The organism is Actinocrinis sp., assembly GCF_035650855.1.
Taxonomy (GTDB): Bacteria; Actinomycetota; Actinomycetes; order Streptomycetales; family Catenulisporaceae; genus Actinocrinis.
In genome coordinates, this window is record NZ_DASRGV010000004.1 from 1 (window position 1) to 53,984 (window position 53,984).

55 protein-coding genes and 3 pseudogenes are annotated in these 53,984 nt (G+C 69.1%); 26 read left to right on the forward strand and 32 right to left on the reverse strand.

Annotated elements, in window-relative coordinates:
- On the forward strand, positions 1-611 hold a 611-nt coding region (locus VFB40_RS00325; RefSeq protein WP_324847197.1), incomplete at its 5' end, for an alpha/beta hydrolase.
- 29 nt (positions 612-640) lie between these two features.
- On the opposite strand, the gene VFB40_RS00330 is transcribed toward VFB40_RS00325, so the two are convergent.
- Positions 641-1,618 carry an aldo/keto reductase gene (locus VFB40_RS00330; RefSeq protein ID WP_324847198.1) on the reverse strand — a complete coding sequence of 326 codons (978 nt, stop codon included), beginning with the start codon at positions 1,616-1,618 and terminating at the stop codon, positions 641-643.
- A 78-nt stretch (positions 1,619-1,696) separates the two neighbouring features.
- Between VFB40_RS00330 and VFB40_RS00335 the strand changes: the two genes are divergently transcribed.
- Both VFB40_RS00335 and VFB40_RS00340 read left to right on the forward strand, forming a co-directional pair.
- A complete protein-coding gene (locus tag VFB40_RS00335) occupies positions 1,697-2,764 on the forward strand; it encodes a LysR family transcriptional regulator (protein ID WP_324847199.1) in 1,068 nt (355 codons plus the stop codon).
- 96 nt (positions 2,765-2,860) lie between these two features.
- Positions 2,861-4,276: an MFS transporter gene (locus VFB40_RS00340; protein WP_324847200.1), complete on the forward strand. Its 1,416-nt coding sequence runs from the start codon at positions 2,861-2,863 to the stop codon at positions 4,274-4,276.
- A gap of 64 nt (positions 4,277-4,340) precedes the next feature.
- Here VFB40_RS00340 and VFB40_RS00345 read toward each other — a convergent pair whose 3' ends face one another.
- Positions 4,341-5,237, reverse strand: coding sequence for a LysR family transcriptional regulator (locus VFB40_RS00345; RefSeq protein ID WP_324847201.1), 897 nt, complete (start codon positions 5,235-5,237; stop codon positions 4,341-4,343).
- Positions 5,238-5,374: 137 nt separating this feature from the next.
- The gene (locus VFB40_RS00350) at positions 5,375-6,094 is read right to left on the reverse strand and encodes a type 1 glutamine amidotransferase domain-containing protein (protein WP_324847202.1); all 720 of its coding nucleotides are present in this window, start codon (positions 6,092-6,094) and stop codon (positions 5,375-5,377) included.
- A 267-nt stretch (positions 6,095-6,361) separates the two neighbouring features.
- Here VFB40_RS00350 and VFB40_RS00355 point away from each other — a divergent pair, with 267 nt between their 5' ends.
- The 8 genes from VFB40_RS00355 (at position 6,362) to VFB40_RS00390 (ending at position 12,845) form a co-directional block, all read left to right on the forward strand.
- Positions 6,362-7,126 carry a cupin domain-containing protein gene (locus tag VFB40_RS00355; protein WP_324847203.1) on the forward strand — a complete coding sequence of 255 codons (765 nt, stop codon included), beginning with the start codon at positions 6,362-6,364 and terminating at the stop codon, positions 7,124-7,126.
- Positions 7,127-7,194: 68 nt separating this feature from the next.
- Positions 7,195-7,770: a type 1 glutamine amidotransferase domain-containing protein gene (locus tag VFB40_RS00360; RefSeq protein ID WP_324847204.1), complete on the forward strand. Its 576-nt coding sequence runs from the start codon at positions 7,195-7,197 to the stop codon at positions 7,768-7,770.
- Between the two features lie 131 nt (positions 7,771-7,901).
- Positions 7,902-8,624 (forward strand): HAD family hydrolase, encoded by a 723-nt coding sequence (locus VFB40_RS00365; RefSeq protein ID WP_324847205.1) that lies wholly within the window; start codon positions 7,902-7,904, stop codon positions 8,622-8,624.
- 149 nt (positions 8,625-8,773) lie between these two features.
- Positions 8,774-9,463, forward strand: coding sequence for a type 1 glutamine amidotransferase domain-containing protein (locus tag VFB40_RS00370; protein WP_324847206.1), 690 nt, complete (start codon positions 8,774-8,776; stop codon positions 9,461-9,463).
- The gene (locus VFB40_RS00375) at positions 9,460-10,242 is read left to right on the forward strand and encodes an antibiotic biosynthesis monooxygenase (RefSeq protein WP_324847207.1); all 783 of its coding nucleotides are present in this window, start codon (positions 9,460-9,462) and stop codon (positions 10,240-10,242) included. Before VFB40_RS00370 ends, VFB40_RS00375 begins: the two co-directional genes overlap by 4 nt.
- Before the next feature lie 150 nt (positions 10,243-10,392).
- Complete coding sequence (locus VFB40_RS00380; RefSeq protein WP_324847208.1) at positions 10,393-11,130, forward strand: DJ-1/PfpI family protein; 738 nt, start codon at positions 10,393-10,395, stop codon at positions 11,128-11,130.
- A 51-nt stretch (positions 11,131-11,181) separates the two neighbouring features.
- Positions 11,182-12,387, forward strand: coding sequence for a ferritin-like domain-containing protein (locus VFB40_RS00385; RefSeq protein ID WP_324847209.1), 1,206 nt, complete (start codon positions 11,182-11,184; stop codon positions 12,385-12,387).
- Between the two features lie 251 nt (positions 12,388-12,638).
- Positions 12,639-12,845: a hypothetical protein gene (locus VFB40_RS00390; protein ID WP_324847210.1), complete on the forward strand. Its 207-nt coding sequence runs from the start codon at positions 12,639-12,641 to the stop codon at positions 12,843-12,845.
- Between the two features lie 49 nt (positions 12,846-12,894).
- On the opposite strand, the gene VFB40_RS00395 is transcribed toward VFB40_RS00390, so the two are convergent.
- Complete coding sequence (locus VFB40_RS00395; RefSeq protein WP_324847211.1) at positions 12,895-14,247, reverse strand: AfsR/SARP family transcriptional regulator; 1,353 nt, start codon at positions 14,245-14,247, stop codon at positions 12,895-12,897.
- 215 nt (positions 14,248-14,462) lie between these two features.
- Between VFB40_RS00395 and VFB40_RS00400 the strand changes: the two genes are divergently transcribed.
- Together VFB40_RS00400 and VFB40_RS00405 are read left to right on the forward strand one after the other, a co-directional pair.
- Positions 14,463-16,079: an AbeC-like domain-containing protein gene (locus VFB40_RS00400; RefSeq protein WP_324847212.1), complete on the forward strand. Its 1,617-nt coding sequence runs from the start codon at positions 14,463-14,465 to the stop codon at positions 16,077-16,079.
- Complete coding sequence (locus tag VFB40_RS00405; protein WP_324847213.1) at positions 16,079-16,801, forward strand: TIR domain-containing protein; 723 nt, start codon at positions 16,079-16,081, stop codon at positions 16,799-16,801. Before VFB40_RS00400 ends, VFB40_RS00405 begins: the two co-directional genes overlap by 1 nt.
- A gap of 31 nt (positions 16,802-16,832) precedes the next feature.
- On the opposite strand, the gene VFB40_RS00410 is transcribed toward VFB40_RS00405, so the two are convergent.
- Positions 16,833-17,726, reverse strand: coding sequence for a macro domain-containing protein (locus VFB40_RS00410; protein WP_324847214.1), 894 nt, complete (start codon positions 17,724-17,726; stop codon positions 16,833-16,835).
- Positions 17,727-18,012: 286 nt separating this feature from the next.
- Here VFB40_RS00410 and VFB40_RS00415 point away from each other — a divergent pair, with 286 nt between their 5' ends.
- Complete coding sequence (locus tag VFB40_RS00415; protein ID WP_324847215.1) at positions 18,013-18,234, forward strand: hypothetical protein; 222 nt, start codon at positions 18,013-18,015, stop codon at positions 18,232-18,234.
- Positions 18,231-19,325, forward strand: coding sequence for a hypothetical protein (locus VFB40_RS00420; protein WP_324847216.1), 1,095 nt, complete (start codon positions 18,231-18,233; stop codon positions 19,323-19,325). The genes VFB40_RS00415 and VFB40_RS00420 overlap by 4 nt, the downstream gene beginning before the upstream one ends.
- A 2-nt stretch (positions 19,326-19,327) precedes the next feature.
- Here the strand turns inward: VFB40_RS00420 and VFB40_RS00425 are convergent, their stop codons facing one another.
- The 3 genes and pseudogenes from VFB40_RS00425 to VFB40_RS00435 all read right to left on the reverse strand — a co-directional run.
- Entirely contained in the window at positions 19,328-20,146 is an 819-nt protein-coding gene (locus VFB40_RS00425; RefSeq protein ID WP_324847217.1) for a hypothetical protein, read from the reverse strand.
- Positions 20,147-21,362: 1,216 nt separating this feature from the next.
- Entirely contained in the window at positions 21,363-21,626 is a 264-nt protein-coding gene (locus VFB40_RS00430; RefSeq protein ID WP_324847218.1) for a hypothetical protein, read from the reverse strand.
- 344 nt (positions 21,627-21,970) lie between these two features.
- Positions 21,971-22,435, reverse strand: a pseudogene (locus VFB40_RS00435) (DEAD/DEAH box helicase); the annotation flags it as partial.
- A 372-nt stretch (positions 22,436-22,807) separates the two neighbouring features.
- Here VFB40_RS00435 and VFB40_RS00440 point away from each other — a divergent pair.
- Positions 22,808-23,218, forward strand: a complete 411-nt coding sequence (locus VFB40_RS00440; protein ID WP_324847220.1) for an STAS domain-containing protein — start codon at positions 22,808-22,810, stop codon at positions 23,216-23,218.
- 63 nt (positions 23,219-23,281) lie between these two features.
- Here VFB40_RS00440 and VFB40_RS00445 read toward each other — a convergent pair whose 3' ends face one another.
- On the reverse strand, positions 23,282-24,310 hold the full coding sequence (locus VFB40_RS00445; RefSeq protein ID WP_324847221.1) for a fatty acid desaturase family protein: 1,029 nt from the start codon (positions 24,308-24,310) through the stop codon (positions 23,282-23,284).
- Between the two features lie 510 nt (positions 24,311-24,820).
- Between VFB40_RS00445 and VFB40_RS00450 the strand changes: the two genes are divergently transcribed.
- The 5 genes from VFB40_RS00450 (at position 24,821) to VFB40_RS00470 (ending at position 29,195) form a co-directional block, all read left to right on the forward strand.
- Positions 24,821-25,960 (forward strand): glycosyltransferase, encoded by a 1,140-nt coding sequence (locus VFB40_RS00450; protein ID WP_324847222.1) that lies wholly within the window; start codon positions 24,821-24,823, stop codon positions 25,958-25,960.
- Between the two features lie 179 nt (positions 25,961-26,139).
- Entirely contained in the window at positions 26,140-26,619 is a 480-nt protein-coding gene (locus VFB40_RS00455; protein ID WP_324847223.1) for a DUF5994 family protein, read from the forward strand.
- Between the two features lie 467 nt (positions 26,620-27,086).
- Positions 27,087-28,235 (forward strand): glycosyltransferase, encoded by a 1,149-nt coding sequence (locus VFB40_RS00460; RefSeq protein ID WP_324847224.1) that lies wholly within the window; start codon positions 27,087-27,089, stop codon positions 28,233-28,235.
- An 84-nt stretch (positions 28,236-28,319) separates the two neighbouring features.
- Positions 28,320-28,523, forward strand: a complete 204-nt coding sequence (locus VFB40_RS00465) for a cold-shock protein (RefSeq protein ID WP_211469225.1) — start codon at positions 28,320-28,322, stop codon at positions 28,521-28,523.
- Between the two features lie 456 nt (positions 28,524-28,979).
- Positions 28,980-29,195, forward strand: coding sequence for a hypothetical protein (locus tag VFB40_RS00470; protein ID WP_324847225.1), 216 nt, complete (start codon positions 28,980-28,982; stop codon positions 29,193-29,195).
- A gap of 15 nt (positions 29,196-29,210) precedes the next feature.
- Here VFB40_RS00470 and VFB40_RS00475 read toward each other — a convergent pair whose 3' ends face one another.
- The 11 genes from VFB40_RS00475 to VFB40_RS00525 all read right to left on the reverse strand — a co-directional run bounded on the left by VFB40_RS00475 (position 29,211) and on the right by VFB40_RS00525 (position 39,448).
- A complete protein-coding gene (locus VFB40_RS00475) occupies positions 29,211-29,570 on the reverse strand; it encodes an RNA polymerase-binding protein RbpA (protein WP_324847251.1) in 360 nt (119 codons plus the stop codon).
- Between the two features lie 619 nt (positions 29,571-30,189).
- On the reverse strand, positions 30,190-31,635 hold the full coding sequence (locus tag VFB40_RS00480) for a nitronate monooxygenase (RefSeq protein ID WP_324847226.1): 1,446 nt from the start codon (positions 31,633-31,635) through the stop codon (positions 30,190-30,192).
- 994 nt (positions 31,636-32,629) lie between these two features.
- Complete coding sequence (locus VFB40_RS00485; RefSeq protein WP_324847227.1) at positions 32,630-32,956, reverse strand: ANTAR domain-containing protein; 327 nt, start codon at positions 32,954-32,956, stop codon at positions 32,630-32,632.
- Positions 32,957-33,064: 108 nt separating this feature from the next.
- Positions 33,065-33,400, reverse strand: a complete 336-nt coding sequence (locus VFB40_RS00490; protein WP_324847228.1) for a GAF domain-containing protein — start codon at positions 33,398-33,400, stop codon at positions 33,065-33,067.
- A gap of 66 nt (positions 33,401-33,466) precedes the next feature.
- Positions 33,467-33,610 (reverse strand): hypothetical protein, encoded by a 144-nt coding sequence (locus tag VFB40_RS00495; RefSeq protein WP_324847229.1) that lies wholly within the window; start codon positions 33,608-33,610, stop codon positions 33,467-33,469.
- A gap of 148 nt (positions 33,611-33,758) precedes the next feature.
- On the reverse strand, positions 33,759-34,160 hold the full coding sequence (locus VFB40_RS00500) for a hypothetical protein (protein WP_324847230.1): 402 nt from the start codon (positions 34,158-34,160) through the stop codon (positions 33,759-33,761).
- A gap of 523 nt (positions 34,161-34,683) precedes the next feature.
- Entirely contained in the window at positions 34,684-36,240 is a 1,557-nt protein-coding gene (locus tag VFB40_RS00505) for a glycoside hydrolase family 130 protein (protein WP_324847231.1), read from the reverse strand.
- Complete coding sequence (locus tag VFB40_RS00510) at positions 36,237-37,229, reverse strand: glycosyltransferase (RefSeq protein WP_324847232.1); 993 nt, start codon at positions 37,227-37,229, stop codon at positions 36,237-36,239. The genes VFB40_RS00505 and VFB40_RS00510 overlap by 4 nt, the downstream gene beginning before the upstream one ends.
- Positions 37,230-37,294: 65 nt before the next feature.
- On the reverse strand, positions 37,295-38,404 hold the full coding sequence (locus VFB40_RS00515; RefSeq protein WP_324847233.1) for a glycosyltransferase: 1,110 nt from the start codon (positions 38,402-38,404) through the stop codon (positions 37,295-37,297).
- Between the two features lie 280 nt (positions 38,405-38,684).
- Positions 38,685-38,909 (reverse strand): cold-shock protein, encoded by a 225-nt coding sequence (locus tag VFB40_RS00520; protein ID WP_324847234.1) that lies wholly within the window; start codon positions 38,907-38,909, stop codon positions 38,685-38,687.
- A 134-nt stretch (positions 38,910-39,043) separates the two neighbouring features.
- Positions 39,044-39,448, reverse strand: a complete 405-nt coding sequence (locus VFB40_RS00525) for a hypothetical protein (protein ID WP_324847235.1) — start codon at positions 39,446-39,448, stop codon at positions 39,044-39,046.
- Positions 39,449-40,128: 680 nt separating this feature from the next.
- Here VFB40_RS00525 and VFB40_RS00530 point away from each other — a divergent pair.
- Positions 40,129-40,362, forward strand: a complete 234-nt coding sequence (locus VFB40_RS00530; RefSeq protein ID WP_324847236.1) for a hypothetical protein — start codon at positions 40,129-40,131, stop codon at positions 40,360-40,362.
- Between the two features lie 679 nt (positions 40,363-41,041).
- The gene (locus VFB40_RS00535; protein ID WP_324847237.1) at positions 41,042-41,314 is read left to right on the forward strand and encodes a hypothetical protein; all 273 of its coding nucleotides are present in this window, start codon (positions 41,042-41,044) and stop codon (positions 41,312-41,314) included.
- 155 nt (positions 41,315-41,469) lie between these two features.
- Here the strand turns inward: VFB40_RS00535 and VFB40_RS00540 are convergent, their stop codons facing one another.
- Positions 41,470-41,739 carry a hypothetical protein gene (locus VFB40_RS00540; RefSeq protein ID WP_324847238.1) on the reverse strand — a complete coding sequence of 90 codons (270 nt, stop codon included), beginning with the start codon at positions 41,737-41,739 and terminating at the stop codon, positions 41,470-41,472.
- A 652-nt stretch (positions 41,740-42,391) separates the two neighbouring features.
- Here VFB40_RS00540 and VFB40_RS28720 point away from each other — a divergent pair.
- Positions 42,392-42,589 (forward strand): annotated as a pseudogene (locus VFB40_RS28720) (STAS domain-containing protein); the annotation flags it as partial.
- 101 nt (positions 42,590-42,690) lie between these two features.
- On the opposite strand, the gene VFB40_RS00545 reads toward VFB40_RS28720, so the two are convergent.
- Positions 42,691-42,828, reverse strand: a complete 138-nt coding sequence (locus VFB40_RS00545; RefSeq protein WP_324847239.1) for a hypothetical protein — start codon at positions 42,826-42,828, stop codon at positions 42,691-42,693.
- Between the two features lie 132 nt (positions 42,829-42,960).
- Between VFB40_RS00545 and mgtA the strand changes: the two genes are divergently transcribed.
- Positions 42,961-45,702, forward strand: coding sequence for a magnesium-translocating P-type ATPase (gene mgtA, locus VFB40_RS00550; protein WP_324847240.1), 2,742 nt, complete (start codon positions 42,961-42,963; stop codon positions 45,700-45,702).
- 311 nt (positions 45,703-46,013) lie between these two features.
- On the opposite strand, the gene VFB40_RS00555 is transcribed toward mgtA, so the two are convergent.
- The 8 genes from VFB40_RS00555 to VFB40_RS00590 all read right to left on the reverse strand — a co-directional run bounded on the left by VFB40_RS00555 (position 46,014) and on the right by VFB40_RS00590 (position 52,011).
- Positions 46,014-46,556 (reverse strand): DUF5994 family protein, encoded by a 543-nt coding sequence (locus tag VFB40_RS00555; RefSeq protein ID WP_324847241.1) that lies wholly within the window; start codon positions 46,554-46,556, stop codon positions 46,014-46,016.
- Complete coding sequence (locus tag VFB40_RS00560; protein WP_324847242.1) at positions 46,549-46,770, reverse strand: cold-shock protein; 222 nt, start codon at positions 46,768-46,770, stop codon at positions 46,549-46,551. Before VFB40_RS00560 ends, VFB40_RS00555 begins: the two co-directional genes overlap by 8 nt.
- A 211-nt stretch (positions 46,771-46,981) precedes the next feature.
- Complete coding sequence (locus VFB40_RS00565) at positions 46,982-47,212, reverse strand: hypothetical protein (protein WP_324847243.1); 231 nt, start codon at positions 47,210-47,212, stop codon at positions 46,982-46,984.
- A 98-nt stretch (positions 47,213-47,310) separates the two neighbouring features.
- Positions 47,311-47,655, reverse strand: a complete 345-nt coding sequence (locus tag VFB40_RS00570; protein WP_324847244.1) for a glycoside hydrolase family 130 protein — start codon at positions 47,653-47,655, stop codon at positions 47,311-47,313.
- A gap of 42 nt (positions 47,656-47,697) precedes the next feature.
- On the reverse strand, positions 47,698-47,916 hold the full coding sequence (locus tag VFB40_RS00575; RefSeq protein ID WP_324847245.1) for a glycoside hydrolase family protein: 219 nt from the start codon (positions 47,914-47,916) through the stop codon (positions 47,698-47,700).
- Positions 47,917-48,511: 595 nt separating this feature from the next.
- A complete protein-coding gene (locus tag VFB40_RS00580) occupies positions 48,512-49,549 on the reverse strand; it encodes a glycosyltransferase (protein WP_324847246.1) in 1,038 nt (345 codons plus the stop codon).
- Positions 49,546-50,685: a glycosyltransferase gene (locus VFB40_RS00585; RefSeq protein WP_324847247.1), complete on the reverse strand. Its 1,140-nt coding sequence runs from the start codon at positions 50,683-50,685 to the stop codon at positions 49,546-49,548. Before VFB40_RS00585 ends, VFB40_RS00580 begins: the two co-directional genes overlap by 4 nt.
- 381 nt (positions 50,686-51,066) lie before the next feature.
- Positions 51,067-52,011, reverse strand: coding sequence for an acyl-CoA desaturase (locus VFB40_RS00590; RefSeq protein WP_349261287.1), 945 nt, complete (start codon positions 52,009-52,011; stop codon positions 51,067-51,069).
- Positions 52,012-52,560: 549 nt separating this feature from the next.
- On the opposite strand from VFB40_RS00590, the pseudogene VFB40_RS00595 reads away from it, so the two are divergent.
- A pseudogene (locus VFB40_RS00595) lies at positions 52,561-52,800 on the forward strand (RNA polymerase-binding protein RbpA); the annotation flags it as partial.
- A gap of 104 nt (positions 52,801-52,904) precedes the next feature.
- Here the strand turns inward: VFB40_RS00595 and VFB40_RS00600 are convergent.
- Together VFB40_RS00600 and VFB40_RS00605 are read right to left on the reverse strand one after the other, a co-directional pair.
- Positions 52,905-53,177, reverse strand: a complete 273-nt coding sequence (locus VFB40_RS00600; protein WP_324847249.1) for a hypothetical protein — start codon at positions 53,175-53,177, stop codon at positions 52,905-52,907.
- Between the two features lie 147 nt (positions 53,178-53,324).
- Positions 53,325-53,462, reverse strand: coding sequence for a hypothetical protein (locus tag VFB40_RS00605; protein WP_324847250.1), 138 nt, complete (start codon positions 53,460-53,462; stop codon positions 53,325-53,327).
- Positions 53,463-53,984: the final 522 nt, after the last annotated feature.

A 53,984-nucleotide genomic window follows, 5' to 3' on the forward strand; every position in this document is an offset into this window, starting at 1 on the left:
ACGCGCAGCCCATCGTGGCCGGCGGCCAGTCGTGGACCTTTGGAGACCTGGGTTACCTGCTCGTGCTGGCAACCTACTTCCAGCAACTTTGGCCGGTCGTCGCGATCGACTTCGTGAGCATCCGGGCCGGCTCGCCGCCCCCGGTCCCGCTGGACGTCTTCCCGGCCGCGCTGCCCGGCACACCAGGCGTACCGGCGGACAACCACACCGCGGTGAATCTGGCGTTCCGCTGCGGCGACAACACGTGGCCGCGTCAGCAAAACACCTATCAGGACGACCTCGGCCGATACAGCAGCCTGTATCCGGTCTACGGCCCGGCCAACGCGAACATCGGGCCGTGCGCCTTCTGGCCGGTCAACCGGGACAACACCATCCCGCTGTCGGCCAACCGGGCGCACGGCGCGCTGATCACCGCCGCTGCGCTGGACGCGGCCGTGCCCCTGCCCAACTCGCTGGCCACCCACGCCGCCATCCGCGGTTCCCGGCTAGTCACCGTCAACGAGCGCGTACATACCCCGTTGCTCAGCGGCCAAGGTGACGCGTGCATGACGTCCGCGGTCACCACATATCTGGTCACCGGCCAGCTCCCGAGCTCAGACCTCTCCTGCTGACGTCGCCGCAGCGGTCGACATCGCTTCGCTCACGTACGAGCCGTGACAGGGACGGCGAACGAGGTACGGTCGCCGGACCACGCCTCGCGCGGCGCGGCAGCCTCGATGCGTTGCAGGTCCGCCTCGGTGAGGACGAACTGCGCCGCCGCGGCGTTCTCGGCCACGCGCTCGGGGCTGCGCGAGCCGGGCAGCGGGACGACGTCCGAGCCCTGAGCCAGCAGCCAGGCGAGAGCGAGCTGGCCGGGGGTGGCGCCCCACTCGGCGGCGATCGCGCGCAGCGCCTCGATCTGCGCGAGGTTGCGCTCGAGATCCGCGCCGTGGAAGCGCGGGTCGGATCGGCGGAAGTCGCTGCTGTCGATCTGGTCGCGGCCGAGCGTGGCGGTGAGCAGCCCGCGCCCGAGGGGGCTGTACGGAACCAGTCCGATACCGAGCCGGCGCGCCGTGGGCACGACGTCCTCCTCGGGCTGCCGCCACAGCAGCGACCACTCGAATTGCACCGCGGCGATCGGGTGCACCGCGGCCGCCTCCTCGAGCTGCTGCGCAGTCACCTCGGACAGGCCGAGGTGCCGGACCTTGCCCTCCTTGACCAGTTCGGCCATCGCGCCGACCGACTCGGCCACCGGAACCTGCGGATCGGCCCGATGCAAGTAGTAGAGGTCGATGACGTCCGTGCCGAGCCGGGACAGCGAAGCGTCGCAGTACTCGCGCACGTGCTCGGGGCGGCCGTCGAGGCGCACCCCGTTCTCGCCGCGCACGATGCCGAACTTCGTGGCGAGCTCGACCCGGTCGCGGTGGGTGGCGAGCGCGCGGGCAAGCAGCCGCTCGTTGTGGCCCTGGCCGTAGCTCATCGCGGTGTCCAGCAGCGTCACGCCGGCGTCGAGTGCGCGGTCGATCGCGCGCAGCGACTCCGCGTCATCCGCCGGGCCGTAACCCTGGGAGAAGCCCATGCAGCCAAGGCCGATCGCGGAGGTCGTCAAGCCGTCGGTGCCCAGTCGTCGTCGTTCCATGATTCCAGGATGACGAGTCGCGATCGATAAGTCCAAGGCGCATTTGCGATGCGATTTATAGCGAAGTACTCTGAATGAGTGGAGCTGCGTCAGCTGGTTTACTTCGAGGCCGTGGCGCGGCACGGGAGTTTCTCCAGGGCCGGCGAGCAACTGCACGTCGCGCAGCCCGCGGTCTCCGCGCAGATCCGGCGGCTCGAGGCGGAGCTGGGCACGCCCCTGCTGCGGCGCACCACCCGGCGGGTCGCGCTGACCGAGGCAGGCGAGCTGTTCCTGGTCCGGGTCAGGTCAGTGCTCGAACAGCTGCAGCTGGCGCGCACCGAGGTCGGCGAGCTGACCGCGGTGCTGCGCGGGCGGGTGCGCGTCGGTGCGACTCCGATCCTCGGCACCCTGGACCTGCCGGCCACGCTGGCCGGATTCCATCGGCGCCATCCCGGCGTCGCCCTGGCCCTGCGCACCGGGCTGATCGCCGAGCTGCGCGCCGCCCTCGACCGCGGCGAACTCGACCTCGTGCTCGGGCCGATGCACAGCGAACTCTGGGAGTCCGGCGAACCCGGTGAGACCCACCCGGTGCGCAAGCTCGCGGACGAGAGGCTGGTAGTCGCCGCACCACCGGGCAGGCCGATCGGCGCGAGCCCGGCCCCGGCGACCCGGCCGGGGTCGAAGAACGCTGATCCTGCCGGCGACCTGAGTCTCGCGGATCTACGCGACGAGCCGTTCGTGTGCCTTCCCCAGGGCACCGGTCTGCGCGCGCTGCTCACCGCGGCCGCCGCGCAGGCGGGCTACGTGCCGCGCATCGATTTCGAGGCCGACACCCCGGCAGGCGTGCGTGAGCTGGTCGCGGCCGGCCTGGGCGTCGCGCTGCTGGCCGAGTCCGCGGCCGTCGCGGCGGGCCCGCCGATCGACATCCACCGCCTGGCCGACGCGCCGGCGCATCCGCCGATCGGCTGCATCCTGCCGCGCCGCGGCCCGGTCAGTCCCGCGACCCGCGCATTCCTCGACCACCTGGTCTCGGCCACCCGCGGAGACACGGCCCGCGAAAACGCCGTCCGCACAACCGTCCACGGAAACGCCTTCCGCACGAACGCCGATCCGGGAAATGTCCTTCATCCGGAATTCCCCTCCGTGAAATCCCGAGATAAGAAATAACGATTGGGCGGGCGCCGCGGTGCCATCGGGATTGTTGTCGGGGTCATAAGCAGACTGCTATGCCATTTTCCAGCGCCTCCTGCCAGCCTCGGTGCCATGACTGCACAAATCGATCACAGCCCCGCGGCGGGCGGGGGAGCCGCTGCGGCCTCCAGCGTCAACCGCCGCTTCGCCGGGATCATCCTGGGCAACTTCCTGGTCCTGCTCGACGCATCGATCCTCAACGTCGCGCTGCCCGACCTGCGCCGCAGCCTGCACGCCCCGCTGGCCAGCCTGCCATGGGTGGTCGACGCGTACACCGTCGTGTTCGCCGGGCTACTACTCGCCGCCGGTTGGGCCGCCGACCGATGGGGCGCCCGCGGCGTGTACCGCGTCTCGCTGCTCGCTTTCTGCTTCCTCTCCGCGCTGTGTGCGGTGGCACCCAACGCCGCATCGCTGATCGTCGGGCGCTCGCTGCTGGGTGTCGCGGCGGCCGGCGTGGTGCCCGCGTCCCTGGCCCTGCTGGCCGGCCTGTTCCCGGAACCCGCCCGCCGCTCACGCGCGGTCGGGACCTGGGCCGCGGTCTCCAGCATCGGCCTGATCTGCGGCCCGATCGTGGGCGGCGCACTGGTCTCGGCCGGCGGGTGGCGGCTGGTGTTCCTGGTCAACCCGCCGATCGCGCTGATCGCCTTCGTCGCCTCCCGCGGCCTCGCCGCCGTACGGCCCGCGCAGCAGCGCACGGTGGACTGGACCGGTCTCGCGCTGTCCGTCGTCGGGCTCACGGCTCTGACATACGGGCTCGTCGAAGCGGGAACCTCCGGCTGGGGCCGCCCGGCGCCGATCACCGCGGCAGCCGTGGCCCTCGTCGCCTTCGCCGCACTCGCGTGGTGGGAGCGCAAGGCGTCCGCGCCGGTGCTGCCGCCCGCGCTGCTCAGCCTGCCGCGGGTGCGCGCCGACCTGCTGGCCGGTGCGGTGGCCAGCCTCGCGTTCTACGGCGTCCTGTTCACCCTCACCCAGTGGCTGGTCAATCAGCGCGGGCTGGCACCGCTGCTCACCGGGGTCGAGTTCCTGCCCGCGACGCTGCCGATGGCCGTCATGCCGATCGTGGTGGGCCGGATCGTCGGACGGGTCGGCGCGCGCCGCATCATCCTGATCGGCCTCGCCGCGGACACCGTGTGCGGCGCCGTGCTCGCCCTCGCCGGGGTGCACGCGCCGTACGCGCTGATCCTGCTCGCCGAGATCGCGCTGGCGATCGGCAGCACCCTGACGATCCCGGCGGCCACCGCGGACGTCTCGACCACCGCTCCGCAGCAGTACGCCGCGACCGCTCAAGGCGTGCTCAGTGCTCTGCGACAGGCGGGTTCGGCGCTCGGCGTGGCGCTGCTCGGCACGATGCCCTCGCTGCGCGCGGCCGGCGTCACGCTCGCGGTGCTGTGCGCCGTCACGGTCGGCGTGATCGCGTCCACCGGTCGGGCGAGCGCCCGTGCCGGCGCCGAGGCCGCGCGGCCGGTGCCGCAGCCGGAACGGGTGTGACGGCGCGGCAGCACCGCAAGGCCCTGCATCGAGATCAGCAACAGGATCAGGCCCCGAATCGGGATCAGGTCCAGACCTGGGCCTTCATCCGCAGGTGGGCGTGCACCATCGCGATCTGCTCGCGGCCCAGCGCACCGATGCGGTTGGCCAGGTAGAAGGTGTTGATCGGCGGGATCTCGGGCTCCAGCAGCGGAACCACCTCGCCGCGGGCGAGTTCCTCCGCGCACAGATAGGTTGGCAGCACCGAGATCCCCGCCGACGACCGCACCGCCGCCAGTACCCCGCGCAGGTCCGGCACCACCACCGCGGGGCAGATCGAGGCCCCCACGTCGAACACCGAGCGCCAGTAGCGCCGGATGATCGGCAGGAACTCCGCGTAGGCGATCAGCGGGAAGCGGTCCAACGCCTCCGGCCCGAGCAGCTCGATCTCCTCGGCCGGAATCTGCTCCGCCACCTGCGCGGAGCCCATCAGCGCGAACACCTCGTCGACCAGCGGGGTGGCCTCGATCCCGCGCAGGCGCGGCCGCACCGTGGACAGCACGAGGTCGTACAGACCCGCCTCCAGCTCGGACAGCAGGTCGTCGGCGAGTCCCAGGCCGATGCGGAACTGCACCCCGTCCGCTATCAGGTCACTGATGGCCGGAAGCACGCGCGCGGTGATCAGCTCGGCCGGGCCGCCGAGATAGACCGGGCGCTGCGAGCGGTCCAGGCCGAACTGACGGCGCACCGCGTCGTCGAGCGCGTCGACCGGGCCCTGTACCGAGCGGATCAGCTGCTCGGCGGCCGCGGTCGGCTTGACGCCTTGAGTGTGCCGCTCGAAGAGCGGGCGTCCGAGCTCCTGCTCCAATCCGCGGATCTGCTGGGTGACCGCGGGCTGGGAAAGGTCCAGCCGGCGGGCGGCGCGAGTGAACGAGCCCGTGCGATAGACGATGACGAACGTGCGTAACCAGCCCAGTTGCATCGGTGACTGCTCCCCGTGTGGACATCTGGACCCTGACTGCTGATCAGGCCCCGTACACCGGGTTCGCTCTCGTCGTCGAGCTCTCACTCCGGACGGGCGTCAGGAGACTCCATTTAGTCACATCCGGGGGTTGTTTGTCACGGCGCGGGCCGGCGAAGCCAGTTCGGCGGCAGCGGATCGCCGGTCGCCAGCTGTGTCGCGAACTGCGCGACTCCGGCGGCGGAAGCCGGATTCTGGCCGGTGACAAGCCGATCGTCGGTGATCACGTGCGGGCGGAACGGTTCCCCGGCCTCGAACTTGGCCCCGCGCTGCACCAGTGCGTCTTCCAGCAGGAAGGGCACCGCGGCGCTCAGCCCGATCGCCTCCTCCTCGCGGTTGGAGAACCCGGTCATCCGCCGCCCGGACACGAACGCCTCACCGTCGGCGCTGTTCGCGTTAACAAGCGCCGCAACCCCATGGCAGACCGCCGCGACGACGCCGCCGGCCTCGAATATCGCGACCAGCAGCGCGGACAGCCGGGCGTCCGCGGGAAAGTCCCACATCGCACCGGGCCCGCCCGCCGCGAACACCAGCGGGAAGTCCGCCGGATCGTAGTGCCGGGCGCTGCGCGCGGCCGCGAGCTTGCGCCGCACCTCGGGATCCTCGAGGAACATCCGCTGCGGCGGGTCGGAGCGGTCGATGCCCCCCGGGGCCGGCTCCTCGTCGCGGGTGGTGACGAACTCGAAGTCCCACCCGGCGGTCACCATCGCGCGCCAGGGATAGGCCGCCTCCGGCAGCCAGAACCCCGCCCGCTGCCCGCTGGGCAGCCGCTCCACGCTGGTCACCGCGATCAGGCCGCGGGGTCGGTCAGTGCCCATGGTGCAGACGACTTTCATCGGGTTCGCGCCGCGGCGGCGGGGCTTTGCGCCCGGCCGCGGCGCTGCGGAGGGTGGTGCCCGGTGATGATAACGCAAACGGGTACTTAGATTCCTTATACCCGGTATACGCTTTTCTATTTGCTGGCTCTAGCGAAACGCAGGTATTTTTCTTGCCGTCGGCTCCACGGGGGAGAACGATGGCCTACCCGACGGGCTGACTGCCATTTCTGCGCTCAATCTCGAAAAGCCGAGGAAATGGAGTTGGAAATGACTGACGTTCTTGTCGCACATAAACCGGAACTGCTCGCACGGGTCGATCCCGGCCCGCGCGACATCGCCGCGTTGACCGACGCGGTACGCGCGGGCAAGCGCATCGGCAACGAGAACCTACACGAGGACGACCATCTCAACGAGCTGATCCCGAAGCCGTGGGGCTTCGAGTACCGGGTCTTCGCGGACGACTTCCTCGACGTCTGGCACCTGTCCATCGGACCGGGGCACGGCACGTCGACCCACGTGCACCCGCGCAAGGTCACGTACCTGCTCTGCCTCGCCGGCGAAGGCGTGATGAACACGCTCTCGGGCGAACTGCCGGTCTCGCAAGGCACCGCGGTGCGCATAGGGGCCGGTGCGTTCCACGGCACCCGCTCGACCGGCACCGAGCCGCTGCACCTCGTCGAGGTCGAGGCGCCGCGCAACAAGTTCGACCTGATCAGGCTGCGCGACGGCTACAACCGCGAGCGCGAGGGCTACGAGAGCAAGCACGCGAAGCTCAACGACACCGCCCCGTCGCGGCCGGTGCCGTACCTGCCCAGCGCCCGACTGCGCACCGGCTGCCCGGACGGCCGCTTCCGCTTCGAGATCCGCGCCGGGATGGACATCTTCTACCGCCGCCGCGAGCAGGACCTCTTCCACATCCCGCTCGGCGTGTCCGGCGTGGTCGCCGGCGAGCTGCAGATCCTCGCCGCCCGCCGGGAGGACCCGCGCCGGCCGGCCGTGGACCAGTACTACCTCAGCCTGGCAGAGGGCTGAGACACCGCGGGCCGGCCCGGCCGCCCGCCGATCACGCAGATCACACACACGGAGAGGAACGAACGAGTATGACCCGCAGCGCCGTCATCATCACCGGTCCGGGCTTCCAGGACCACGATGTCGTCTACACCTACTACCGCCTGCTGGAAGAGGGCTGGAACGTCGACGTGGCCACCAAGGACGGCTCCGGCGTCATCGGCAAGTACGGCGTCCCGCTGCCGATGGACAAGACCGCCACGCCGCTGGTCTCGTTCGACTGGCTGGACGTCGCGCAGTACGACGCGGTGATCCTCACCGGCGGCCACGAGGCTCCGGACCGGGTGCGCCAGGACCGCCGGGTGCTCGACTTCGTGGCCGGCATGGACCGCGCCGGCAAGGTCGTCGCGGGGCTGTGCCACGGCCCCTGGATCATGATCAGCGCCGGGGTGCTGAAGGGCCGTCAGGCCTGCGCCTACATCGGGCTGCGCGATGACGTGATCAACGCCGGGGCCACGGTGCACGAGAAGGACGTGGTGGTGGACGAGAACATCATCACCTGCTCCTACTACGGCTACGTGGGCCGCTTCATGCAGGCGGTGTTCGCCACCGTCGAGGCGCGCGCCGCCGCGCACGCGGCCGAGATCGCCGAACCTGTCGCCGCCTGACCTAAGGCACCTGTCACGGCGTGGCGTGGTGCGGGCGGACGGATCCGCTCCCCCTCCGGTTCACCGCGGCCGTCCGCCCGCGCCCGCCGCCGGGCTCCCGTTGAAAGGCAACCGCTGAAAGGGCAACCGCCATGCTCATCCTGGACTTCGACGGGGTGATCTGCGACGCGCTGACCGAATGCGCCCTGGTCACCTGGCTCGGTGTGCATCCGCCCGCGCCGAGCGCGCCGGTCAGCGCGTACGCCCCGGCGATGCCGCGCGGGTTCCTGGAGCGGTTCCGCACGATCCGCGACTACGCCCGCACGCTGGACCACTTCGTCACGGCGCACCGGCCGATGGCGGCGTATCTGACCAGCCAGGCCGGATTCGACCGGCTCTACCGCAGCATCGCCGACGTGTTCGTGGCCGAATTCACCGCCCAGGCGTCCGCGGCGCGCGCCCGCTGCCGCGACGAGGAACCCGAGTACTGGACCGGACTGCACACGCTGTATCCCGGGGTCGACGGCTTGCTGCGCAGGCACGCCGGAAAAGTGTGCATCGTCACGGCCAAGGACGCGGACTCGGTGTGGCGGATCCTGCGCCACCACAAGGTCGACGACACAGTGGCGGAGGTCATCGGCGAGTCCTCGCGCAAGGCCGATGCGGTACGAACCCTGGCCGCGCGGTACGGCGTGAGCGCCGCCGAATGCACCTTCATCGACGACAACCTGACCAACGCGGTCCAGGTCGCCGGCACCGGCGCCCGCGCACTCTGGGCGACCTGGGGCTATCACACCCCGGAACACGAGGCGGAGGCGAAGCGCGCCGGTCTGCCGCGGCTGCGCCTGCCGGACCTAGCCGACCTGGCCGCCTGACCGTCCGTGCCCGGCGCGGCGCTGCGCGGGCCGGCAGCACGACCTCTCAAACCAAGCACACCGCTTCAACCACGCCGGCCGTCCGGCACCCGCCACGGCCGCAGTACCAAGTCTCATCCCACCCCGTCTCAACTCACCCAGGAGCCATCATGGCCAACACAGTTCTGTTCGCGCTGACCAGTCACGGCGAGCTCGGCGACACCGGACGCAGCACGGGCTTCTACGTCCCCGAGGTCGCGCACCCCGCCGTCGTCTTCCGCCGCGAGGGCTTCGACATCGCCTACGTCTCGGTGCAGGGCGGCCGGCCGCCGCAGGACGGCGTCAAGCCCGACGACACCGTCGTCGCGCAGTACCTCGCCGACCCGGCCAACCAGGCCGCGCTCGCCGCGACCCCGCGGCCCGAGGAGCTGCGCGCCGAGGACTACGACGTCATCTTCTTCGCCGGGGGCCACGGCACCATGTGGGACTTCCCCGACAACGCCGAACTGACCGGCCTCGCCGCCGCGATCTACGAGCGCGGCGGCGTGGTGGCCGCGGTCTGCCACGGCCCGGCCGCCCTGGTCAACCTCCGGCTCAGCGACGGCTCGTACCTGGTCGAGGGCCGCGAGGTCTCCTCGTTCACGGACGAGGAGGAGGCCGCGGTGGGCCTGGCCGAGACGGTGCCGTTCCTGCTGGAGACGGCGCTGGTGGAGCGCGGCGCCAAGCACACGAAGGCGCCGAACTTCACCCCGCACGCGGTCGCCGACGGGCGCCTGGTCACCGGCCAGAACCCGGCCTCGGCCGCCCGCGTCGCCGAGCTGGCGGTGCGTCAGCTCGCCGCCGCGCGGGAGTCGCGATGATCACCGCGACCGCCACCCAGCTGGTCAAGCCCGGCAAGGAGGAGGAGCTCGACGCGCTGATGGCGCGGCTGGCCGCCGACATCGCCGAGCATGAGCCCGGCTGCCTGCGGTTCGACTACGTGCGCACCGAGTCCTCGGGACGCCGCCGCCTGGTGATCGAGCAGTACCGCGACGAGGCGGCGTTGGACGCCCACAAGCAGACCCCTTATCTGCGTGAGTTCATTCCCAAGCTGCTCGACTGCCTCGAAGAGCCGCCGAAGGTGACCACCTATCGTGAGCTGCTGCCAGCGCCGCCGGCGGACCCGTCGTTCTTCCACACCGGGATCGTGGTCCCGGACCTGGAGAAGGCGGTGGCCAGGTACTCGGACGTGTTCGGCATCGAATTCACCGAGCCTGCCGTGTTCCAGATCCCGCGCCTCGAGGACCCGGATCCGCACCCGGCCGAGCTGGTCGCGGTCTTCTCGCGCACCGCGCCGCCTTACTACGAGCTGATCCAGGCCGCGGGCTCCGGCATCACCTCCGCGGAGCACGCGGGCAAGATCCTCTACTACGGGGTCTGGGAGCCGGACATGCGCGGGCGGCTTGAGCGGCTGCAGGAGCAGGGCATCGGCATCGACGCCGCGTTCCGCTCCGGCCCCGGCGCGGTGCCGTTCGCCCTCATCACCGCGGTGGACCCGGTGCTGGGCACCCGCATCGAGTACGTCGACACCGCCGACCGCGGACCCATCGACGAGTGGGTGCGCACCGGCCGCTACCCCGGCGGGGTAGGCGGGAACTGAGCCGCCCGAATCAGCCGCGGCGCGGCGGTCGCCGTCGCACCGGCCGCCGCGCCGCGGCACCGCGCCACGTATCAGCTCCCTCAATCCGCGAGATCAACTCAGCTTACGAATTCACTTTCCGATCAGCCCTAACCCGAGGAAGGCACCGACATGACGAACATCGAGTCGATCGCAGTGCTCGCCTACGAGAAGTGCAGTGAGCAGGACACGATCACCCCGCTGGAGATCTTCAAAGGCGCGTCCATGGTGGTCTCGGGCGCGATCGCCCCGTGGCAGCGCGAGGTCGCCCCGTCGAAGCTGGACGTCAAGCTGGTGAGCTTGAACCCCGGCGTGGTCACCATGCAGATGGGCACCCAGGTGATCCCGGACGCCGCGCTCGACGACGACCGGCTCTACGACGTCTTCTACGTCCCCGGCGGCGTCGGCTCCGGCGCCCTGGCCACCGACGACCGGGTGCTCAAGCTCATCCGCAGGCACCACGAGGAGGGCAAGGTCATCGCCGCGAACTGCTCCGGCGTGGGTGTGCTCGCGCGGGCCGACATCCTCGGCGGCGCCCCGGTCACCTGCGTCGCCGCGGTCGCCCGCGGGCTGCGCGCCGAGGGCATCAACGTGCCGGTCGGCCGGCGGATGTGGATCGGCAACCCCGAGGAGCGCATCTGGACCGCCACCGGCTCGTACGGCGTCAACGGCTCCGCGGTCGCGCTGGTCGCGCACTACCTTGGCCGGGAGGTCGGCACGATCGTGTCGATGATGTTCGACACCCTCAGCGGCATCGGCGACGCGATCTTCGACGAGCAGGGCCCTGAGTTCTACCAGCACGCCGACCTGGAGGAGAGCTTCCAGGACTACTTCCAGGCGATGCTGCTGCCCGAGCCCGCCGCGGCCTAGCGGGCCGGGCCGGCGGGAGCAGAACCGTCACCGTCAGAAGGGAGGGACACGATGCCGACCCTGCAAGCCCCGGTGCGCGACACGGGAACGTCGCGGGCCCGCACCGGATCCAAGGCCGTCACGCCGCGCTACCTGCGGGACGTCAACTGGATCCGCGGCGCGCTGCAGACCGCGATCGCGCTTGAGCACTCGACGATGCCCTTGTACTGCGCCGCGATGTACTCGCTCGAGGTGCAGAACTACCCGTCCTACAACACCATCCGCAGTGTCCTGATGGAGGAGATGCTGCACATGGCGGCGGCGTGCAACATGCTCGCCGCGCTCGGCGGCTCGCCGAGGATCAAGGACCTGGACCCCGGCTTCCCGTCGGCCGGCCTGCCGGGGAAGGTGGCCCCGGACCTGACCGCGGTGCTCGCCCCGCTCTCGCCGCGCCAGCTGGAGACCTTCATGCGGATCGAGGCGCCGGAGTCGATGCTGCCGCCGGAGCTGCGCGACCCGGCGTACGCCACGATCGGCGGCTTCTACCAGGTCATCCGGCAGGCGGTGCTGGACAACGCGGACGCGATCCGCAAGGCCGTCGCGCGCGGCGGCCCGGCCAACCAGGTTGGCGGGAACCTCGGCTACCGCACCTTCACGCCGAAGGGCGCGGACCGGGCGGTCGAGGACTTCCTCGCCAGCCTGGACATGATCAGCGGCCAGGGCGAGGGCGCGGCGGCCGGAACCCTGGAAGCCGGCGCGGACTCCCAGAACGAGATCTCGCACTACGCACGCTTCGCAGAGCTGCGTTACGGCGCCCGCTACCTGCCACCGGTCGCGTCGCAGCCGATCACCCCGGAGACGGAGAGCTCTTACTTCCAGGGCGAGCCGATCGCCTGGCCGGTGGTCATCAACACGCTCGCCGTGCCCGGGGACGGATACGCCGCGATCCTGGAACTCGACCCGAACGCGGCGGAGGTCAGCCAGGCGCTCAAGGGCTTCGACTCGGCGTACACGGCGATGATGACAGCCCTCGACGACGCGTGGAACGGGGTGCCGGAGCAGTCCTGGCCCAGCCTGGGCGAGGCCGTCATCCAGATGAACGAGATGCGGGTCACCTCATGCTTCAACATCATGAGGCACCAAGTCCCGGAGGATGCGGTGCGGCGTCTCGAGCAGCTCTACCCCGACGAGTACGAGCTGATGGCCGCCTATACGAACCTTGACGCCCCGGTCTACTACGGCCCGCGGTTCGTCAATTTCGCCGCTGCCACAAGCTAGCTGAGCGGACCCGCCGTTCGCCGCGTGCGCAGTGCACCCGCACTCCACGCGGCGAACGGCTGCCGTGCAGGGAAGTGCCCCAGGCTTCCGCATTGCCGGTGCCGCTGACGTGCGTGTTCTGGTACCGTGCGGTGCGAAGCGGGTAACGAGGCGCTGTCTCGGGGGTGTGACATGGCGATCAATGATCTGCCGCTGCCGGTCGTGAACTTTCTCAATGTGATCGGCGTGGCTGGCCCACTGGCCCCATCTCGATGACCGAGGCGCTGGAACTGGCCGGGGACTTCATCGGCGGCAACTTCCGCACCGTCACCTCCGGTAGCGGCGGCTACATGTTCATCAACTCCTCGACCGACGCCGCGGGCAACACGGTCAACCGCATCGTCCACGTCGAATACTTCGACGGCCATTACTACCTCGCCGAATCCGAGGTCTCGCTCGTCCTCCGGTTCGCCACCTGACTTCGAGAACGGCCCAGCCTCAGCACCTTGAAGCCCTGGTTGAGGCTTCTCATATTTGTCGCACGCCGTGCGCGGCGGCGATGGCTTGGGTGATGGCTTCCTCGATAGCTGCGACGTCTAGGCTGGCGGCGTCCTTCGGGTGGACGACGATCCGCAGTTCGTCCGTGATCCTGGTGCGCGAGTGATGGGCCAGATAAGTGTTGACGATAAGGCCAATCAAGGCCGGGCGCTCCATTTCGTCGACACGGGACAGCCCGCTACCCAGGATGCCGAGCGCGACTGGTCGGCGTTGGCCGTACCTTTCGACGGTCGGCCAAAGGCGGAGGAGGGCTTCGCGCAGTTGCTCAGGGCTCGAAGTCGCCCGATTGTCTCCGGTCACAGTGCTGTATGCGAGCGCGAAGATGTGACGGTCGGCTTGGTTCAACACGGCCACCGTGCCGTTCGGGTAGCGACGGCGGTTGCCGTGCGGCTTTGCGGAGCGGTTTTCCACGGTGCTTGGGGTGCCGCGCAGCGCCGCAGCGATCTGCTTTCCCAGCCTGCGCCCGTCACCGCCGTAGAACCGCTCCACCAGTTGGCCGTTGAGGCTGGATCGGCTCACGATGAGGTTGCCCGCAATGTTCGTCTCAAAGGTATCTCCGAATCCGACGACCAAATGCGCGTCGTCCTGCTCCAGCAGGTCGCCGATCCGGATGGTGACTTCCCCATGGTGGAAACCTGTGGCGTACCTTCGGTTCCGCCTGTCCGAGGAGCCGCTGACGGCGGTCAGCTCCGCTGCCAGGGCGCGCGCCGCAGGATCCCCGGGATGCTCGGCGGCAAAAGAATGGGCCAACGCGAGTGCGCGATCGTACCGGCCGGAGTCTCGCTGGTAGCGGATAAGACGAAGCGACGCCTGGTCGCGTAACTCTCTGAGCCGGTCGATCCAGGGACGGGCCCACGGCAGGTGCTCGACGTCGACGAGGGGTCGCTGGCCCCACAGGGTCAGCGCCTCCTGTAGCTGCGGGATAGCCCGCAGCGGGCCCAGGCCGAGCGAATCCAGTACGAGGCGTTCGAAGCGCCAGACATCGATGGCATCGGGGTCGAGGTTCAGCCGGTAGCCCGGATTCGGACCGGAGTCGATGGTCAGGAGCGTCGAGAGCCTGCCCCGCCGGTCGGGATCAAGTGCGGTCCGGATCATGGAAATGCACTTGTAGAGGTGGAGTTCGTCGTTACGCCCGGGACGGCTCACCGGATCGTGGCTGACGGCTCGAAGTACCTCGGAAATCAGCTCGCTTGACCTGACCGTCCTGCCGACATCCATGGCCAGCCGGATGAGCACTGCCATCGCCCGCGGCTCCAGATGCCGGCGGTGCAAGCCGCGGATCAGCTCCGCGCGATCCATCACGCGAAGCTCCACTGCGACCACGAAAGGATTGTGCCTGATCAGCAGATCGGCATCAATTCATCAGCGTTCAGTCATCAGAACCCGCATTGCGTCGTAAGCGGCGGCCAGCGTCCCATGGACGCAGCCACAGCGGCAGGTCACACCGCCCTGCTCGCCTCTCAGAGGCCTGCTGTGTCCGAACGAGACTCGATCCACGCCGTTGGGCCGGGGGCTGGGAGCAGCAGATGACTAGCGTCATGGAAAGAACCACCACCGGCACGGCCAGACCTGAAGCACCGCAGACGGACGTCAGCGCCTCCACGCGTTTCCTGTGCAGCGCGCCATACCTGCGCCGATCGATGATCCCTCGCGAAATCACCGACAAGCCGAGGCGTTTCGGCGAGCGTAAGAAAGCAGAACTCGTCGTTGGTAAGAGGTTCTGCCGCCTAGCCTTGAGTGATGACGCCTTGCTTGATCAGATGACCGCGGTCGATGTTGCTCAGGTGGTTCGCCACGCACACATCGGAAGGCGTCAGGCATGCATACGCGACATCGCGCTATGCGGGCTTTTGCTGTGCTGCGCCGTCCTCGCACCATTCGGCACCGTCGTCTGGCTGTTGCTCGGCACATCGCCGGTGACGCTTCCCTGGCTATGGAAACGCTCGCGCGGCCACCGCCAACGCCATCGCCGACATCTCGTCGGGCTGCTCGTGTTGTGCGCTGTCGCCGTCGTCGGCGCGATCGCTAACGGTGGCGGTGAAACCAGATCCCTGTTGACGCCGCTGGTCGCCTTGGCCTGTTGTTTGGTTGTCTATTTCACCGATGCCGTCGTGTCGTGGTTTCAGATCCGGCGGGTTCCGCGCTCGCTTGGCAGAGCACCGGCAAACCGGCTGCGCCGCAGGCTTCTGCGCTCCGGACTTGCAGCGGCGAAGTGCGCGTCGCAGGAAAACGTCGTCGTATACGAGCGCGCCCGCATCGTCGGGGTAGGCGACGATCGCGGCAAACACACCCTGACCGTTCCGATCGACGAGCCCGAGAAGGGCAAGGCGGTACAGCGGTTCTCCGCGCCGGATCTGACGCACTTCATCGCCAGGCACGTCCGCGCGCAGGGCATTGCAGACCCGAATTCCCATGCACTGCCCGATCTGCACGTCGACGAGGTGGTGGCCCGGCCGCTCGACCTGGCCTGCGACGACTCGCGCCAGATCGACTCGATGGGGCTGCGCGGCATGCTCATGAAACCGCCCTCTGGCAGCGCAGCGCGCGTGTACGTACGCGCCCAGGCCACCAGTTGGGGCGGAGAAGTGGTTGGAACCATCTTCGTCTCGGTAGCGCTGGAGGGCAGATTCCTCCGCCTGGTCGTGCTGCCCTACGTCCTCGGCCCGATCGCGCCCGAACTGCGCGTGGCCGACACGATAAGGCAGCGCGATCTGCCGACGCACTTGGTCCTCAGTTCAGCGCTCGCCGTCCGTGAATTCTGGCTTGCCATACGCGGTGCACACGCCTGCATGGCGAAACTCGCCGCGCGCCTCAAGCACGAGAAACCGCAACCAGAACCGATGTTCGCATTCGACGATGACCCGTCCGAGAAAGTCACTCTGCGCGAACGGTACTCGGTAGACACCAAGAACGATCTGCACCAGGCTGAGGACGGGGTCAGGATCATCCAGGTCATGGAACAGCGCGTGTTCGCAGTGACCGAGACCTTCCTCAAGGAGCACGGCATCGCCACGCACCAGTTCGAGCGGCAAGTCGGCCAAGTACTCAACAGCTACGTGATCATCGGTAGCAACAACAACGTAGCGGCCGCGGCGAACTCCCAAGCCGGCAACGGCAACACGATGACGGCCCAGCAATCCTCAGGAGCCAACTGATGGCAGCGACCCCGTCCCCTGGTCAGCACATCTCGGTCCACGGCGACTCCAACAACATCGCGGGTGCGGACTATGCCGTGGCCGGCAACAACAACCGGGTGGGGAGGCTGCCGCAAGACGGCGCGCCACTGAGCAGCCCGACGCCGGAGGAGTCATCCGGATCGCCGTTACCGGCCACGCCTTCCAGCCGCGACGTGTTCGTCATCCACGGTCAGGACGAGGCCGCACGCCAAGCCGTCTTCGCGCTCTTACACAGCCTCGACCTGCGGCCGCTGGAGTGGGAGGCCCTCGTAGGGCGGACCGGCAAGGCCACGCCCTTCCTCGGCGAGGTGATCACGCTCGCGGCGTCGACGACGCGCGCCGCACTCGTCATCCTCACCCCGGACGATGTCGTCAGGCTGCATCCACGGTTGTTGAACGAGGAACGCGACCCGCACGAGGCGCAGCTCAGCTGCCAGGCGCGACCCAACGTCTTCATCGAACTGGGGCTGGCCCTCATGGCCTATCCGTCGCGCACGGTGATCGTCGAGATCGGGTCGATGCGCCGCCCGTCGGACATCGGTGGCCTCAACGTCATCCGGTTCGACGGATCCACCGCCTCGATTCGGAAGGTTGCCAACCGGCTCAGGTTCGCCGGCTGCGCGGTCGACGACTCAGGAACCGACTGGCTCGATCCCGCGCGATTCGCCGGGCTTGACGCTCTCGGCCGGAACGCCGAATGAGTTCTCCGCCTGCGGTGCCCGACCGGACCGGTTAGTGCGCATGACCAATAGTGTCTAGCGAGCGGAGAAACGCCCTGATCTCTCTCAGGTTCAACGCTCCGGCGTCGGCCGGGCTGATCACGATTCGCAGCTCGCGGCTGACGACCCGCGAACGCGACGCGGCGATGTAGGAGATGAGGATGAGTCTGATCAGCGCCTCCCGATCGAGGGAGTCGACGCGCGCCAGGCCGGAGCCGATCAGCGGCATCGCCACCGACCCGCGTTCAGCATGGCTGTACACCGCGTCCCACAGGCCGTTCAGCCCCTGCCAAAGCAGGTCGGCACTTGAACTGGCCGTACCGTCTGATCCCATGCTGCTGTACGCCACGGCGAACAGCAGCCGGGACTTCGTGCCGAGGACGGCCACCGTGCCGATGGGATACCGCTTGAGTTTGCCCACTGGCTTGGTACCCCGCCGCTCCATCAGGATCGGCTGCCGACCGTGCAACGCCACCGTAAGTTCGCGGTCGAGCTTCGCGACGTCGCCTCCGTAGACGCGCTCAAGTAATTGCCCTTGCACGCTCGCGGGACTGATCACCCGAGACCCGGCCAATGCCGTATCGAAGGTATCGGAGAAGCCCACGACGAGATGCGCGTCCTGCTCGAAGAGGTCGCCTACACGCAGCCGCACCGCAGTCGCCGGATGGTGAAAGCGATGAGCGATTTCTTTGACTGGCCTATTGCGCCATGCTGACCAGGCGAGGCAGACCACGGCCGTGGCCAGGCTGATCAGTCCGGGCGCGCGAAGCGTGTGCGGATACAGCTCGCCGACGAACTGCACCAGTGCGGACACCCCGCCGAAGGCCAGCAGAGTGCTGGCAGCAAACGGCTCCGCCACGCGCCACAAGCGGACCAGACGCCGGCGCGGAAGGCCGCCCCGCTTCACATTTGCTCCTCTGCATGGGCACGGCCGTCCATCGTCGGCACGCACGCACGGAACAAGACCGTTCGCAATCCGCTAGATACCCCTCGAGGGCACCAAGACACCCGATCAACTCAGTGCACTCATTCGGTGGGGCCCGCTCCGAAAGCCTGACCGCGTCGTCCACTTCCGCTGGCGGGTGAGCGTGGGCATACTGCCGTCATGGGAGGGAGCAGGAGCAGCAAGGCGCAGCACACGCGGCTGCGAGGTTATTTGCGCGTCGCCGCTCCACAGCCTTGAGCGGGCCGAGATGACGGCCGAGGACGATAGAACAAGAGGCTGGCAGGCGCCGAACGTGCCGGTGAACCGCTTCAGGCTCGACGCGAAGAAGCGGGGGAAGTATTTCGCGTGCGCGAAGTTCGCGGACTGCGCCTCAGAACCGATTCCGCGCGGTGAGTACAACCCTGCTCAACCGCCGAACTGTGCGACGCACCACGAGCCGATGACCGTGCATGTGGAGCCCGCGCAGTGAGCAATGTCAGCCAGGTCGCGAAGGAGAGCGTCACTGAGATCGGGCGCGGCGTGTACATCGCCAGCCTGCTGCCGAGCGCGACCATCGTGCTGTCGCTGTACGCGCTTATCGCATCGCACCTCTACCCGTGGGCGAAGCCGATAGCGCAGGGCGGAGCGCGTCCATCAACCGTCAGCCCCGGAATCGCATCCATTGTGCACACCACCACCTCGGCCGGCCCCATCGGCTACGTCCTACTCGTTCTCGGGATCGCCGTCGGAGCGTTCCTGTTGCGCCCGTTTCAGGTATCGGTGGTGCAGTTCCTGGAGGGCTACTGGACTGGCGCCCTGCTGCGCGGCCTGCCCGCCGCGCTCGCCATCGAGCGGCACAGGCGCATCTGGAGCGTAAACGACGCGCGCAGGCGCGCATCCGCCGCGAAGGCGCAGAGCAGCGAGTTCGAGGAGGTGGCTGCCTTCGCGGCACGGGCCGCCGCCGCCGACCGGATCAAACGACGCGGCATCCGTGTCGTCGCCCGATATCCCGGCCAGAGCGCCTGGATCCTGCCGACGCTGCTGGGCAATCACCTTCGGCGGGCCGAGACCACCGCCGGCGAGCGCTACGGACTCAAGACCGTCATCACCTATCCGCGACTGCGCCCGCACCTGTCCGACCCGGTCGACCGCGCGATCGCGGCGCGACTCGCGGTCATCGACAACTCGTCAATGTACTTCTTCATCTTCGGCTTCGAAGCAACCGTCACCGGCCCGCTGCTCGCACGGTTGGACGGGTGGAGCCTGATTTCACCGATGTTCTGCGCACTCGCCGGACTCTGCTATCGCGGCGCACGAGTCGCGGCCCGTGCCTACGGTCTCGCGCTCGCCACCGCATACGATCTGCATCGCTTCGACATGCTCAAAGCCCTGCATCTGCGACTGCCCGGAAACCTCGAGGAGGAGCGCGACGCCAACGAGGAGCTCTCCCGCTTTCTAGAAGAGGATCCGATGTCCCTGCTCCCGCCCGCGGCTTGGGACGCCTATGAGCATGAGGGTTCTGAGCAGAGCGCGACCGAAGCGCGGTCCGCGTCCCAGTCCGGGGCGCCGAGCGGCCCCTGAGATCACGGCGGGGAGGAAGAGCGCTGCTGCTCGTGCGCGCTCGCGTCGCCCACGAAGACTGAGCTGGCGAACCCCACGACGTGGACGAGCACGGCAGCGCCCTCACCCTGCGCCGTGGCCTTCCGGGTGACCAACTCCGTCAACTTCCCGAAGTCCGCGTTGGGATCCTCGACGGGCACGGCCAAGTCGAGGTGCCCCCGCATCTGTACCCGACGAGTCAAGGTGACCCTGCCCGCCGCTATGGGCCATGAGTCCGGAACGATGATGTCCACTGAGGCGCGGCACCCGGTAATGAACACCTCGACCAGCGCAGTGCGCGGTACCGCCGCATCGCGCAGATCGACAGTCGCCTTCCCGAAACAGGCGACGACCGAGATGTGCCTGGGTGTTTGAGCCGCGTCGGCTGCCCTGAAGGCGCCGTCCCGAAAGGGGCCGGCGAACACCCGGCGCAAGGTGTCGGCGTCGCGCCGGGAGGGGTGCGACGGCGCCGGGGTGGCCACCATGATCCGCACTCCTCCCGCGACGAGCAGTGAGCCTAGCGCCGGCCACCCGTAACGGTGCCACAGGACTGCGTCCTCGGCCAGAACCAGCAGCAACCCGGCCACGGCCAGGACCACCGGCAGCAAGCGCCGCCCACTTCGCACGGCGCTGCCCGCCACGAGCAGCACGGCGGCGCAGATAAGAATCACGCCCGCATGCGCGATGAGTGTCGCACCAGCTCTGACGAGCGCGTCCGGCCCGGCAACGGCGAGCGTCGTGCCCGTACTGATGCCAACCGTCGCGGCCGCAGCCCGGAGGGGCGAGATCGGCCGAATGGGCATCGCCATATTGTGCCAGCGAGGGTTCGTCCCGTCCGTGTTACTGCAAAGCCCACGGTTCCTGTAATCCGCTCCTTCGTACAGACCACAGCTGAATAAGCCTTCGAGTGCGAGCTCGCATACGGCTCGGAATGTGACGAACGGGCCCATCCGGGAACGCCAGAGTGCTAAGAGTGCGCTGCGGCAAGCGCGGACCTGCGCAAACGCGGACCACTCTGCATGGTGCTGACCCGCAGGGACATTTCGGTCACGACTCGACGGTGAACGCCCTGGTCAGAAACGTCCTCGTGCGGCGAGTCGGCTTGAGCCCGCAGGTCGGCCTACCATCCGCGCTTGGATGCTCCGAGCGTGCTCCAACGGTTCCTGACGGTGGGTCAAGGGCGTGAAGCGGCTCGAACTGTTACGAGTCGCGTCGGGAAGTGCCGGTCCTTCACCGCGGTGGCCATGAATCCCGCCGGACGAGTGGACGTCTGATGATGCGTCAAACGATCAGCACCCTCAACTTCAGCGTGATATCCGAGGTTCGCGTCTCGAAACACCGCGGATCTTTTCGAAGCAGCTCACGACGTTTTACGCCGCCTGGATCAACGACGGAGTACTCAGAACGGCTGAGGCCCAGTCCATCCCACCGCCCAGAGCTCGCCTGATCGACTCGGCTCAAGATCTCCCACTATTCCGGGCGCGGGTGACAGCGTGTTCTGGCCTTGTTCCCGTGAGGTTCCGTAAGGTGGTGGCGTGTCGACGCCGTACCGTGCCGCGTCGCTCGCTGATCTGCCGATCGGCTTGGCGATGAACGTCACCGGTGTCATTCCGTGCCCACTCACAACGCGGCTCGGCTTTGCGCCCGCTCAGAGTCCCAGCGCACCGCTCCAGCCGCCTTTCGCTCGTACCACGTCCGTTGTACGGCACAAGCACGTGGGCCGCACTCAGCGCTTGAACGCGGCCGCCAGTCCCGCGCAGACCGCACACCTGGCAGCGGCCGCCAGTTGGGCGAAATCGTGATCGCGGTCGTCTATGTCGGCGGGCAGACGAAGTCTGCCGCACAGGGAAGTGGTGCCCGCGCTCGCCACGCGGACGGCGTGGCCCTTGCGCAGGGTCCGCCTGGTCGGCGTACGCACCGTTGTGGTGGTCTGCCAGCTGGTTCCGTATCGAACGAAGAAGTCCACGCAAGTCCATCGAAGTGGTGGGGTGGGCGGGTGCGGGAAGACGTGCGAGTTCGTCAGACGCGCTCGGCGTTCGTGCGCTCGAGCCCGCTCAGCAGCGCTCCGGTCTCCTCGGCCACGCGGTAGTACGACGTACGGGCTTGCCGCTCTCCGCGCTGCGCGTGCTCCATGCGTTGCCGGGCCGTGGTGGCGGCCGAAGAGTGCGGCGCGCTCAGTGCCTCCCGCAGGTATTGCGCGGCCCGTTCCATGCGTTCGCGCGCGGCGCGCCACGCGTGCTGGGCTGCGCGCCGCCGCGCGACGAGCTGGGCCCGGTTCTCCACTGTCCGAGCAGCCGGCGTCGGCGGGAGGACGAGCCTGGATTCGCCGGGCCACCGTCGGCTGCCGTCCCGGCTTGGATGAGAATTGTCGGTTGATAGCAGGGCGTCCACGGGGACCGCCGATCTTCTCGCACGAGCGAGAGGGTTTTCGCCACGCGATGCGGCGTAGTCACCATTCTACAGGTCGATTGTTACGAGCTGTGAGCATCGCTCTCTCAGGGCGCGCTCGTGGCGGGCTCCGAGAGCCCGCCACGAGCAGCGACACCCCGCACGTGTTCGGGCACGAGTAGCGGGCGAGAGCGGGTCAGCGGCCGCGGCCGCGGAAGTACTGGGAGGCCTTGGCCGCGCCGACCCGGGCAGGCGATCATCAGGTCGAGGCCGGAGCGCAGCGCGGAGATCTGCGGACGGGCGGACACCCCGCCGAAGACCACGCTCGCCCGCAGGCCCAGCGCGGCCGCGATGGGCCCGGCGGCGTCGTGGATCTGCGTCGCCAGCTCCCGGGTCGGCGCGAGGATCACCGCACGCGGCCGGCTCGGGCGCCGCTTGCGCGGCGCCGCCGCGAGCCGGGTGAGCACCGGCAGCAGGAAGCCGAGGGTCTTGCCGGACCCGGTGCGGCCACGGCCGAGCACATCACGCCCGGCCAGCGCATCGGGCAGGGTCGCGGCCTGGATCGGGAACGGGACGGTGATACCGCTCGCGGAAAGCAGATCGGTCAGCGCCTCGGGCAGACCGGCCTCGGCGAAAGCGGCCGTCGATGCGATAGATCGAGCAGTGGATTGAGCGGTGGGTTGAATGGGGCGGCGAGCCGCCATGAAGACTCCGAACGTGGAAACGGCCGCAGCTCGACAGGAACACGGGCGAATGGGCCCAGTGCCGACTGCATGGCTGAAAGTCCGGCAGTCACGGGGGAGGTGAAAATCGCGGCGCGAGGCCTACCAGCTCTCGCTGGAACCGTTGTAGCGCCTTGCCACAGAGGGCGACGCCGTCACTCGACTCCAGCCGGCCGCGTGCCCGCGAAGAAAAGATCAATCTGCTGACTTCTCTGCGTCATCGCGATGTGCGAGTAGAGTGACAGGCGTCGATCCGGACTTCGGTGTCGCCCTTGTCGAGCGTGAGACAGACCGGAGCCGGCAATGTTGCTCCATACGATCGGGTCAGCTGAAAGACACTCGCAACCGCCGCGGATGGGCGGACGCCTCAAGCCGGAAGTGCGCTGGCAGGAAACCGTCTGGCTGCGGGTGAGTGTCCGAACTCAACCCGACCACACTCTCGTCGTCCTCGCCGGCGAGTTGGACATAGCCGACGCCGAGCCGCTCGCCTTCCAGCTGTCCGCGTTGATCTCCGCAGGACACACGCGCATCGTGGCCGACCTGACCGAGCTGCTGTTCTGTGACGCGCCGGGATTGAGAACCCTTGAGCAGGCCGCCCGACGGGCGGCACTGCGCGGCGGTTGGGTGCGACTGGCGGGCACCAGAACACCGATAAAACGGATCATCCGCATCGCGAAGCTGACGCAGCCACTTCCCGCGTACGACACCGTCGAGAATGCTCTGGCGGATCGCGACGAGCCGCCGCGCGACGGCACCCGCGGCTGACGCGTCGTCGCGCCGAGACCACCTGCGGTCCAGCCGGGCGCCATGGGCGCGCCGGATCCTCGATCACAGTTCCACGGCCGCGCCGACGCTCCCGAGATGCCGCAAAGCCTGGCGGTAGGAGTCCAGCGCACTGCACTCTCGGTACGCGATACCGCGCTCCGCGCAGTAAGCGCGAACCAGCGGCTGAGCACGCTTGAGGTTGGCGCGCGGCATGCTGGGAAACAGATGGTGCTCGATCTGGTAGTTCAAGCCCCCGAGGATCCAGTCGGTGACCGGCCCGCCGTGCACGTTGCGCGAGCTGAGCACCTGGCGGCGCAGGAAGTCCGCGGCGTCTTCGTCGGCCGGCCCGGGCATGCCCTTGTGGTTGGGCGCGAACGCACACCCCAGGTAGAGGCCGAAGACCGCCTGGTTCACGGCGGCGAACGCCAGCGCGCGACCGGCGGAGAGCAGCAATGCGAGCGCGGTCACGTATGCGGCGATGTGCAGGACCAGCAGCCCGATCTCCAGCAGCCCGACCCGGTCGCGCCTGTGCAGCAGAGCCCTGATGCTTCCGGCGTGCAGGTTGAGCGCCTCGAGCGTGAGCAGCGGAAAGAAGAACCAGGCCTGATACCGGGCGGCCAGGCGGCCGAGCCGTCGCTGGCGGGCGGACGCCTGGCCGGCGGTGAACACCAGCGCGCCCGCGCCGACGTCCGGATCGCGCCCGACCTCGTTGGGATGCGCGTGATGCCGATTGTGCTTGTCCACCCACCAGCCGTAACTCAACCCGATCAATGCGTTGGCGTGCAGGATCCCCAGCGCGTCGCTGGCCCGGCCGCGGCGCACGATCTGCCGGTGCCCGGCGTCGTGGCCGACGAATCCGATCTGCGCGAAGACGACCGCGAGGAATGCCGCGGTGGCCAGCTGCCACCAGGTGTCGCCCAACACGACGAACACGGCGGCCGCGGCAGCAAGCAGCGCCGTGGTGATGGCGATCTTGGCCGAGTAATACCCAGGGCGCCGCTCAAGCAGCCCTGCCTCCCGCACCTTTCGCAGCAACTCGGCGAATTCGCTTCCCTTCGCCGTGGACGCGCGTGCGAACGTCTGCTCAACCAATGGTGGTCCTCTCGCTGGGCGACGCGGTGTCAGCGAGACTGATCTCCAGATTGGCGGGGGCTGGACCAAGACGAGGCATCGGGCGGGCTGACGGCCTGATCGCCCCAGTATGCGCCTTCCTGATGCGCTACGCCGCTTCACGGCGCCGACTGTGCCCGCTTAGCGCCAGCACGCCGGGAAACCGCTTCGTGGGGCCTTGCCCGCACAGGCGGCCAGCCGGCGGAACCGCGCCGGAGCCATGCAGGGTGCTACGATGTGAACACTTGCTGTAGTTTTGCGACGTTCACCGGTGTTGGGTCTCCTCCCGCCCGGGCCGGATCCGACGAACCCCCACTCGGGGCGCGGAGCTCTCAGCGTCGCCGTGCAGCGCTCGTCCTTCTCCCTCTTGGCGCACCATGCGTTTCCGGCAGGCCGCACTGCCGGGTTGAGGGTTTCTCCCGCGTGAGGCCGATCATTCGGACGCCCGAGCGGTCTGCCGTCAACCGACGCCGCCTGCGAGGTACCGCACCAATGGTCAATTACGGCTTTCTGAGTCCCTATCCGCCCACGAAGTGCGCACTGGCCACGTTCTGCGTAGCGCTGCTGCACCATCTCGAGGCCCCCAGGGCAGACGAGCGCTGCGGGGTCGTCCATGTGGTCGACGCGCTGTCAGAGCACGAGCTCGGCGACACGGCCATGCGGCTCGTCAGCGGTCGGCCGGTGAGCGCGTTGCGCGCCGCCGACGCCCTCAACCAGTTCGACGTCGTCATCGTCCAACACGATTTCGACGTCTACGGCGGCCCGGATGGCGAGGAGGTTCTCGATGTGCTCGCCGGCGTGGAAAAGCCTGTGATCACCGTGCTGCACACGGTGCCGGCCGCCCCGACGCCGCACAAGCGCCAGGTGCTCCAGCGGATCATCAACGCGTCCAGCGCTGTCGTAGTCCTGTCTCGGACCGCCGCGCTCACGCTCACCGACTCCTACCGAATCGGCGCAGCTCACGTCAGCATGATCCCGCAGGGAGCCCTGACAGCCGATTCCTCGCAGCCGGGCCCACGCCCCGACGGCCCGCCCACCGTGCTCACGTGGGGCCTGCTCGGTCCCGGAAAAGGAATCGAGTGGGCCATAGCGGCGCTCGGCCAGCTGCGTGACCTTCGTCCAGCCCCCAGGTACCTCATCGCCGGCCGGACCCATCCGAAAGTACTCGCCGAGCAGGGCGAGTCCTACCGCGCCTACCTGCACCGGCAGGCCCAGCGCTTCGGCGTGGCAGACCTGGTCGAGTTCGACCCCGCCTACCGCGCGATCACGGCGCTCACCGCGTTGGTACGCGAAGCGGACGTGGTGCTGCTGCCCTATGACTCGACCATCAAGGCCAGCTCTGGAGTGCTGGTCGAGTCGATCGCGGCCGGACGCCCGGTGATCGCCACCGGTTTCCCGCAAGCCCGCGAACTGCTCGCCGACGGCGCCGGGCTCCTGATACCGCACCGGGATCCCTGGGCGATGGCGCACGCGATACGCCGGGTTCTGACGGAGCCGGGCCTGGCCGCCAAGATGGCCGATCGCTGCGCGGGCCTCGCCCCCGGCTTCGACTGGAACACCATCGCCGGCAGCTACCGCTCGCTGGCCAGAGCGCTCATAGCGGCCCGCGCCGAAAATCGGGTCGCGACATGACCATCCCGCCCCGCCCCGGGCCGGGACCCGGTCGCGCGTGCCACCTACGCGGCGACGGCGCACCAGAACCGGAGTAGGCTCAGATCACCGAAGGCACCTCGTAGACCGCCCTCCTCGGCGGGATCGTCTCCGGCGAACGGCAACAGCGGGCGATCACCAGCCCGAGACAGGTCGGCACCGTGACCACGACCGTCGCCCCTCCCCTCGATCCCGAGCCTCCCGCACCGCCCGACGCGCGCATCAGCCTGAAACCCGCCGGCAGCCATCCGGGAATGGTGAACGGCGCATGGTGGCCGCGCTCGCGCGACCTCGCACGCGAACTACCGCCGCTGATCGCCGAGCTGGACAAGGTGTGGGGCAAGGTCGATCGCGCCACCGTGAACGTGAACATGTGGCCTGACATCCCCCGGCGGGTGCGCACCGGAACGCACGTCGTACGGGTGGGCTGGTTCGACGCCGAGCAGGACCGGCACGACATCTGTCTTCTCGCCTACCGTCGAGGCGGGCGATGGGACCTGTTGGTCGTGCCTCCCGAGCTCGATCCCGACACCGCCGCGCGCCTCATGGCCGCCGCCGCCGAATCCGGAAACGTGCAATCCGCGTCCGCCCTGCTCGCCACCGCGCCGACTTTCCAGCCCGGGCCGACCCCGGCGCCGTAGGGATTTCGCGCTGAGAGCCGCCGTCCGAGTCAGGCGCCTTCGCCCGCAAAGGGTGGTAGAGTTCGAATTGCCCGCGATATTTCGCACATCGGCAATCGACGTCGGTGTCGCCGCGAGTGATATGAGAATCCGGATTGCCAAGGTGATTCGGAGTTAGGTGTCTGACGATGCCGAACCAAAGCTCCTCCGGGCCCGCCGCCGACGCGCACCGCTGAGGCCGCTGCTCAACACTCCGCGAAACGGTCGGCGGCAAAGGCGCGAGAAATCAACCGGGGCCAAGAATCCCGCGCTCATAATCGAAGCAATCGGCTCCGCGGCGGCTTTTATAAGTATCCCTCCCGGCATCAAGGCGCGCATGCGTCATCGGCCGAGCATACGGTCGGTGCCGGGAGCGGGTTCCGCCTGGCGCCGGTCGTACGGATCCGACGCTCCAGTTGACGATCCGCTCACGGTCAGATAGGTCCAAGATGGTCACGTACGGCTTCCTGAGCACGTTCCCACCGACCCGCTGCGGCCTTGCGACCTTCAGCCTCGCGCTGGCGCAGCACCTGCACGATCCTGCGGCCGCAGAGCGCTGCGGCGTCGTACAGGTGGTCGACCGGCTTCGCCCCAAGGCGCGCCAGGACCACACGGTGCAGTTGGTCAATGGGCGTCCGTGGAGCGCCGGGCCGGCGATCGAAGCGCTCAACCGGTGCGACGTCACGATCGTGCAGCATGACTTCGACATCTATGGCGGGCCCGACGGTGACGAGGTTCTCGCCGTGCTCGAAGCAGTCGAGAAGCCCCAGATCATCGTCCTGCACACCGTGCCCGCGGCCCCGGCGCCCCATCGACGCCTCGTTCTCCAGCGCGTCGTCGACGCGGCGTCCGCCGTCGTTGTGCTCTCCCACGCGGATGCGGCGACGCTCGTCATGGAGTACCGCGTGGCGCCTGACCGCATCAGCGTGATCCCGCGCGGAGCCGCAGCCGTGACGCCGGCACGCCCTGACCGGCGTCCCGCCGGCCCGCAACCGCCGACCATACTGACCTGGGGGCTGATCGGTCCGGGCAAGGGGATCGAATGGGCCCTGGCCGCACTCGGCCTGATGCGCGATATGGACCCCATGCCCCGCTACCTGGTCTGCGGCCAGACTCATCCGCGCGTCGCTGCCCGAGATGGGGATGCGTACCGTGAGTCGCTGTACCGGTTGGCCCGCGAGGGCGGCGTGACCGGCCACGTGCAATTCGATTCGACCTACCGCACCCCCGTGGCGCTGGCGGCGCTGATACACCGGGCCGACGTGGTGCTGCTGCCCTATGACTCCCGCGATAGGACCACCTCGGCCGTGCTCGCCGAGGCCGTTGCGGCACGGCGCCCTGTGGTCGCGACCGCGTTCCCGTACGCGCGCGAGCTGCTCGGCGATGGAGCGGGACTGGTCGTCCCGTACCAGGACCCTGTCGCTCTATCGCGGGCGCTGCGCAGGGTACTGACCGAGCCCGGGCTGGCCGACACCATGCAGAACAGGAGCGGACAACTCGCGCCGCGCCTCGCCTGGCCGGGCATCGCGGCCAGCTACCGCGGTCTCGCGCAGGCTGTTCTCGGCCGCGCAGCGCCAACCTCCGGCGTAAACGTGTAGAGTTGCCCGAATATGGGCGCGAGCGCGGCGCGGTTCTAAAAGTCTCTGATCCGGAGCGCTCACCCCATGAAGGAGAAGAAACGCATGGCAACTGGCACTGTGAAGTGGTTCAACGCGGAGAAGGGCTTCGGATTCATCGAGCAGGACGGCGGCGGCCCCGACGTCTTCGCCCACTACTCCGCGATCGCCACCCAGGGCTATCGTGAACTGCGCGAAGGACAGAACGTCACCTTCGAGGTCACCCAAGGCCCCAAGGGGCCTCAGGCAGCGAACATCCTGCCGCTCTAGGTCTGTGACCGCAGAAGAATTCGCAGTGCGGCGCCCCGTGATGTGTCATGGGGCGCCGCACTGCGCTGCACATCCTGTCTAACGGCTGCCTGTAACGACCGGGCGGCGAGATTACATCCACGCGCGGGAGGGCCCGTCGGGCTCCGGACCGTGTGCTTCGCGGGTGGTGCGCTTGTGAGTACGGCGCCGGCGACCAGCCCGCGCCCGCGGAAAGACACACCGAGAAGCGCAGGCTGGCCTGTTCCAATCCGCTCAACCCGCGTTCGGAAAGCCGATGTTGCGGGGAGCCGCAGCCGCCGGTCGGAAAACCGAACACACTGCTGGCCTCAGCATAGCCGCAATAGCCGCGGCATACGACCCTTCGAGTGCCGATCCACGCTCCGGCGGACTGTGAACGGCCCGATCAAGGGCCGCAAATCGTTGTGAACGCCCTCCACACGGCATAGCCTGACAAGCATGGGCTCCGAGGACTGGATCGTCGCGACCGACACTGGAAGCTACTGGGGCAGGTCATGGGGTGCGGACGGAGTCACCTTTGTCAGGGCGAACGCCTATCGCTACCCGTCTCGCGAACAAGCCGCCGCCAAGATCGACGAACTCGTGGCGGGTGGAGACGCCCGCGACTACCACGTAGAGGCGATAGCGCTCGGCCGGCGGTCGCGATACTACTGAGCGGGGGTTTCCCCCTCAGCAGTCGCGTAACCTCGCGAGGGCCTCATTGAGCAGTATTTCCGCCTCTGCGTCACTGCGGCGTTCCCGCACATAGGCCAGGTGTGTCCTGTACGGCGCGACGAGCGCTTTCGACGGCGGGTTGTCTTGGTCGCGCCCCGCCGGCAGGCCGCAGTGCGGGCAGTCCCAAATCTCCGGTATCGCAGCCTGGACTGCGAAGCTGCGACTGCATTGGTGGCCGCGGGTGCAGAAGTACTCGACCTGGGTCCGCTCGGCTGACAGGCCTCGGGTGGTGTCGCCCACGGGGCCACCACCGATCCTTACTCCGCGAAGCCGATTTTCCTTGCGAGTCAATCTCTCTGTCTCCTTGGTGAACATCACCGGTGTGGAGCGTCGGCGGTAAGGCGGTCGCCCATAACGGGATGCCAAATCTGTCGGGGAGTACGGCGCTCGATCTTGGGGAGCCTCGTCAGCGATCTCTGAGCGGGGAACGCGGACAGCTGCGAGCCCACTCGACGGCCCGCCGCGATGCGCGTCAACCTAATGACACCCTGCGCCGCGCGTGATCCGGCGGCGCCGGGCTCGGGCGTATGAACGGACCGCGTCAGTCCAGTGCGCGAGCGGCGGCCTGCCAAGCCAGGCCGGCAGGCCGGAGAACGGAGGTCTCAAAGCCGCACCGGCTGACAGAACCCTCAGCGCCGGTTTGTTCGGCGTCATCGTGGGCTGCGCGGAAGGTACTTTCGGCCTGCCTGCGAAGGCTGGCTGAGCGGGGTCATCGTTCGACATCCCGAGACACCTGACTCCGGATCACACAGTGATCCCGCTTCTGTATCGCTCGCGACGACACAGACTTGGTTGCCGGTGCGCGAAATGCCGCCAGTTCTCCGAGCATACTCCCCTTTATTCGTTCTGCGGCTGTCTGTCACATGCCGATTCAGAGAGGCGGCGTCGGCCGGAATCCAGCTCGCCGTACTCGAACTCGGCCTGCGGACTCCTGCTATTCCCCGAGGAGATAGTCGACTGCGTCGCGGGCGGTGTAAGTCCGTCCGTCGTGCGCCCGGGAGATCAGGTGACGTACGCCGGTGAAATCGGTTCCCGCCGTGACGATCGGCGGTTCGGTGTAGCCGCCCGCACGCTGCTGAGCAAGGCCTGCGGTGGCCAGCAGGCCATTGCACAGGCAGGCGCGTCCAACGGTGTTGGCTTCCCGCCCGCCGTGGCGTTCGACGTAGATGTCGACGGGTTCTGACGGGCAGCGGTATCCCACGCTGCCATCGGGCTTGCGGTAGGCGCTGCGCAACACACCAAGGTCGCACAGGCGGGGGCGCTCCTTGTACACCCGCTCGTCCGAGAGCGTGTCAGGCAACTCGGCCAGCTTGAACGGGAAGCCGGTGGGTGAGGCCCGTCCGTCCGTGCGCAGTCGCTCTCGTCCTTCGCCGGCCAGGGCCAGCAGGCGCTGCTTGTAGTTCGGATCCATCCCGGATTCCTGGCAGAGTGCGAAGATGGTGCCGGCCTGGATGCCGCGGGCGCCTGCGGCCTCGGCGCGCGCCAGCGCCTGTGGAGTGCCGTAGCAGCCGGCCATCCAGTACGGGATGCCGAGTCCGGCCAGGGCGTCGGGGGCGACCTCGTCGCGTTCGTCGTAGATCGGCTGCCCGCCTGGGTCGAGGCGGCGCGGTCCGCGCGGCGGGGCGTTGTGCCCTCCGGCCTCGTGGCCCTCCACCACGAATCCGTCGGGGCGGGTGGCCGGGTCGGCCGCCAGCGCGGCGGCCAGGTCCACGGACGCGACGATCGCGTCGAGCCTGGGCTTGCGCAGCACCGGCAGTGACGGGCCGAACAGGTCCCGCGGATCGAAGCGGGCGGCGAACTCCCCGTCGGCCGAGGTGCTCCCCTGCACGCGGACCGAGAGGGCGCCAGGTTCACGCGCTGCGAGCCGTTCCAGCAGTTCGGGAAGTTCCGCCGGGCTGCCCGCGCCGACCAGCACGTGGTCCACGCCGGCCAGCAGCGCGCCGTAGCAGGCGAACGGCAGCGGCAGCTCGATCTTGCGTAGATAGTTCACACCGACGAGCCCGGCGTGCCCCTCCTTGGCCAGGTAGACCTCGGCGAAGTTCGCGGCGACGGTCAACTCCTGCAGGGCGCGGCCGGGCTTCAGGGTGAAGCGCGGCGTCGGCCGGAAGGGCTTGTCCTGTCCCGCGTCGGCCGGCCGGTAATAGGCCGAGATGATGCGTTGCGCTGTCTGCGGGAAAGGGAAGTGCGCGAGTGCGCGCCGCATATGCCCACCGGGGTCGCCGCGCTGCAGGCGCCGGGCGCAGACCACCTCCAACGCGGTTCCTGATACCACGCCGAGTTGTCCGGTCATCGAGACCGCGCGGGCCAGTGGCCATCCCGAGATGGCCACACCCATGCCACCCTGGATGATCCTGGGGTCGGTCGCGTTTGCGTGGTACACCGTCACAACCTCCCCTCAGTGGGAGTAGCGGCATGATCGGCCGCGAACTGCCGGTAGAGCACGAGACCCGGCACGAAACGATCGTGCCGCCGTATCGACGCCCTGGCCGGCTTCGCCGCCGTCACCCGACGGTGCAAACCTACGGTACCGTAGGTTGCCTAGTCAGAAGTATGGCCGCGGGCCCGAGGTGCCGACAGGGTACTAAGACCTCTGCGAGAGCCCTGGCCGTTCGGCAGCGGTTCGATCTTCGACGGCCCTCCTGAATCAGCCGCCTTCGCAGCAGGAAGCCATATCAGACGGCTGCTGTAGACGGCCGCGATTCTTCCGCATCCGGCAGCATCGCCGCTTCCCGTTGCGCCGCCGCGCGCGGATCGCTTGGCGAAGCGACCAGGAGGGACGTTCACATAGCCCGCTGAGGGCCGTTCGGCCCTGCTCGAGCGAGACTGGCGGCCCCAGGATGAAGACCGCGGACCGCTCCCTGTCCCGTCCCGCTGGCGCATGCCGGGCCACCACGGCGCCGCGCCGGGCAGGTCGGCGTGTGAGTCGAACAGCGCGCACGAGGTCTCGTAGTTCGCCTTCGACCCACGACCTCGGGTCGTCTACGAGTCTCTGGCGGAGCAGGCCGCGCGTGCGCTGCACGCGCGGATCAGCCGCCAGGTCCTGGTGCCCCGCGGCGGGCCGCGCCGCCCACTTCAACACCACCCCTGCGTCCGGTGACCACCCCATCCGGCGGCGAGGCCGACGGCGGCCCGGCCGCGACAGCCGCCCGGCGGCACGAGCAGCCTCGGGAAGCTGACCGTTAGCCTCCGATCTGACTCCGCGCGAGGATCCCCGCGCCCGGACGCCGAGCAGAACTTGCCGCGAAGTCCGGGACAGCCCTGGTGGCAGGTCGCGGCGGACAGGTCCGCCGATGCGAGCGGCCCGGGCCGACTGACTGCGCCGTGCACCGACCGTCGCGGAACCGGCCGGGAGGCTGCGCGCGAACTCGAAGAGGTCAGGCCGGTTGCGGCCCAGGCCCGTCCAGGGCGCTGTGCTGCGAGGCACGAAGCAGTTCGACGGCAGTGGTGGAACCATCGGCGACCTGGCGGGCGAGATCGGACAGGTGCAAGTTCTGACTGCGAGCGTGGTCGCGCAGCAGGGCGAAGGCCGCGTCGACGGTGATCCGGCGGCGTTCGGCCAGCACCCCCTTGGCCTGTTCGATGGTCACCCGGCTGTCCAGCGCGCGCTGCAGCTGGGTGATGAGCAGTTCGGCCTGCTGGGCGCCGCGCTGCGCCAGAATGCCGATGGTGGCCACGTCTGCCAGTGCCTGCCCGGTACTCACGTCGGTTTCGCTAAGCGTCCCGGGCCGGGCGCAGAACAGATTGAGCGCCCCGATGACGGTGGTGCGCAGCCGGAGCGGAAGCGCGTGCGCGGAGACAAAGCCGGTAGCCTAAGCGGCCTCGACGAAGCGGGGCCAGCGCTGCTGGTTCGCACGGAGGTCCGCGTTGACCACCTGGTCACCGGTACGGAACGCGTCGAGACAGGGTCCTGCGTCGGCCTGCAGTTCGAACAACTCCAGCAGGCGCGCGCTCTCGCTGGAGGCGGCCATGGCGGGCAGCTGCCCATCCTGGTCGGCCAGCATGATTCCCGCGGCGGCCACGTCGAGCAGCCGCACACAGTGCTCAGCCAGGGTGTGCAGTAGCTCGATCACGTCGAAGTCGTCGACCAGAGTGTCGGCCACCTCGACGAACGCCTCGCCCAGCTGCTGTTCGCGGTTCACGCCCATGCCCCCAAGGTAAGTGCCGCACGGCGGCGCCGATAGGGCGGCAGCGAGTTCGGCCCGGCGGCTGTGTCAAGTCTCGAGCTCATCGAAACGCAGCCGACCCCCCACTACGTCGGCGGCGACCTCGGCGATCAGGCGATCCTCGGCGTAGGCATACGCGCGCAGCCGCACCAGGGCCTCGGCCAGGCTCACCCCGAGCTGCATACTGACCATCCCGGTGGCCTGGTGCCTCGCGCGTGTTCGCTGGACTTGGTCACGGCGCCTCGGCGGGATCGGAGTCGGTCACGCCGTGCGGACCTTGAACCGGCTGAAACGCATAACGCGGTCGTGGCATGTCCTCTCGCCCTGCGACCGGCATCGTTCACGGCCGCCGCCAGCCGGTCGCGCACGCCCTGATCAGGCGTCTGAGCAAGCGAGCGGCGCCTCGGGCACGATCCCGCGTCACCGCGCGGAATCGAACCTCCCGCGCCGGGGCGCGTGGTGGCTCACCCCCGTCCGCGCCCGCCTCGGCCAGGCCGCTCTGATCGGCGTGCGCCGCGCACCGGCGCTGCCCGGATGAACGGGCCAGCAGGTCCAACTCCGCACGCAGCGCTTCACGGACCCGCTGCGCGGCGAGCACGCTGCGGCGCGCCACTTCCAGCGCCTCGCGCAGATTCGCGGTGGCGGCACGGATCTCGTCGGGGTCACCGCCGTGTTGCGCCTCGTCCGCCAGCCGGTATGCGGTACGGCCGTTGGCGAGCGCGGTCTGTACCGCGGTTTCCATTCGGCAACCGCGGTCCCGCAGCAGCGATTCCCACTCCTGACAGACGATCTGCTCGGCTTCGCAGACGACGAGGGCGGGCTTCGACGATCGCGGTGTCAAACCGTTCGCCCAACGGGCGGTCCGCCGGTATCCGAACATTACGATGCTCGTGCGGTGCCGGCTCCGGTTCGGTGTTCGCCCGTCCAGACCGCGATCCGCCGGCGCACGCCGTGTTGCGCGTTCATCCGTTCGTCGATGCCACCACCAGGAACGGGTTGCAGACCGCCGCGGGAATCCGTCGCCATGAGTTCCACCTCGCAGTACGGGATGAAGCAGCGAAGCGGATCTCGAGACCGGCATATGGTCTAGACCTGATCGGGAACTCGGTCGGCTGCGTGAACGGGTGCTCAACCGCCAGTATGCGCCCATCCCGGGGCAGGCGACAGGGCCGCGGCGCCCATTTCACGCCCACGGCCAACGTCCGGCCCAGGTCTTCCCTGAGCCCGTAAGCCTGGGCGCCGACGGCCGGTCCGATCTGATCCGATCACGCTTTTCGGGCGGTGCCGCGCTCATCTTCGAGCGCTGCCGTCTGGGTCGTCGCGCCGTATGTTCGGCGCGCGGCCTGGAGCCGCTCGATCAGCGCGAGCAGCCGGATGCGGGCGAACGCGATGCGGGTGTCCGAAGTGCCGTAGGGCAGGATCAGCGTGTCCTGGTGAACGAGTGCGCCGCAGGAGTAGACGACGTTGGGCACGTAGCCGTCGCGTTCATCCTCCTGCGGGATGATCAGCGGTTCGGGCAGCGCGGCCACGACCCGGTAGGGGTCGTGCAGGTCCAGGAGCATCGCTCCGAGCGCGTAGCTGCGCATGGGTCCCACACCGTGGGTCAGTACCAGCCAGCCGGCCTCGGTCTCGATCGGCGGGCCGCAGTTACCCAGCTGCACCAGTCCCCAGGGCTGCCCGGGCGTCTGCAGGATCCGCGGCGCGGGCCAGATGTGTGGATCGCTGGAGGCCGTCAGCGCGTTGGATTCCCGGTCGTGGCGGGACAGGGCCAGATAGCTGCCGCCGACCTTGCGCGGGAACAGGGCCATGCCCTTGTTCGCGGCCGCGGCCCCGGTCAGCTGGGAGGCGCGGAAGGTTCGGAAGTCGGAAGTCTCCAGCAGTTGCGGGGCGATGTGCCGGCCGTCGTACGCGGTGTAGGTGGCATAGTAGACCGGTGCGGCGTCGGGTTCGGTGAACCGTACGAATCGGGCGTCCTCCATGCCGTGGCTTTCGGAGCGGCCGACCGGCCACAGAACGCGCTCGTCCAGGGCGCTGTCGGCGGGGAATTCGACCACGTAGTTGTTCGCGGCGATCTCGTGGATGCGCTCGACGGTGTGGTGTGCGCTGAGGCGGGTGAACAGCTGCGGGTGCAGGGCGGCGAGCGCGCGGTCGAGTTCGTCGCCGGTGAATCGCGGACTCAGGTTGCGCCGCAGGAAAGCGGCCAGTTCATCGTCGTGTCCTTCTTCGGCGAGGATGCCGTCGAACAGCGCGCGGTCGCACAGCACCCGGTGGTGCCGGCCGGTGGCCGGATACGGGCCGGGCTCGTCGAGTTCCAGCCGGTCGCCGGGTCCGATCACTCCGGTGCGGAACCCGACCGAGGAGATGTGCCCTTCGCCGACCGCGCGCACGCTCAGGATGAACCGCAGTTGACCGGGCAGCAGGCCGTCCTGGTCGGGATGCGCGACGATCGAGGGGTTGCACAGCGCGGCGCCCTCGATCGCGTATTCATGACTGAAGTAGGCGCCGATCAACTGGCGGCGCTCGCGCGAGGGGCGAGCGGCCGAGTCCAGCCTGTGACTGATCGAGTCGAAGTGGTCGGCGAAGGTGTCGGCCAGGTCCCGGTGGCGCGCCGCGAAGCGGTGCATCGTGTCGGTCAGGACGCTTTTCACGGTCGCCTCGTCCATGGACATGACGCGGTTGATGACCGCGGCGGCCCGCGAACCGTACGGAGGCGCGTCTTCCCCGGGCACGAACAGCTTGATGATCACCCGCCGTGGGTCAGGGCCGATTCGCAACGAGCTGCGCACGACGAGGCGGTCGGCGCGGGTGTCCGGAAGAGTCAATGTCCTTCCATTTCAAGGCGCCGGTGGTGCTGGAAGGTGGAGAGCAGCGCGAGGGTCGATTCGGCGCCCTGGTTCCAGTTCGGCCCGGTCGCGGTCAGCCCGTCGTATCCGCCGCCGGTGGCCGGGTCGCGCATCGGCGCGCGAGCGTCGTTCTCGCCGTCGAACCAGGCCACCGCGCGCCGTACCCCGCGCGCCCAGCGCACGTCGCCGCTGATCGCGAACGCGGTCGCGCAGGCGTCGGCGAGGACGGCGATCTCGATCGGCTGCTGGTCGAATCCCGGCCGCCCATCGCCGGGCGACCTGCCGCCGACCGGGGTGGGCGAGAGGTGGCCCGCCACGCTCTCGCTCTTCAGCAGCCAGCCGAGCAGGCGCAGTCCGCGCTCTTGCGTCGCCTTGTCGCGCAGCAGGTGCCCGGCGCTGATGAGGACCTCCGGCAGCACGGCGTTGGCATAGTGCAGTCGTTCCTGCGGCCACGGCCATGCGCTGTCGAGACCGTCTGGGCCGATCGCCGCCGCCGCGTCGGCCAGCAGTTCGCGGGCCGGACGGTGCACAGGATGCGCCTTGAGGACCTGCGCCGCGCCCAAGGCGGCGAACGCCATAGCGCGCACGTGCGGCGAGCGCAGGGCGGCGCCGTGCGCGAAACAGGACAGGGCGGCATCGCGAATCCAGTCCCGGCCGCACACCGCGGCCGTGCCCAGTCCCCACAGGGCACGCCCCCACCAGTCGCCGCTGCCCGGCTCGTCCTGCCAGTACCCGTCGTAGCCCAGCCGGTTGCGAAAACCTCCGTCCGGGCCCTGCGCACGCAGGAGGAACACCGTATGCCTCGCCGCCAGCGCGGCGACGGCTGCAGACGGGCTCGGCTCGCGGCACAGCAGCACCACGGCGCGCGCCGCGTCGTCGACGCAGTAGCCGTGCTCCAGGCGCGGGGCCGCACCGCAGGCGTGTTCCAGCAGACCGACCTCGTCGCTCAGGCTCAGCAGATGCCGCATATCAAGGCCCTCATCCGAAGGCCGGCCCGGGTGGGCGCCAGACGTGACCGCCGCGGTGCCCGCGCTCATGCCGGAACGCCTGCTTCCGCTTCAGCGCGCTCGGCCAGCAAGTCCGCGGCCACGGTCCGATACCGCTCGGCCACGCCGCTCCACGCCAGACCGGGGGCGATCCGGGCCGCGCTCGCACTCATCCGCGCCGCCAGACCGGGCTCAGTCAGCACTCTGCGCAGCGCGGCCGCGATCCCGACCGGATCACGGTGATCGACCAACAACCCGCTTCCGTTGCCGAGCAGCTCGCGGGCATGCGGGAACCGGGTCGCGACCACAGGGCGCAGCGCCGCGACCGCTTCGATCAGCACGCCGGAGGTCGCCTGCTCGCTCGAGTCATACGGCATCACCACGACGTCCGCGCTGCGCACCAGACGCAACAAGGACGACGAGTCACGATACGTGGGGTCGAAGCGCACCATTCCGGCGACACCCCGTACTACCGCGCGCTGCATCAGGCTCTCTCGATACGCCTCCCCGTCGTGTGCCAGCACCTTGGGATGCGTCTGCCCCGCGATCAGGTAGCGCGGCGACGGCACCAGATCGCGTAGATGCGCGAGCGCGTCGATCGCCCACTCCAGCCCCTTGCCCGGCCCCAGCAGGCCCCAGCTCAGGATCATCGGCTCGCGCACGACGCAGGACGGCTCCGAGCGCGGCTCGAACACCGGGAAACGCGTGTGCGCGCCGTGCGCGATCACCGAGACCTTCGATGATTCGATCAAGTAGCCCTCGAAGAGCCGGGCCTCGGCGATGCGGGACATCACCACCACCGCGTCGGCCGCGTCCACGATCCGCTCAAGGGTGGAGCGCTGATGCGCCGTCGGGCGGGCGAGCACCGTGTGCAGCACCACGATGGCGGGCACGCGCAACCGGGCGAGCACGTCGAGGACCTGCTCGCCGTCACGGCCCCCGTAGATGCCGTATTCGTGCTGGATCACCGCGACGTCATGGCGGTTGAGCTTCGCGGCCGCCACCAACCTCGACAGCCGCGAGTCGGCCAGCAGATACCCGACAATGCCGTCGGCGCGATCCGGGCCGAGTTCCGTCGGGCCGAGCACCCGCACGACCGCACTTCCCTCGGAACTGCTGGTCAGATGCCGAAACAGCTCCTGGCTGAACGTGGCCAACCCGCACTGGGTCGGAGGATAGGTACTGAGAAAACCATAGGAGACTGGCACAAGATCCCTTTCAGCGTTCGAGCCGGACGCAGATAGTCCCGAATGAGCCGGGAAGCGAACCCCACGCGATGCGCGCCGCAGGCGCCGGCCGCCGCGCGTGAGCAGGCCACAGGACACCGCCTCGGCGAGCCCGCAATCGGTTCGAACAGCGCCGAGCCCGCCGGGTCAGGCCACAGCTCGCGCAGTCGGCGCTCGCTCACCCGCCACGCCCGAGGAAGGCGGCGTTCCGTCAGCCGGCGGCGCCAACCGCCGGCAGCACGGCCAGGTTGACCGCGGCGACCCGGTCACTGTCCTGTTCGAGCTCGAAGGAAACCCGCGTGCCGTCGTCGAGGGAGGGGATGTTCGCCGCGGTGAGGGCGGTCATGTGCAAGAACACGTCCTTGCCGCCGTCATCCGGGGTGATGAATCCGTATTTCTTGGACACGCTGAACCATTTGACAGTTCCTTCTGCCATATTCACTCCTGTTCGTGTAATGCTTTAACTCATCGGGTTGGCGGCACGCCACACCCGGCGACGACGCGCGGGCATCGTCGGCGATAGTCGGCCGGGGATTTCCGGCCCTGCGCTGGCCCATCCGAGGCCCGCGGTCAGCGCCGGCCGGTTCCCGGCCGACGATGCACCCCTGGAATGTATGACCCCTGACTTTCCGCGTCTTCGACATCCGAGCCCGCCGCGGCCGGCTTCCACGCCGTCGTGGCAGGCGGCACCGCGCGCAGAGCGTCGAAGTACACTCGATCGGGGTCGTGCGGTGGGTCGGCTTGCCCGCGGCGCTGCCGTTCCCGGCGACCCCCATCGCCCACGGACCGGAGCAGCGCGACGGTGAGACCGACCACTCCGGCCAGCGTGACGATCAGTCCGGGCACCGGCATCCGCACTGCCAGGACGAGCACGGCGCCCACTGCGATCGCGACCAGGGAGGCAGCCTTGCCCGTCAGCCTCTTGAGCGCACGCTCGCGCGCGCCTTCCGGCTCAGCCTCCAGGGAGTGCCGCATCCGCGCGGCGTCCTGCCCACCAGGGTCGGCGGGCGACCGAGCGCCGTGGGCGGGTCGGTAACCGGACCCCGACGCCTGCCGACGCACGGTTTGCGCGGCGGGGGGCGGATAGGCCCAGTCGTCAACAGCGGGGTGGGAGCGTCGGCCGATTCCACCGTCGTTCAAGGGAGGGCGCCGGTCCGGCATCATCGGGAGCCTGTCTCCGGACCGCTCAGGCCCGGGTTCTCACTTCGCCCGCGGTGACACCGACTCAACTGTCAGCATTCGAAATACCTCGAGTAAATTCACTGTACACCCCGCCCGCCCTGCCCCCGCGAATAGCGCAAAGGCCGCAGTTCAGCCCGGCATCCCCCTGGCGAGCCGTCCGTGGGCAGGCAGGCGGTCACGGTGCCGGCGCGGCGCACAGGCCTTGGTCCGGCTACGACCTCGAGTTCCCTCGTCATGCCGCGATCGGCGAACGCGTCCTGCGGCCCTGAGCCGACCGAGCGCCGCGGCGTGCAGATCACGCAGCCGTCCGGCCCGAAGGCGAGCGCAAATCAGCAGGCCAAAATCCCGCATACGCCGATCGCTGGTGTAAGCTCGAAAATACTCGCGGCATTTCGAATACGGGCACTCAAGCCCCTGTCGCCGCGGGCGAAGCAAGGACCCGGACCATTCATCGGTCCGGAGACAGGCGTCCGATGATGCCGGACCAAGACCTGCCCCCCACTCCCGCGGCCGACGTGCCCCAGGCGCAGCCGACCATCGTCTCCACCAAGCTCACCCTGCACGATCTGTTCACCGGCGGATGGAAGCGGCCGCTGGCCGGATTGCCGACCGCGCTTGGCCGACCGCTGGCGCGCAGCACGCGGGCGGCTCGAAGACGCGCCGCGGCGTTCGGGACGCGCGGCGCCGGCGATCGCGCCCGGCAGTGACACCGATCCGATCCTTGTTCGCCGTGCTGCGGCGGCGTCACGGCGCCCGCAGAGCGGCGGCACCGGACCAGGGCTGGGACGAGGGCAGCCTGCGAGCACTACGTGACAAGGCACCCCCCAGCCGGAGCGTCGAGAAACAACCGGAAAGCGGACCGGCTTCCGGGAACACGTTTCACACCAGGCAGCGGTAACAGACAGACAAGGATGGCAATGGCGGCCGGTACGGTCATGTGGTTCAACGCTTCCAAACACTATGGATTCATCGTCATCCTGCTGGAGACACGTGCCGGTGGGTGAGCAGGGCCGGGCAGCCGGCGCGAAGGCAGATATCGCGGCGAACACATCGATGGATAAAGCAGCCACCAGAAGACCCGGCTTCTCGAGGCCGGCGCGCCAATCGCCCGGCAAGCGGCCGCCGGGGTCCGGGACGACAAGGCGGATCGTAGTCCCGAGAAGCGCACTCGTTAAGGCGTCTCCGACACTCGCCGCGATATCCGCCGCAGGCTAAGGCCGCGACCCAGACGGGTGGATCGATCCCGTATGCGCGCGCTGCTTGAAATGCCGTCACAACAGTCCCGCCGAGGCCGGACCGTTAGGGGTGAATTGTTGCGTTATCTAATGGGAAGACTAGAAGGTATCGACCGCGGCCTGTGGTCGGATCGGCGGAGGGCAGGATCCGGTGGACACCCCGAAGTTCGACACCGAACTGCGCACGGAGATCGCCCATGCGGTCGCCGAACTGAACCGGCTGCGCGGTAGCGGCGACGAGGACGGCGAGCGTTCGTACGAGAGCCGACTGGCCTACCTTAAGCGGATCGCCGAGAGCAACGGGGTTGACCTGAGCGATCTTGTCGATCAACGCGATGGCGCAGCGCCGCAACCCGACGCCGCTAAACCACAGGACATACAGGACTGGGAAAGCGAAGGCGGCGCCCGCAGCCCCATCGCGTGACCCGAGTGCGCGGCGACATCCGCGGTTGCGCTGGACGTGCTCCGCAATGCGAATTGCCCTCTGCCCCTGCCGTTCGACCACGCGGCTACGGCGAGTGCATGTTCACTCAGTTCGTCGTGTAACCTGCGCGGCGTGTCGGGCCGATGCTCTTACCGTTATCGCGCGGCGGCTGGCACAGAGCCCTCCGGTTCGGCTGCGCGCGGCCGGGCGGGGCTCGGATAAGGCGTGGGGCCCCGCGGCGGCCGCAGTTCGAGATCCAGCGCCCGGCTTTGGGCCTGCTTGATCGAGCGGTCCAGGTGGTCGATGGCCTGGCGCAGGAGACGGACCGTGTGCTCCTCGCCAGCGATCGAGAGCGCGGAGTGCACCTCCAGGCTCGCCCGGAACAGGCGTTCGATGATCGCGTGCTCGGCGCCGTGCTTACTCATAGGTGTCGAATGCGGCATGTCCATGCTCCCTTGGAGTTGGCCCTTGGCAGACGGCGCTTGGATCGCTGCCGGGGTCTGGGACAGAAACATCGCCGTACCCGACACTACGCGCATGCTTCTCGCCTTCATACCCGCGTTCGACGTCACCGCCGGAGCGTGCTGGCCGCGTGCCTTGAGGGAAGCCTCATCCGGGCTGGTCAAGATCGGTCCAGCACCAAGGCCGATGTTGCGTCGGGCGGCGTATTGCCGAATCGGCGTGTTCGCAGCGCTGCTGCACCGCATCCCGCGGCACGTGCTCAAGCAACTACGTCTCTTCGCGCGCCTGGACACCGTGCTCAGCTGGTACGACGACCTGGTCGCGCACCGCCACGTCGAAGCGACCTGCTCCCGCGGCGGAAGATGCCGGGTTCCGGATCAACGCGCTCCCGCCGCTCAGCGGGGGAGAAAGGTGCGCTCCCCCGAACGCGCCGCGTCGCGCCCGAGTTCCGCCTCGCCTTCAAGCGACGCGGGACAGAGTGCGGCGGCCGGGCCTAAGCTTGGAGCACCGCCCCCGGTCCCTGGACGGCGCCTCGCCTGCGCCAGGTCGTCCGCGTGATGGGGAGCTGGGAATGACAAAAGACTTCTTCGTTGGCGAGCGCCGCACACCGGTTGCGCCGTCGTGACGTTAAGTGGCGAGTTCGTTGTGGCCACGGCGCCTGTGCTGCGATCGCCCTTGTCCGATCCGGTGGCGAACGGTCACACCCGCTTGGTGCTCGACCTCGCCATGCTGAGGTTCCTCGACGCATACGGTCCGGGAGTTCTCGCCGGGTCGCCCGGCCCTGGCCCGCGCCGACGGACTGCATCAGGGTGAAAACCGCGGACCGTTCAACTGGCGCGTACCTGGCCGCCGCGGCGCTACGCGCGCGGCACTCGTCTCGAACCAGCGTTGGAGGATGCGATGGAGGCCCCTGTTTACGGCCAACCCCGGGAGCGGATGGAGGTCCGCGATCCGCCGATCACCGGGCCGCGTGACGCGATCAGCCCGGTGGACGCGGTCACCGTCAGCTGCACCGACTTGCGCATCTCGGGTGGCGATGTGCCAGTGGTCATCACCGGTGGATCCTGGGCCACGAGGCGGTCGACACCGGTACCCGAGGTGGACATTGCGGTTGGTGACCAAATGAAGCTCGCCGCCGTCGCGCCGAGAGATTCGCACCTGACGGCGGGCGGTGCGTGATGGCGATGGTGACAGCACCAGCCGAGGACCGCGCCCGCCCGGCGGTGCGCGATTTCGACACGGTGGCCGCGAGCGCTCTGTCCGCCGGCGAGGTGTCAGCCCGCCTCGGTTCGGGCGAGCCCGGACTGTCCGACACGGAAGCGGCACGGCGGCTCTTCCAGTTCGGGCCCAACGCGGTGGCCTCTCACCGCACGGGGGTGTGGCTGGTGCTCTGGCACCAGCTGCGCTCCTCGCTGCTCGGGCTGCTGGCGATCGCGGCCGTGGCGTCGTACTTCGTCGGAGAGCGCAGCGACGCACTGATCATCGGGGTGATCCTGCTGCTGTCGGTCGGACTCGGATTCGTCAACGAATACCGCGCCGAACAGGCGGCCCAAGCGCTGCATGCGCAGATCAGCCATCAGGCCCTGGTTCGCCGCGGCGGCCGCGCCATGCCGGTGGAGGTCATCGACCTGGTGCCCGGGGATGTGGTGGAACTGCGGCTCGGCGAGATCGTCCCGGCGGACATCCGGGTGATCAGCTCCGTCGGGCTGGAGTGCGACGAGTCGACGCTGACCGGCGAGTCACTGCCGACGGAAAAGGACGCCCGGCCGATCGCCGCGGGCGCGGCGCTGGCCGAGCGCTCCAACTGCGCGTTCATGGGCACCGTCGTGCAGGCCGGCAGCGGTCTGGGCGTGGTGGTGGCCACCGGTGCGCGCACCGAGTTCGGCAAGATCGCCTTCGGGCTGGGCGCGCACCAGCCGCAGACCGAGTTCCAGATCGGGCTGCGCCGCTTCTCCACGCTGCTCGCCCAAGTCGCCGGGGTGCTCACCGTCTCGATTTTCGTGATCAACGTGGTCCTGCACCGCCCGGTCATCGACGCGCTGCTCTTCTCCCTCGCCATCGCGGTCGGCATCACCCCGCAACTGCTGCCGGCCGTCGTCTCCACCAGCCTGGCCGACGGATCCCGGCAGCTGGCCAAACTCAAGGTTCTGGTCAAGCGGCTGGTGTGCATCGAGGATCTCGGCGACGTCGACGTGCTGTTCACCGACAAGACCGGCACGCTCACCGAGGGCCGCATCAGCTTCATGCGCTCGTTCGGGTCCGACGGTCTGATCGACGACGAGCCGCTGCGCTGGGGCCTGCTGTGCAACGAGGCGACCGTACAAGACGCAGTGGCGGTGGGCGGCAATCCGCTGGACATCGCGCTGTGGCGCTCCCCGGCCGCGGCCGCCGCGAGCACTGCGTCACGCGGCGCGGTACGCCTGGCGATCCTGCCGTTCGACCACCAGCGTCTGATGACCTCGGTACTGATCGACGAGCCAGGCGGCGTCCGAACTCTGATCACCAAGGGAGCGCCGGAAGCCGTACTCGAGCACTGCGTCCAGGTGCCGCAGGCCGCACGCGAGGCGCTGGAGCGCGAATTCGCCGCCGGCAACCGGGTCATCGCCGTGGCCGGCCGACCCGCTCCCGGCGCGACCGCGCTCGTCCCCGGAGACGAGAAGGACCTGATCCTGGCCGGGTTCCTCATCTTCCTCGACGCCCCGAAGGCCTCGGCGCGAGCGGCCCTGGAACGCCTCGCCGCGCTCGGCATCGCCGTCAAGGTCATCACCGGGGACAACCCGGTCGTGGCCGCCAAGGTGTGCCGCGATCTGGGGCTGCCGAACGGCGGCACTCTGACCGGCACGGACCTCGACGCCATGAACGACGCGCAGCTGGCCGCGGCCGTGCCCGGCACCATGGCGTTCGCCCGGGTCAGCCCCGAGCACAAGGCTCGGATCGTGCGCGCCCAGCGCACCAGCGGGGTCGGCGTGGCGTTCCTCGGCGACGGCGTCAACGACGCCCTGGCCCTGCACGCCGCCGACGTCGGCATCTCCGTGGACTCGGGCAGCGACGTCGCCAAGGACGCGGCCGACGTGATCCTGCTGGAGAAGGACCTGGGCGTGCTGGCCGACGGCGTCGTCGAAGGCAGGCGCATCTTCGCCAACACCATCAAATACGTGCTGATGGGCACGTCCAGCAACTTCGGCAACATGTTCAGCGCCGCCGGGGCGTCGCTGTTCCTGCACTTCCTGCCGATGCTGCCCTCCCAGATCCTGCTCAACAACCTGCTCTACGACTCCAGCCAGCTGGCCATCCCCACCGACGAGGTCGACCCGGAACAACTCGCCCGCCCCTCGCACTGGGACATCGCCTTCATCCGCCGCTTCATGGTGTTCTTCGGCCCGATCAGCTCGGTGTTCGACTTCGCCACCTTCGGTGTCATGCTCTGGGTCTTCCACTCCGGGCCGGCCCAGTTCCGCTCCGGGTGGTTCGTGGAGTCCCTGGCCACCCAGACCCTGGTGATCTTCGCGATCCGCACCCGCCGCATCCCGTTCTTCCGCAGCCGCCCCAGCCTGCCCCTGCTGCTGGCCGCCCTGTCCGTCGTCACCGTCGGCGCCATCCTGCCCGCCACACCACTCGCGGGCACGCTGGGCTTCCACCCGCTGCCGCTCGGCTTCTTCCTCGCCCTGGTCCTCATGGTCGCCTGCTACCTGGTGCTGATCGAGATCGGCAAACACCGCTTCTACCGCACCACGCCGCCGCACCCGGCCACCGTCTCGGCACCGCGCACCCGCCGCCGCCGCGTCCACCGCCGCGCCGCCCACTTCACCACCACGCTGCGCCCGATCACCACCCCGCCCGGCGGCGAGCACGACGCCAGCCCGAGCTTGACAGCCGACCAATCGCCTGACCGGCATCAAGACGCTGATCATCACACGCCGAGCTGACCCGCCCGGGATACCGAAGCCTTCATAGTCGAACAGAGCGCGGTGTCGCGGCAGGAACAACGACGGGTCCCGGGGCAGTCCGTCCGCCACGCCGAGGTGTACGCCTAAACGGGACGCGGTCAACCGCGATTTACCGCCCCGGCGCGGCCGCTGGCACCGCCGCTACCGTCGCGGACGATGACGCGGCCTCCGGGATGGCTGCGACGTCTCCAACCAGCCCACGTATCGGCCGGATATTGGTCCCGCTCCAAACCGTCCGAGCCACCGGGACATGTGCCGCAAGCGCGAGCAGTCAAGGCTGCGTCGACTGGTCAGGCGGCCGCGGCGGCGGGACGCGCGGAGAGGCGAGTGATCGGTTCCGTCTCGATGCCGCAGTGTTCTAATATCTCCTGAGCGCCGAGGCCATCGGGGTGGGTGGACATTTCGAGTGCGGCGAGGGCGGCTTGCTCTGCTGCCTGCGGGGGGACGACGAGTAGTTGCAGGTGCGCGTGCTGGCCGAGCGTGACGACGATCACGTGGTTCATGTCGGTGTACCAGCCGACGCGCACTACGTGGCCGGCAACCGCGATCCGGCGTGGGATCTCGTCCCAGGCCAGGACGTCGACGGCCAGGCGCAGGACCACGCCGAGGTGTTCGTTCAGTCCAGCGACCAGGCCGGGCAGCTGCGCCCGTGCGTCGCGCGAGTGCGGCCACCAGCCGCCGCGCACGCGTGCACCGCTCGTCGCGGGCTGTTGCAGAACTAGCCGCGCCGGCGGCTCGGGCGCCTGGAGGTCGCGCGGGGAGGTGGCGGGCTCATTCGTTTCGGCATGATCCGGGGCGCCGGCTGCGCGGCGCAGCCGGGGAGCGTCAGTCACTGGTTTGCGTTTCCAGCAGGGCGAGGTTGGTCGCGCTGGTGCGCTGCCCGTCTTGGGTCAGGTCGAAAGAGACGCGTGCGCCGTCCGCGAGCGCCTCGAGGTGGGATGCCGCGAGCACCGACCTGTGCAGGAACACGTCCTGGCCGCCTGCGTCCGGGGTGATGAATCCGTAGTGTTTGGAATTGCTGAACCACTTGACCGTGCCCGTAGCCATTGCTGTCGCTCCTTCTACTGCCTGCCGTTATCAGCGGTCTGTGTTTTGCGGTGCGTCGGCCTGCGAACTGGACGGGTCTGTCCGCTTGGGCTGCCCGGAGCCTGCTCGCGCTGTGCGTCCAGGCTGCTCTAGTCCCAGCCCTGGCCCGACGCCGCCGTGCTGCGGGCGCGGTGGTGCGGCCGCAGCACGGCGAGCATGGATCGAATCAGTGTCACTGCGGCGCACGATCGTCGGCGCTGTGCGCCCTGAGCGCGGTAGCGCGTGTCCGGGCCGCGCGTGCGCTGCGCGCCAGCGGTCGGCCAAGCGCGGCGGGCAGTCCGGCGAGCGGCCGCTTCCAGCCGCCGGTGAACAGGTCGTGCAGGGTGAGCTTGGTGGAGACAATGGTCGGCTGCGCCTGAGGCGGGTCGGCCGCGGGGGTGGGGGGAAGATCCTGGATCGGCATCGTCGGACGCCTGTCTCCGGACCGATGAATGGTCCGGGTCCTTGCCTCGCCCACGGCGACAGGGGCTTGAACGCCCGTATGCGAAATGCCGCGAGTACTCACAGCGTACACCCCCGATCGCCGCTGCTGGTGCCGTAGGGGATGACGAGGGTGTCGCGGTGGCGCATCGCCCCGCAGGAGTAGACGACGTTGGGCACGTAGCCGTCGCGTTCCTGCGCGGCAGCGGTGATCGGTGGTTCGGGCAGGCTGGCGAGAACCCGCTCGGGGTGGTCGAGATCCAGCAGGAGGGCGCCGATGCTGTACGTCCGCATCGGGCCGACGCCGTGGGTCAGCACGAGCCAGCCCGCCTCGGTCTCGATCGGGGACCCGCAGTTGCCCACCTGGGTCAGCTCCCAGGGCCGGGCCGGGGCGTGCACGGTGGCGCCGACGCTCCAGGTCTGCATGTCCGGGGAGGTCGCGATGCTGGTGTTCTCCCGATCCCAGCGTTAGAGCGCCAGGTAGCGTCCGGCGACCTGCCGGGGGAACAGGGCCATGCCCTTGTTCACCGCAGCCGGGCCGGTCAGCTGCGTGATCTGAAAGGTGCGGAAGTCCGTGGTGTGCAGGCGCTGCGGGGTGACCGAGGAGCCGTCGAACGCGGTGTACGTCGCGTCGTACGAGACGGCGCCGTGCTCGTCGGTGAAGCGCACGAACCGGGCGTCCTCCATGCCGTGGCGCTCGGTCGGCGCGTGAGGCCAAAGGACGCGTTCGCTGATCGCGGTATCGCGCGGGAACCCGAGGTCGTAGCTAGACGCGGCAATCCAACGGATGCGTTCGATCGTGCGGTGGGTAGCCTGACGCTCGGTAAGACGCGCAGGCGGCCTCTCAATTGTCTGTTCGAGTTGCGCCGAGTCGAAGCGGCGGGGCAAGCGACCATGCACGGGTTGCACAACGCCGCGCCCTCGATCGCGTACTCGTGGGTGAAGTAGGAGCCGATCAGCAGGCGCCGCAGGCCGGAGAGCGTCGTGGCGCGGGGGATGCGGTGCGCGACGGTCTCGAAGTTAGCCGCGAACGTGCCGCGCAGGTCGCGATGGCGCGCGGCGAAGGACGCGAGGGCCGCGGACAGGGCCGCGTCCACCTCGCCGTCGCCGAGGGCCAGCACGCGCGCGATGACCAGTGCGGTGCGCGACTCGTGCTCGGGGACCTCCTCGCCGGGCACGAACAGCTTCGCGATCACCCGGCTCGGATCGGGGGTCAGCCGTTGGGGCGCACGGGTGACCAGTTCACGGACGGTGACGCTCGTCGTGGCTGCTGGCTGCTGGCTCATCGGCGCCCCGCGATCCTGATGCCCTGCTGCAGGGTGGAGATCAGCGCCAGGGTCGACTCAGCCCCCTGATTGACGCTGTGCCCCTGCGGGTGCAGGCCGTCATAGCCGCCGCCGCTACCTGGGTCGTGTAGCGCGACCTGCCGATCGTTCTCGCCGAGGAACCAGCCGACCGCGCGCTCGACCCCGGCGATCCATCGCGCGTCCCCACTCGCCTCGAACGCCCGGGCGCAGGCGTCGGCCAGAGCCGCGGCTTCGAGGGGCTGCTGGTCGAAGCCGGGTCGCGGCTCGCCTGCGTGCCAGCCCTGAGACCCGGTGGGCGAGAGGTGCCCCGGCCCGCTCTCGGTGGCCAGCAGCCACTCGAGCAGTTCGAGGCCGTGATAGCCGGCCTCGGCGTCCAGCAGCAACTGCCCCGCGGCGATGAGCACCTCGGGCAGCGCGGCGTTAGCGTAGCCGAGCCGGTCCTCGGGCCACGGCCAAGCCGAACCCGGCTCGGGCCGCTGGATCATCTTCGCCGCGTCGATGAGCAGGTCGATCGCGCCCTGGTGCGCGGGGCGCGCGGCCAGGATCTCCGCGGCGCCCAGCGCCGCGAAGGCCATCGAACGCGGCCAGGGCGAGCGTTGCTGGACGCTGGCGTCGAACGCGTACATGGCGTGTTCGCGCACCCAGGGCAGCGGTGAGCGGGCCGCGGCAGTGCCCAGCGCCCACAGTGCCCGACCCCACCAGTCCCCGAGCCCGGGCTCGTCCTGCCAGCGCCGGTCGAACCCGAGCCTGTTGCGAAAGCGGCCGTCAGAGCTCTGAGCATGCACCACAAAGGCCAGGTACCGCTCCGCGAGCGGGTCCGAGGATCCGGCCAGGTGCCACGGGGGCGGCTGGCGACACAGCACGACCAGGCCGCGGGCGACATCGTCGAGACAGTAGCCGTGCTCACGCCGCGGCGTGGCATAGCGAGCGTGTTCGAACAGGCCGGTGTCGTCGCTGAGCCGGGCCAGGTGGGTGAACGCGGCGTCCAGAAGGCCGGCGGTCGACCCGGTCACGACGCGACCACGGCCGGGGTGGCGGCCAGCAGCGTCTTCGCCAGGGCGCGGTAGCTGTTGGCGACGGCACTCCAGGTCAGGGCCGGGGCCAGCGTGGCGCAGCGTGCCGTCATCGCCTCGGCCAGGCCAGGCTCGGTCAGGACCCGGCGGATCGCGTGGGCCATCGCCCGCGGGTCCCGGTGCGGCACCACGAGCCCTGCTTCGCCGGCGAGCAGCTCGCGGGCGTGCGGGAACTCGGTGGCGACCACGGGACGCTGCGCCGCGACCGCCTCGATGAGCACCCCGGAGGTCACCTGGTCTTTGGATTCGTAGGGCAGCAGCACGACGTCCGCCTGGCGCACCATGTTCATCAGCGATCCGACTTCGCGGTACGTCGGGTCGAACTCGACCAGGTCGAGCACGCCCGCGGCCCGCGCTTGGCGGCGCAGGCTGTCGCGATAGGCCTCGCCTTGGACGGCGAGCACCTTCGGATGGGTCTGGCCGGCCACCAGGTACCGGGCAGCCGGTTGCAGGTCGCGCAGATGGCTGAGCGCGGCGATGGCCCATTCGATGCCCTTGCCGGGCCCGATCAGCCCCCAGGTCAGGATCGTCGGCCTGTGGTCGCGACCCGTCGATCTCGGCCGCCGCTTCGGTAGGGGCGGGGCACCGTGCGGAATGACGCTGAGACGGCCCTCGCCGATCAGATAGCCGGCCTCGAGGACGGCGGCAGCAGTCTGGGACAGAACGACGACCGCGTCCGACGCGTCGATGACGCGTTGCAGCACCAGCCGCTGATGCGGCGTCGGGCAGGCAAGCACCGTGTGCAGCACCGTGATCACCGGGATCTGCACGCGATCGAGCACGTCGAGCACATCTGCGCCGTCCAAGCCGCTGTAGATGCCGTATTCGTGCTGCAGGATCAGGACGTCGTAGCGGTTGAGCACCTCGGCCGTGCGGCTCGCGCTAAGCGGGCGCACGGTGATCGTTGCGGCTGCCGGTTCCTGCCGCACCGTCTGGTACGCCCCGTCGACGACCTGCACGACACCGCACCGGCTGCCGGCCATCGGATTCGACAGATGACGCAGCAGCGCCGCGCAGAACGTGGCCAGCCCACATTGAGTAGGCGGATAGGTACTCAGGAAACCGTAGTTAACCATCAGCGGCACGCCTCACAGGACATCGAGGTCGGACGGTCGGAGACTCGATGGCGCGAGCGGCCGGCCTCACGCGGAGCAGACCCTCCTTGAAAACCCGACCGCGTGGCCTGTCGGTGGCGTTCAAGCGCCAGGAAGGCGAACCAGAATCAACAGCCGTGCGCGTGACGCGAGAGATCCGCACCCCGAGGCGGGGCTTGTCGGATTCGGAAGGGACATACGAGGTGTACCGAAAGAAGAAAGCGTCACCGTAGCTGCCGGTCCGGCCACAGTAGCATTCCCGCGAAGACGCGGAAGCGGGGATCAGCGCTCGCACTCGCCGCCCGAAGCGCCGCGCCGTGCCCCGCCGGGGGATGGCGCCCGGGCGGCCCGCTGCCTCGTTCCCTACACGTGGACGCGGCGCGCGTCGAGCCGGGCCGGGTCGGGCCAGCGCACGTCTCTGGCCCAGCCGAGTCGCTCGAACGTGCGGATCAGCTCCGCCGATAGGTCGATCTGGCGTCGGTCGACCCCGTGTCGGGCGCAGGTCGGGTCGCTGTGATGCAGGTTGTGCCAGCTTTCGCCGAGCGAGAGCAGGGCCAGTGGCCACAGGTTGGTGGCCCGGTCGTGCTCGCGGGTGGTGAACGGGCGGGTTCCCAGCACGTGGCACAGCGAGTTGACGCTCCAGGTGACGTGCTGCAGCAGGCCGATGCGTACCAGGCCGGCCCAGATCAGCGCGGTGAACGCGGCGTACCAGGTGCCGCCGATCGCGAGGCCCGCCAAGAACGGCAGGGCCAGTGAGGCGACGCACAGGAGCGGGAACGCGCGCGCCAGCGCGGTCATCATCGGTTCGGCCGTCAGGTCGGGGGCGTAGCGCTCGTGCGAGGTCGGATCGTTGCCGAACAGCCAGCCCGCGTGTGCGTGCACCAGGCCGCGTAGCTGCGCGACCGGCCCGGTGCCGTACCGGTAGGGCGAATGCGGATCGCCGGGCCGGTCGGAAAACGCGTGGTGCCGCCGGTGCGCGGCGACCCAGCTGATCACGTCGCCCTCGAAGCTCATCGAACCAGCCACGGTCAGCGCCGCGCGCAACCGCGGCCCCGCCCGGAAGGCCCGGTGCGTCAGGCAGCGGTGGAAGCCGACGGTCACGCCGAAGCCGGTGACCAGATAGAACACCACGGCTAGAACTGCGTCGGTCGGCCCTAGCCCGTGACCCCACAACAACACCGCGGCGAGCACCAGGCCCGCGAACGGGGCGGCGACCAGAAGCCAGGTCACCGCGATCTGCAGTATTCGCTCGGCGCGCGGCCGCGCTGGCGCGCCGACCTCGGGAAACGCGCTGAGCCCGTCGTACAAGCCTGACGCGGCGGCGCGCTGCGGGGCTTCGGACTCCGGTGAGGCGGCATGGGATGCAATGGCGGTGGTGGGAGCGTCGCCGACAACTGTGGTTTCGACTGTCGTGCAATCGCAGGTATCAACGGCCGCAGCCGGTGTCTCAGGCAAGATCTCGTCCTCGCGCAGATGGTGGGCAGCGAGGCGGATCCCGGGTCGGCGAATGGTCCAGACCTGGCCGTGAGCTCGGACTTGCTGCGGTGCGGGTGTTCCGGCTGAGTATGCGGCATCCGCCGCTGTGGGTCGAGGGCCGTGGCCGGGCACTGCATGCGCGCCTGGCGCTACCACCTTACCGCCCCGTGATGTTGATCAAGGCGAGGGCCGTTCGATCGCACGGATCGGGCATAGGCTCTACGTGACGGCCGCGTAGCCGGCCGTGTCGGTGCTTGTCCCGGCGACCGCTTCGACGATGGCGGTCGGGACGCTGAAAGTCCGGGGTCGGTCCGAGACGACCGCGCAGGTCGATCCGACGCACGCCGGTTTTTGGCAGTTCCGATGTAGGGAGATGGCGGCTTCTGGCGCGAGGCCGGTCATCTGACGCAGCCGTCTTTCGCCGAAACCGCGGTCATCCCGCAAGAGTGGCAATGCCCCGGCTGTGGCCAACTGGCCGGACGCGACCGCGACAGGCCGCCGGTCCCGGTGCCCTTCGCCCCGTACAAGACACATCTGGCGTACGTGCATGAACGACGCAGCGACACCGAAGGGGAGATTCTGCTGGCCGAAGCGCTGGCCAGACTCCGTACAGGCGCCTGACAGCTCAACCCGCCGCGTTGAGAATGAATTCAGCGGTTACTTCCCGACCGGGCGCCTACTGCGCGTCTGGCGTCGGCTGCGCGGCTTTGACGAGCCGCCGATGATCAGCTCCCGTTGCCTGCCGCGTTGTTCCTCGCGCGAGGGTCGCGACGGATCGTGGGCAACGCGCCGATGTACTGGTCACTGGCCTGCAGCCACTCGTGGCATGCTTCGCGCATCGCCCGGTCCGCGGCGGCGTGCTCGACGGAACGCGTCCTGTTCTCCCGGTCCGGCTGATGCTCCGTATCGTGCAGGATGTCGACGAGGCACCGCTGCCTGACGCCCAGTGCCGTGAGTGCTTCGTCGTGGCGATTGATCACTACGTCCAGCTCGTCCATTGGTCGATGAAGGTGCGGGTGACCTTACGGCCCGCCTCCTTCGTCCCCTTTCCATCCATGCGCACGAATTTCTCGCATGCGTCTTAGCAATGATCTTCCTGGCCGGATCGCTCGGGCTTCGGATAGCGGATAAGGACCTGCGCCCGATCAGGCGATCCCGACGTCCGTGCGCTCAAGCCTGCTGAGCAGAGCCCCGGTCTCCTCGGCCACGCGGTAGTAGAAGGTGCGGGCTTGCCGCTCCCCGTGCTGCGCGTGCTCGAGTCGTTCCCGGGCCGTGGTGGGCACCGGGGAGTGCGGCGTGCTCGGCGCCGCATGGAAGAACTGCGAGGCCCGTTCCGCGCGCTCGCACGCCGAGCGCCACGCGCGTTGGGCGGCCCGGCGCCGCTCAAGAAGCTGATCGCGGCTCTCAGCCGGCCGAGAACCTGGCACAAGCGCGGAAGCTGATCCGGATGCGGTGCGCCGCTGCCCGCTGCCGTCTCGGCTCAGACGAGTGTGGTCTGTTGTTGGGAGGGCGTCCATCGGACCGCCGATCTTCTCGCAGCAGCGAGAGGTTTTAGCCTCACCACGAGGCGAAGTCGTCATGTCATATTACACACGGACGCTCACTCAGTGCGGCCGTCGCTCTAGCCCGGGCTGCCCGCAGGCGACTTCGCGGTCTGGCACGAGCAGCGACACCGCGCGTGTCGTGCCAGCCGCAGGCGCCGGACGGATGCAGGTCAGCGGCCTCGGCCGCGGAAGTGTTGCGAGGCCTTCGCCGCTCCCGCGGTGCCGGAGGATGCGGCGCTCGACAAGCGCAGAGCCCTTCCG

What these genes read in the sequence shown, in the direction of transcription:
- VFB40_RS00460 (WP_324847224.1), top strand. Translation starts at nt 27,087, where the DNA reads ATGGTCACGTACGGCTTCCTGAGCACGTTCCCACCGACCCGCTGCGGC.
- VFB40_RS00450 (WP_324847222.1), top strand. Translation starts at nt 24,821, where the DNA reads ATGGTCAATTACGGCTTTCTGAGTCCCTATCCGCCCACGAAGTGCGCA.
- VFB40_RS00375 (WP_324847207.1), top strand. Translation starts at nt 9,460, where the DNA reads ATGATCACCGCGACCGCCACCCAGCTGGTCAAGCCCGGCAAGGAGGAG.
- VFB40_RS00385 (WP_324847209.1), top strand. Translation starts at nt 11,182, where the DNA reads ATGCCGACCCTGCAAGCCCCGGTGCGCGACACGGGAACGTCGCGGGCC.
- VFB40_RS00525 (WP_324847235.1), bottom strand. Translation starts at nt 39,448, where the DNA reads ATGCGGCACTCCCTGGAGGCTGAGCCGGAAGGCGCGCGCGAGCGTGCG.
- VFB40_RS00360 (WP_324847204.1), top strand. Translation starts at nt 7,195, where the DNA reads ATGACCCGCAGCGCCGTCATCATCACCGGTCCGGGCTTCCAGGACCAC.
- VFB40_RS00520 (WP_324847234.1), bottom strand. Translation starts at nt 38,909, where the DNA reads ATGGCAGAAGGAACTGTCAAATGGTTCAGCGTGTCCAAGAAATACGGA.
- VFB40_RS00545 (WP_324847239.1), bottom strand. Translation starts at nt 42,828, where the DNA reads ATGACCACTGGCACATCGCCACCCGAGATGCGCAAGTCGGTGCAGCTG.
- VFB40_RS00600 (WP_324847249.1), bottom strand. Translation starts at nt 53,177, where the DNA reads ATGGACGAGCTGGACGTAGTGATCAATCGCCACGACGAAGCACTCACG.
- VFB40_RS00425 (WP_324847217.1), bottom strand. Translation starts at nt 20,146, where the DNA reads ATGCCCATTCGGCCGATCTCGCCCCTCCGGGCTGCGGCCGCGACGGTT.
- VFB40_RS00470 (WP_324847225.1), top strand. Translation starts at nt 28,980, where the DNA reads ATGGGCTCCGAGGACTGGATCGTCGCGACCGACACTGGAAGCTACTGG.
- VFB40_RS00355 (WP_324847203.1), top strand. Translation starts at nt 6,362, where the DNA reads ATGACTGACGTTCTTGTCGCACATAAACCGGAACTGCTCGCACGGGTC.
- VFB40_RS00570 (WP_324847244.1), bottom strand. Translation starts at nt 47,655, where the DNA reads ATGCAGACCTGGAGCGTCGGCGCCACCGTGCACGCCCCGGCCCGGCCC.
- VFB40_RS00370 (WP_324847206.1), top strand. Translation starts at nt 8,774, where the DNA reads ATGGCCAACACAGTTCTGTTCGCGCTGACCAGTCACGGCGAGCTCGGC.
- VFB40_RS00490 (WP_324847228.1), bottom strand. Translation starts at nt 33,400, where the DNA reads ATGGGCGTGAACCGCGAACAGCAGCTGGGCGAGGCGTTCGTCGAGGTG.
- VFB40_RS00540 (WP_324847238.1), bottom strand. Translation starts at nt 41,739, where the DNA reads ATGAGTAAGCACGGCGCCGAGCACGCGATCATCGAACGCCTGTTCCGG.
- VFB40_RS00380 (WP_324847208.1), top strand. Translation starts at nt 10,393, where the DNA reads ATGACGAACATCGAGTCGATCGCAGTGCTCGCCTACGAGAAGTGCAGT.
- VFB40_RS00350 (WP_324847202.1), bottom strand. Translation starts at nt 6,094, where the DNA reads ATGGGCACTGACCGACCCCGCGGCCTGATCGCGGTGACCAGCGTGGAG.
- VFB40_RS00345 (WP_324847201.1), bottom strand. Translation starts at nt 5,237, where the DNA reads ATGCAACTGGGCTGGTTACGCACGTTCGTCATCGTCTATCGCACGGGC.
- VFB40_RS00495 (WP_324847229.1), bottom strand. Translation starts at nt 33,610, where the DNA reads ATGGTCAGTATGCAGCTCGGGGTGAGCCTGGCCGAGGCCCTGGTGCGG.
- VFB40_RS00500 (WP_324847230.1), bottom strand. Translation starts at nt 34,160, where the DNA reads ATGGAAACCGCGGTACAGACCGCGCTCGCCAACGGCCGTACCGCATAC.
- VFB40_RS00415 (WP_324847215.1), top strand. Translation starts at nt 18,013, where the DNA reads ATGACGGCCGAGGACGATAGAACAAGAGGCTGGCAGGCGCCGAACGTG.
- VFB40_RS00405 (WP_324847213.1), top strand. Translation starts at nt 16,079, where the DNA reads ATGGCAGCGACCCCGTCCCCTGGTCAGCACATCTCGGTCCACGGCGAC.
- VFB40_RS00560 (WP_324847242.1), bottom strand. Translation starts at nt 46,770, where the DNA reads ATGGCTACGGGCACGGTCAAGTGGTTCAGCAATTCCAAACACTACGGA.
- VFB40_RS00575 (WP_324847245.1), bottom strand. Translation starts at nt 47,916, where the DNA reads ATGGAGGACGCCCGGTTCGTGCGCTTCACCGACGAGCACGGCGCCGTC.
- mgtA (WP_324847240.1), top strand. Translation starts at nt 42,961, where the DNA reads ATGGTGACAGCACCAGCCGAGGACCGCGCCCGCCCGGCGGTGCGCGAT.
- VFB40_RS00585 (WP_324847247.1), bottom strand. Translation starts at nt 50,685, where the DNA reads ATGGTTAACTACGGTTTCCTGAGTACCTATCCGCCTACTCAATGTGGG.
- VFB40_RS00340 (WP_324847200.1), top strand. Translation starts at nt 2,861, where the DNA reads ATGACTGCACAAATCGATCACAGCCCCGCGGCGGGCGGGGGAGCCGCT.
- VFB40_RS00365 (WP_324847205.1), top strand. Translation starts at nt 7,902, where the DNA reads ATGCTCATCCTGGACTTCGACGGGGTGATCTGCGACGCGCTGACCGAA.
- VFB40_RS00530 (WP_324847236.1), top strand. Translation starts at nt 40,129, where the DNA reads ATGATGCCGGACCAAGACCTGCCCCCCACTCCCGCGGCCGACGTGCCC.
- VFB40_RS00510 (WP_324847232.1), bottom strand. Translation starts at nt 37,229, where the DNA reads ATGCGGCATCTGCTGAGCCTGAGCGACGAGGTCGGTCTGCTGGAACAC.
- VFB40_RS00475 (WP_324847251.1), bottom strand. Translation starts at nt 29,570, where the DNA reads ATGTTCACCAAGGAGACAGAGAGATTGACTCGCAAGGAAAATCGGCTT.
- VFB40_RS00565 (WP_324847243.1), bottom strand. Translation starts at nt 47,212, where the DNA reads ATGCCGATCCAGGATCTTCCCCCCACCCCCGCGGCCGACCCGCCTCAG.
- VFB40_RS00440 (WP_324847220.1), top strand. Translation starts at nt 22,808, where the DNA reads ATGGGCGGACGCCTCAAGCCGGAAGTGCGCTGGCAGGAAACCGTCTGG.
- VFB40_RS00390 (WP_324847210.1), top strand. Translation starts at nt 12,639, where the DNA reads ATGACCGAGGCGCTGGAACTGGCCGGGGACTTCATCGGCGGCAACTTC.
- VFB40_RS00400 (WP_324847212.1), top strand. Translation starts at nt 14,463, where the DNA reads ATGGAAAGAACCACCACCGGCACGGCCAGACCTGAAGCACCGCAGACG.
- VFB40_RS00465 (WP_211469225.1), top strand. Translation starts at nt 28,320, where the DNA reads ATGGCAACTGGCACTGTGAAGTGGTTCAACGCGGAGAAGGGCTTCGGA.
- VFB40_RS00330 (WP_324847198.1), bottom strand. Translation starts at nt 1,618, where the DNA reads ATGGAACGACGACGACTGGGCACCGACGGCTTGACGACCTCCGCGATC.